Source organism: Segatella sinensis (assembly GCF_040095255.1).
Classification (GTDB): Bacteria; Bacteroidota; Bacteroidia; order Bacteroidales; family Bacteroidaceae; genus Prevotella; species Prevotella sinensis.
This window is the reverse complement of record NZ_JBBNGE010000003.1, coordinates 1-57,671: the sequence shown is the minus strand read 5'-3', so window position 1 is coordinate 57,671 and position 57,671 is coordinate 1. Positions and strand designations below refer to the sequence as shown.

At 46.7% G+C, this 57,671-nt stretch carries 46 protein-coding genes and 2 pseudogenes (1 of these 48 running past the window's edge); 29 read left to right on the top strand and 19 right to left on the bottom strand.

Going from position 1 to position 57,671, the window contains the following annotated elements; translation table 11 throughout:
• The 3 genes from AAAT87_RS01480 to AAAT87_RS01470 form a co-directional block, all read left to right on the top strand.
• On the top strand, window positions 1–2,731 hold the 3' portion of the coding sequence (locus AAAT87_RS01480; protein ID WP_349225426.1) for a site-specific DNA-methyltransferase. 131 nt of this gene lie to the left of the window's left edge; 2,731 of the gene's 2,862 nt are visible here — the last part of the coding sequence; the start codon falls outside the window, past its left edge; its stop codon occupies window positions 2,729–2,731.
• 8 nt (window positions 2,732–2,739) lie between these two features.
• The gene (locus AAAT87_RS01475; protein WP_349225425.1) at window positions 2,740–5,988 is read left to right on the top strand and encodes a DEAD/DEAH box helicase family protein; all 3,249 of its coding nucleotides are present in this window, start codon (window positions 2,740–2,742) and stop codon (window positions 5,986–5,988) included.
• A 400-nt stretch (window positions 5,989–6,388) separates the two neighbouring features.
• Complete coding sequence (locus AAAT87_RS01470; protein ID WP_349225424.1) at window positions 6,389–7,561, top strand: MFS transporter; 1,173 nt, start codon at window positions 6,389–6,391, stop codon at window positions 7,559–7,561.
• 108 nt (window positions 7,562–7,669) lie between these two features.
• On the opposite strand, the pseudogene AAAT87_RS15510 reads toward AAAT87_RS01470, so the two are convergent.
• The 6 genes and pseudogenes from AAAT87_RS15510 to AAAT87_RS01445 all read right to left on the bottom strand — a co-directional run.
• Window positions 7,670–7,756, bottom strand: a pseudogene (locus tag AAAT87_RS15510) (PD-(D/E)XK nuclease domain-containing protein); the annotation flags it as partial.
• Window positions 7,757–7,861: 105 nt separating this feature from the next.
• Window positions 7,862–8,140, bottom strand: coding sequence for a hypothetical protein (locus AAAT87_RS01465; RefSeq protein WP_349225423.1), 279 nt, complete (start codon window positions 8,138–8,140; stop codon window positions 7,862–7,864).
• Between the two features lie 9 nt (window positions 8,141–8,149).
• Window positions 8,150–10,681, bottom strand: coding sequence for a ferrous iron transport protein B (feoB, locus tag AAAT87_RS01460; RefSeq protein WP_349225422.1), 2,532 nt, complete (start codon window positions 10,679–10,681; stop codon window positions 8,150–8,152).
• Window positions 10,682–10,912: 231 nt separating this feature from the next.
• Window positions 10,913–14,254, bottom strand: a complete 3,342-nt coding sequence (secA, locus tag AAAT87_RS01455) for a preprotein translocase subunit SecA (protein ID WP_295023630.1) — start codon at window positions 14,252–14,254, stop codon at window positions 10,913–10,915.
• A gap of 236 nt (window positions 14,255–14,490) precedes the next feature.
• Window positions 14,491–14,850, bottom strand: coding sequence for a hypothetical protein (locus AAAT87_RS01450; protein WP_295023629.1), 360 nt, complete (start codon window positions 14,848–14,850; stop codon window positions 14,491–14,493).
• Window positions 14,851–14,928: 78 nt separating this feature from the next.
• Window positions 14,929–16,206 (bottom strand): Lnb N-terminal periplasmic domain-containing protein, encoded by a 1,278-nt coding sequence (locus AAAT87_RS01445; protein WP_349225421.1) that lies wholly within the window; start codon window positions 16,204–16,206, stop codon window positions 14,929–14,931.
• 166 nt (window positions 16,207–16,372) lie between these two features.
• On the opposite strand from AAAT87_RS01445, the gene bamG reads away from it, so the two are divergent.
• The 4 genes from bamG to AAAT87_RS01425 all read left to right on the top strand — a co-directional run bounded on the left by bamG (window position 16,373) and on the right by AAAT87_RS01425 (window position 22,017).
• On the top strand, window positions 16,373–17,665 hold the full coding sequence (gene bamG / locus AAAT87_RS01440; protein ID WP_298530588.1) for a BamG family beta-barrel-assembly machinery protein: 1,293 nt from the start codon (window positions 16,373–16,375) through the stop codon (window positions 17,663–17,665).
• Window positions 17,666–17,722: 57 nt separating this feature from the next.
• A complete protein-coding gene (gene lptC / locus AAAT87_RS01435) occupies window positions 17,723–18,382 on the top strand; it encodes an LPS export ABC transporter periplasmic protein LptC (RefSeq protein WP_295023626.1) in 660 nt (219 codons plus the stop codon).
• A gap of 38 nt (window positions 18,383–18,420) precedes the next feature.
• Window positions 18,421–19,692 carry a hemolysin family protein gene (locus AAAT87_RS01430; RefSeq protein WP_427866136.1) on the top strand — a complete coding sequence of 424 codons (1,272 nt, stop codon included), beginning with the start codon at window positions 18,421–18,423 and terminating at the stop codon, window positions 19,690–19,692.
• A gap of 174 nt (window positions 19,693–19,866) precedes the next feature.
• Entirely contained in the window at window positions 19,867–22,017 is a 2,151-nt protein-coding gene (locus AAAT87_RS01425) for a peptidylprolyl isomerase (protein WP_349225420.1), read from the top strand.
• 139 nt (window positions 22,018–22,156) lie between these two features.
• On the opposite strand, the gene AAAT87_RS01420 is transcribed toward AAAT87_RS01425, so the two are convergent.
• A complete protein-coding gene (locus AAAT87_RS01420; RefSeq protein ID WP_349225419.1) occupies window positions 22,157–24,628 on the bottom strand; it encodes a GumC family protein in 2,472 nt (823 codons plus the stop codon).
• A gap of 58 nt (window positions 24,629–24,686) precedes the next feature.
• Window positions 24,687–25,565 (bottom strand): glucose-1-phosphate thymidylyltransferase RfbA, encoded by an 879-nt coding sequence (rfbA, locus tag AAAT87_RS01415; protein WP_233904683.1) that lies wholly within the window; start codon window positions 25,563–25,565, stop codon window positions 24,687–24,689.
• Between the two features lie 295 nt (window positions 25,566–25,860).
• Between rfbA and AAAT87_RS01410 the strand changes: the two genes are divergently transcribed.
• The 5 genes from AAAT87_RS01410 to AAAT87_RS01390 all read left to right on the top strand — a co-directional run bounded on the left by AAAT87_RS01410 (window position 25,861) and on the right by AAAT87_RS01390 (window position 29,631).
• Window positions 25,861–26,511 carry a DUF8491 family protein gene (locus AAAT87_RS01410; RefSeq protein ID WP_296972904.1) on the top strand — a complete coding sequence of 217 codons (651 nt, stop codon included), beginning with the start codon at window positions 25,861–25,863 and terminating at the stop codon, window positions 26,509–26,511.
• 91 nt (window positions 26,512–26,602) lie between these two features.
• Window positions 26,603–26,896: a hypothetical protein gene (locus tag AAAT87_RS01405; protein WP_089544209.1), complete on the top strand. Its 294-nt coding sequence runs from the start codon at window positions 26,603–26,605 to the stop codon at window positions 26,894–26,896.
• 26 nt (window positions 26,897–26,922) lie between these two features.
• Window positions 26,923–27,213, top strand: coding sequence for a cell division protein ZapA (locus AAAT87_RS01400; protein ID WP_117662775.1), 291 nt, complete (start codon window positions 26,923–26,925; stop codon window positions 27,211–27,213).
• 25 nt (window positions 27,214–27,238) lie between these two features.
• Window positions 27,239–28,771, top strand: a complete 1,533-nt coding sequence (gene rny, locus AAAT87_RS01395) for a ribonuclease Y (protein WP_153092172.1) — start codon at window positions 27,239–27,241, stop codon at window positions 28,769–28,771.
• 164 nt (window positions 28,772–28,935) lie between these two features.
• The gene (locus tag AAAT87_RS01390; RefSeq protein WP_295023640.1) at window positions 28,936–29,631 is read left to right on the top strand and encodes a tRNA 2-thiocytidine biosynthesis TtcA family protein; all 696 of its coding nucleotides are present in this window, start codon (window positions 28,936–28,938) and stop codon (window positions 29,629–29,631) included.
• Window positions 29,632–29,772: 141 nt separating this feature from the next.
• Here the strand turns inward: AAAT87_RS01390 and AAAT87_RS01385 are convergent, their stop codons facing one another.
• The 5 genes and pseudogenes from AAAT87_RS01385 to AAAT87_RS01370 all read right to left on the bottom strand — a co-directional run bounded on the left by AAAT87_RS01385 (window position 29,773) and on the right by AAAT87_RS01370 (window position 32,139).
• Window positions 29,773–30,540 (bottom strand): transglutaminase-like domain-containing protein, encoded by a 768-nt coding sequence (locus AAAT87_RS01385; RefSeq protein ID WP_349225418.1) that lies wholly within the window; start codon window positions 30,538–30,540, stop codon window positions 29,773–29,775.
• A 150-nt stretch (window positions 30,541–30,690) separates the two neighbouring features.
• Entirely contained in the window at window positions 30,691–30,789 is a 99-nt protein-coding gene (locus AAAT87_RS15620; protein ID WP_487250784.1) for an Rpn/YhgA-type helix-turn-helix domain-containing protein, read from the bottom strand.
• A gap of 77 nt (window positions 30,790–30,866) precedes the next feature.
• Window positions 30,867–31,034 (bottom strand): annotated as a pseudogene (locus AAAT87_RS01380) (PD-(D/E)XK nuclease family transposase); the annotation flags it as partial.
• Between the two features lie 277 nt (window positions 31,035–31,311).
• Complete coding sequence (locus AAAT87_RS01375; RefSeq protein ID WP_349225417.1) at window positions 31,312–31,461, bottom strand: hypothetical protein; 150 nt, start codon at window positions 31,459–31,461, stop codon at window positions 31,312–31,314.
• A 9-nt stretch (window positions 31,462–31,470) separates the two neighbouring features.
• Window positions 31,471–32,139 carry a Crp/Fnr family transcriptional regulator gene (locus AAAT87_RS01370; protein ID WP_295023617.1) on the bottom strand — a complete coding sequence of 223 codons (669 nt, stop codon included), beginning with the start codon at window positions 32,137–32,139 and terminating at the stop codon, window positions 31,471–31,473.
• 211 nt (window positions 32,140–32,350) lie between these two features.
• Between AAAT87_RS01370 and AAAT87_RS01365 the strand changes: the two genes are divergently transcribed.
• Window positions 32,351–33,391: an Rpn family recombination-promoting nuclease/putative transposase gene (locus AAAT87_RS01365; protein ID WP_349225416.1), complete on the top strand. Its 1,041-nt coding sequence runs from the start codon at window positions 32,351–32,353 to the stop codon at window positions 33,389–33,391.
• 119 nt (window positions 33,392–33,510) lie between these two features.
• On the opposite strand, the gene hcp is transcribed toward AAAT87_RS01365, so the two are convergent.
• On the bottom strand, window positions 33,511–35,154 hold the full coding sequence (gene hcp, locus AAAT87_RS01360; RefSeq protein WP_349225415.1) for a hydroxylamine reductase: 1,644 nt from the start codon (window positions 35,152–35,154) through the stop codon (window positions 33,511–33,513).
• Window positions 35,155–35,572: 418 nt separating this feature from the next.
• On the bottom strand, window positions 35,573–37,831 hold the full coding sequence (locus AAAT87_RS01355) for a cytochrome c biogenesis protein CcsA (RefSeq protein WP_349225414.1): 2,259 nt from the start codon (window positions 37,829–37,831) through the stop codon (window positions 35,573–35,575).
• A 297-nt stretch (window positions 37,832–38,128) separates the two neighbouring features.
• Between AAAT87_RS01355 and AAAT87_RS01350 the strand changes: the two genes are divergently transcribed.
• Complete coding sequence (locus AAAT87_RS01350) at window positions 38,129–39,085, top strand: LuxR C-terminal-related transcriptional regulator (RefSeq protein ID WP_349225413.1); 957 nt, start codon at window positions 38,129–38,131, stop codon at window positions 39,083–39,085.
• A gap of 143 nt (window positions 39,086–39,228) precedes the next feature.
• Here AAAT87_RS01350 and AAAT87_RS01345 read toward each other — a convergent pair whose 3' ends face one another.
• Genes AAAT87_RS01345 through kdsA form a run of 4 tightly spaced genes read right to left on the bottom strand, consistent with a single transcriptional unit; the run spans window position 39,229 to window position 42,968 of the window.
• On the bottom strand, window positions 39,229–39,864 hold the full coding sequence (locus AAAT87_RS01345; protein ID WP_295024501.1) for a response regulator transcription factor: 636 nt from the start codon (window positions 39,862–39,864) through the stop codon (window positions 39,229–39,231).
• Between the two features lie 26 nt (window positions 39,865–39,890).
• Entirely contained in the window at window positions 39,891–41,156 is a 1,266-nt protein-coding gene (locus AAAT87_RS01340; protein WP_349225412.1) for a phospholipase D-like domain-containing protein, read from the bottom strand.
• A 50-nt stretch (window positions 41,157–41,206) separates the two neighbouring features.
• Window positions 41,207–42,166, bottom strand: coding sequence for a KpsF/GutQ family sugar-phosphate isomerase (locus AAAT87_RS01335; protein ID WP_295024505.1), 960 nt, complete (start codon window positions 42,164–42,166; stop codon window positions 41,207–41,209).
• A gap of 52 nt (window positions 42,167–42,218) precedes the next feature.
• Entirely contained in the window at window positions 42,219–42,968 is a 750-nt protein-coding gene (kdsA, locus tag AAAT87_RS01330; RefSeq protein WP_153092150.1) for a 3-deoxy-8-phosphooctulonate synthase, read from the bottom strand.
• A gap of 196 nt (window positions 42,969–43,164) precedes the next feature.
• On the opposite strand from kdsA, the gene AAAT87_RS01325 reads away from it, so the two are divergent.
• From AAAT87_RS01325 to AAAT87_RS01255, 15 genes are all read left to right on the top strand, one after another.
• Window positions 43,165–44,115 (top strand): ATPase, encoded by a 951-nt coding sequence (locus tag AAAT87_RS01325; RefSeq protein WP_349225411.1) that lies wholly within the window; start codon window positions 43,165–43,167, stop codon window positions 44,113–44,115.
• 367 nt (window positions 44,116–44,482) lie between these two features.
• Window positions 44,483–45,100 carry a deoxynucleoside kinase gene (locus tag AAAT87_RS01320; protein ID WP_089542949.1) on the top strand — a complete coding sequence of 206 codons (618 nt, stop codon included), beginning with the start codon at window positions 44,483–44,485 and terminating at the stop codon, window positions 45,098–45,100.
• A 33-nt stretch (window positions 45,101–45,133) separates the two neighbouring features.
• Window positions 45,134–45,748 carry a deoxynucleoside kinase gene (locus tag AAAT87_RS01315; RefSeq protein ID WP_089542948.1) on the top strand — a complete coding sequence of 205 codons (615 nt, stop codon included), beginning with the start codon at window positions 45,134–45,136 and terminating at the stop codon, window positions 45,746–45,748.
• 248 nt (window positions 45,749–45,996) lie between these two features.
• Window positions 45,997–46,347, top strand: coding sequence for an NADH-quinone oxidoreductase subunit A (locus tag AAAT87_RS01310; protein ID WP_006846362.1), 351 nt, complete (start codon window positions 45,997–45,999; stop codon window positions 46,345–46,347).
• Window positions 46,338–47,063: an NADH-quinone oxidoreductase subunit B gene (locus AAAT87_RS01305; protein ID WP_006846361.1), complete on the top strand. Its 726-nt coding sequence runs from the start codon at window positions 46,338–46,340 to the stop codon at window positions 47,061–47,063. The genes AAAT87_RS01310 and AAAT87_RS01305 overlap by 10 nt, the downstream gene beginning before the upstream one ends.
• A 19-nt stretch (window positions 47,064–47,082) precedes the next feature.
• Window positions 47,083–48,654: an NADH-quinone oxidoreductase subunit D-related protein gene (locus tag AAAT87_RS01300; protein WP_295024509.1), complete on the top strand. Its 1,572-nt coding sequence runs from the start codon at window positions 47,083–47,085 to the stop codon at window positions 48,652–48,654.
• 2 nt (window positions 48,655–48,656) lie between these two features.
• A complete protein-coding gene (gene nuoH / locus AAAT87_RS01295) occupies window positions 48,657–49,742 on the top strand; it encodes an NADH-quinone oxidoreductase subunit NuoH (protein WP_006846359.1) in 1,086 nt (361 codons plus the stop codon).
• 105 nt (window positions 49,743–49,847) lie between these two features.
• On the top strand, window positions 49,848–50,378 hold the full coding sequence (locus tag AAAT87_RS01290; RefSeq protein ID WP_006846358.1) for a NuoI/complex I 23 kDa subunit family protein: 531 nt from the start codon (window positions 49,848–49,850) through the stop codon (window positions 50,376–50,378).
• Window positions 50,379–50,393: 15 nt separating this feature from the next.
• Window positions 50,394–50,921, top strand: coding sequence for an NADH-quinone oxidoreductase subunit J family protein (locus AAAT87_RS01285; protein WP_295024511.1), 528 nt, complete (start codon window positions 50,394–50,396; stop codon window positions 50,919–50,921).
• Window positions 50,918–51,226: an NADH-quinone oxidoreductase subunit NuoK gene (gene nuoK / locus AAAT87_RS01280; RefSeq protein WP_006846356.1), complete on the top strand. Its 309-nt coding sequence runs from the start codon at window positions 50,918–50,920 to the stop codon at window positions 51,224–51,226. The genes AAAT87_RS01285 and nuoK overlap by 4 nt, the downstream gene beginning before the upstream one ends.
• Window positions 51,227–51,232: 6 nt before the next feature.
• The gene (nuoL, locus tag AAAT87_RS01275) at window positions 51,233–53,188 is read left to right on the top strand and encodes an NADH-quinone oxidoreductase subunit L (RefSeq protein WP_118081956.1); all 1,956 of its coding nucleotides are present in this window, start codon (window positions 51,233–51,235) and stop codon (window positions 53,186–53,188) included.
• A gap of 33 nt (window positions 53,189–53,221) precedes the next feature.
• Complete coding sequence (locus AAAT87_RS01270) at window positions 53,222–54,721, top strand: complex I subunit 4 family protein (RefSeq protein WP_295024513.1); 1,500 nt, start codon at window positions 53,222–53,224, stop codon at window positions 54,719–54,721.
• 15 nt (window positions 54,722–54,736) lie between these two features.
• Window positions 54,737–56,188: an NADH-quinone oxidoreductase subunit N gene (locus AAAT87_RS01265; RefSeq protein ID WP_295024515.1), complete on the top strand. Its 1,452-nt coding sequence runs from the start codon at window positions 54,737–54,739 to the stop codon at window positions 56,186–56,188.
• A 152-nt stretch (window positions 56,189–56,340) separates the two neighbouring features.
• Window positions 56,341–56,526 (top strand): DUF4250 domain-containing protein, encoded by a 186-nt coding sequence (locus AAAT87_RS01260; protein WP_295024517.1) that lies wholly within the window; start codon window positions 56,341–56,343, stop codon window positions 56,524–56,526.
• A gap of 39 nt (window positions 56,527–56,565) precedes the next feature.
• Window positions 56,566–57,462 carry a YitT family protein gene (locus AAAT87_RS01255; RefSeq protein WP_295024519.1) on the top strand — a complete coding sequence of 299 codons (897 nt, stop codon included), beginning with the start codon at window positions 56,566–56,568 and terminating at the stop codon, window positions 57,460–57,462.
• The last annotated feature ends 209 nt before the right edge of the window (window positions 57,463–57,671 follow it).

Below are 57,671 nucleotides of genomic sequence, written 5' to 3'. Positions count from 1 at the left end.
TCGCCTTGTTCCTGAAGTTACCAAGATTTTGAAGGCTCAAACTGCTGCAGGAACTGATATTTCTGCCATGGAGAATGAGGTGTTTTCTCATTTGGCTAAATTCTTTAGCCGTTATTATGAGGGTGGCGATTTTATCTCTAAACGTCGCTATAAGGACGATGCCTATGCCATTCCTTATAGCGGTGAGGAAGTGAAGTTGTATTGGGCTAATGCCGACCAGTATTACATCAAGACTTCTGAGTATTTCAAGAATTACTCGTTCGTGTTGCCGACCAGCCGTCGTAAGGTACACTTTGTTCTTCGTGATGCGGATACAGAGCAGAACAACAACAAGGCTGCCAACAATATGGAGCGCCGTTTCCAACTTTGTGAAGAGGACTGTATCGCAGAGGAAGATGGTGAGCTAAACATCTTCTTTACTTATGAGTTGATGCCGAAGACTACCAAGCAGGATGCACTTGTCAAGGATGCTGAGGCTAAGATTATTTCTTCGTTTGCAGAAGAAAAATATGCCGACTTTGCAGAGTTGGTTAATGAAAAGGTGCCAACAGAAAAGAATAAGGAACGCACTTTGCTGATGAAGCATCTGCAAGACTATACGGCAAAGAACAATTTTGATTATTTCATCCACAAAGACTTGGGCGGTTTCCTTCGTAGAGAACTTGATTTCTATATCAAAAACGAGGTGATGTTTTTGGATGATTTGGATGCCATTCATATCATGGAGCATTTGGCACAAGTGAAAGCCATCAAGTTGGTAGGAGAGAAGATTATCACCTTCCTTGCCCAGCTCGAAGACTTCCAAAAGAAGTTGTGGCTCAAGAAAAAGTTTGTAGTCGGTTGTGATTATTGTATCACACTCGACCGAATTCCTCGTACCCTTTACCCAGAGATTATTGCTAATGATGAGCAGCGTAAAGAATGGGTTCGCCTCTTTGCCATCGATGAAATCAAAGGGGATATGATGACCGAGGGCTATAGTGAGCCATTAACAGAAAAGTTCCTGGAAGACAATCCTTTCCTTGTACTTGACACCAAGTTCTTTAGTGCCGAGTTCAAGCATAAACTCGTGGGAAGTATGGAGAAAGTTGATGAGGAGTGTAATGGATTGTTGATTAATAGTGAGAACTTCCAGGCTCTGGAATTGTTGCAGGAGAAGTATCGTGAGACTGTGAAATGTGTATATATTGACCCGCCTTATAATACTGGTTCCGATAATAGTTTCTCTTATAAGGATAATTATCAGCATTCGTCTTGGGCTTCTATGATGAATGATAGGAGTCGCTTGATTAGGAATATGATGTCAATGTTGTCAACTTTATGGGTTAGTACAGATGATGGGGAATATGCTAATTTGAAGCAAAATCTAGACAATGTATTTGCTCCAGAGAACTTTGTCTCGGATATTATTTGGAATAGTCGTAAATCTGTGTCTAATGATGCGTTAGTGTCTGGTGCGATAAATCACACAACAGTATTTTCGAAGAATATGGATTTGCTTAAAGCTAATAAGGTAGATTTTAAGGTTGAGGCAAATGAAGAAGGTTTTATTAATCCAGATAATGACCCAAATGGTCCTTGGAAGTTAGACCCTATGGATGCACCAGGTATTCGTGTGAACCTATCTTATGGAATAACTAATCCACAAACAGGTCAAACGTTTTATCCTCCACAAGGAAGGTGTTGGCGTTTTGAAGAAAAGGATGTACTACGTCTGATGGAAGAAGGACGCATATTATTTGGACGGAAAGGTACAACGAAACCTGCTTTCAAGCGATATAAATCAGAAGCCTTGGCTAAAGGTGATACTATCACATCTTTATGGGATGATGTAAAAACTACAGCGGAAGGGACGAAGTTGTTACTGAATATATTTGGTTCTTCATTACCGAAGGAATTTATTGACGGAATAAAGCCAAAGCCTGTAGAATTTGTTAATAAAATAGTTAATGTATCAACGAAAGATGATGGCTTAGTAATGGATTGCTTCTGTGGTTCTGGAACAACAGGGCATGCTGCTATTATTCAAAATAGAAAAGGAAAAAAACATAAATACATTTTATGTGACGTCAATTATTATTTTGATATACTTCCAAAGCCTCGCATGGAAAAAGTAATCTATTCCGAGGATTGGAAGGATGGCAAGCCAATTTCCCGTAAAGGCATTTCTCAATGCTTCAAGTACATCCGTCTGGAGCAATATGAGGATACCCTAAATAACTTGCAGCCGAAGAACCAGCGACTCGACTTCGATAACGAGAATGGCAAGGGAGATTTCGAGGAAACCTATTTCCTTCGTTATATGCTCGATACAGAAACCAAGGGAGATCTCTTCAACCTGGAATGGTTTAAGAACCCGTTTGCCATGTCTATCAAGACAACCAAGGATAATGAGTTGGTAGATACCCATGTTGATATGGTGGAAACCTTCAACTACCTTATCGGTCTGAATGTAGAGACGCTCCGTTATCCTAAGGATGGCTACTGTGTGGTGGAAGGAACTACCCATATCGGCAATGAGCGAACTCTCGTGATTTGGAGAAACTGCAACAAGGTGAGCAACGAAGACTTGAATGAATTCTTCCGTAAGCAAGCCTACTGCACCACAGACTCAGAGTTCGATAAGATTTATGTAAATGGTGATAATACATTACCGAATATCAAGACGGATGAGGAGCATTGGAAAGTAGTACTCATTGAGGAAGAATTTAAGAAAAGAATGTTTGAATAGGTCTTATTATGGCTAAGAAAATACAGAAGAAAGGAAAACTGCAGCAGGCACTGGTCCTGTTTCATTATCTCTTGCAGCTGTTTGGCTGTAAGGACTTGGAGGCTTTGTCTCGTGACCTCAAGGATCCAGCATACGAAGGATTGAATGATGACCACGAGTCAAAACTCTATCATGAGCTTTGTCATAAGCTCTATGCAACAGGTCCTTTGTCCATAGAACAGTTGTACTTTTACGACCAGCATATCGTGAAGTTTACTGATGAGATTAACGAGAAGCGAAGTGAACCTATCAAGTGGAAGTACTTCCAGTATCTATCCCTCTTGTTCACGGAAATCTATCTCGACCAGTATTTCAGTAATCCGCAGGCACTTTGCGACAACCTGAATCGTTTTCTGCATGATGACTTCAATCATCGTGCAGAAACCTGGCATGAGTTGCCCGACTTTACGGTTGATGACTTGAATAAGTTGGCTTATTGGAATGCAACAGGTTCGGGCAAGACTCTGCTGATGCATGTCAACATCAAGCAATATCAGGAGTATGCCAGGATTCATCATGCCAAAAAACTCAACCGCATCATCGTATTGACTCCGAATGAAGGATTGAGCCGTCAGCATTATGAAGAGTTGAAGGCTTCTAATATGGATGTTGTTATGTTCAGCAAGCAAGGTGTTGGTGGTTTGTTTCAAGGCAAGGCTGTAGAAATCATCGACATCAATAAATTGGCAGATAAGGATGGAGATAAAACGGTAGCAGTTGAGGCTTTCGAGGGCAACAACCTGGTATTGGTAGATGAAGGTCACAAAGGTTCCAGTGGCGATGTCTGGATGGGGTATCGTCAGAAACTGACTGAGGAAGGCTTCTCTTTTGAGTATTCCGCTACCTTTGGTCAAGCCATTTCTGCAAAGAGTAATGCCAAAGACCGGAAGGCGATGTTCGACCAATATGGTAAGGCAACACTTTTTGATTATTCCTATCGTTATTTCTATGCCGATGGATATGGCAAGGATTACCGTATCATGAATATGAACGACTGGAATGATGATGATCTGCTCAATATGTATCTTACAGCATATTTGCTATGTCTTTATGAACAGACTAAAATCTATCAGAGTGATATGCGGATTCATAACAGGTTTCTGGTGGAGAAGCCATTGGGAATATTTGTGGGAAGTAGCGTGAAGGCTGTGAGTAAGGAAAATAAGAATCAGGTATCGGATGTAACTCAGATACTCTTGTTCTTGCAGGATTTTATCCGGAATCGTACAGAGTTTTCAGGTTATATCCGTCGTTTGCTCAGTTCGGAAGATGGATTGAAAACAAAGAATGGTTATTCTGTATTTGGCAACTCTTTCCTGGCGCTTAAAGGTGGTTATCTCGTAGAAGATGACAAACAGAAGTTTGCCGAGAACATCTACGATGCTATCCTGCGGGATCTTTTCCACTCCAATATCCATGGTACCCAACTTCATATCGACCTTCAAAAAGGAGGTTTTGAGGAGATTGGATTGAGAGTAGGAAGTACTAAGGATTATTTCGGAGTCATCAATGTGGGAGATGGTAAGGAATTGCTGAAACTCTTGCAGGATAAAGGATTCCTTTGCGAAACGAAAGCATTCGGAACTTCCAGCCTCTTCAACAATATCAATTCTCAAGATTCAACCGTCAACATCCTGATTGGTTCCAAGAAGTTTACTGAGGGATGGAGCAGTTGGCGAGTTTCCGTGATGGGTCTGATGAATGTGGGACGCAGCGAAGGTTCTGAGATTATTCAGCTTTTCGGTCGTGGTGTTCGTCTGAAGGGATACAAGTATTCGCTGAAGCGAAGCAAGATGCTGGATGCCTGCTATCAGGACGAGATGATTCCAAAGAATTTGTCAACCATAGAGACTCTGAATATCTTTGGCGTGCGGGCTGATTATATGGAAGCCTTCAAGGCATATTTGGAGGATGAAGGTTTGCCAACCAATGAGATAGACTATGAGAAGATTGTTATCAAAACCATTAAGTCAGTTGATTTAGACGCTCTTCATCTTTCATTGCCGAAAGTCGTGGATGGCTATAACTTCAAGAAGTCTGCCGTAGTGGAACCTGCCGATGAAAGCCTGATGAAAAAGGTGAATGTAAAACTGGACAAATATCCAAAGGTGGATTTGCTGAGAAGCAAGAATGTTCAAACTGCTAATGCTGCAAGTCGCTATATTGGTGTTTTGGACCAGGAGCATCTGAATTGGATAGACTGGACGGAAGTGTTCTTTGCCTTGCAGGGTATGAAGGCAGAGCGAGGTTGGTATAATCTGGAATTGCGATTGGAAGACTTGAAGTATCTGATGGCAAATCCTTCCTGGTACGAATTGTCAATTCCTGAAGACCGTTTGAACTTTCATGATTTTGGAAAGAATGTGGAGTTGTGGCAGGATGTTACAATCAGTCTGCTCCGTGGCTATATGGATATGGCTTACAAGAAGGCTAAGTCGAAGGAAGAGCAAAAGCATCTGAAGGAGACGCGCGTTACCTATTATAATATAGGTATGCCTGATGAATATGAAATAGAGGTTCGAAACGACCTGCTTAATGTGGTGGATTATTTGAAAATGTTGCAGGCGCAGGTGGAAGCCAATGAATTTGGTAAAGACTTAGTTCTTGATGCTCCTTATTTCAAGGCTTTGAATGTGGAGGAACATCTGTATAAGCCTTTGGTTTTCCTTGCAGAGAAAGATGTCAATGGTAATCGTCCTTATGTAGATGTTGTAACTGGTGAGCCAACGTTGAAGGTGTCTCCTGTGGCATTAAACTTAGGAGAACAGAACTTTGTTACTTCCTTCCGTGAATATTGTAAGGTTCATCAAGATGATGTGCTGGCTGGCAAGCAGGTTTATCTGCTTCGCAATGAGAGCAAGAGGGGATTGGGTTTCTTTGATGCAAACAACTTCTATCCTGATTTTATCTTATGGATATTGGATGGAGAGAAGCAATACATCACCTTCATCGACCCGAAAGGTATTCGCAATCTTAAAGGATTGGAGGATGATAAGATTCAACTATTCAAGTATTTACAGACAGATGTGGCTTCTCAATTAGGCAACGCTCACCTGATGTTGAACAGTTTCATTATCAGCAATACACCAATGGAGCAAGTGGAGTTTTGGTTGAAGAATCCATTTGATAAAGGTGAATTCCAAAAGAATCATGTGCTGTTTAAGGATGATAAAGGCTATCTGGAAACGATGGTTGATATGATTTTGCAGTATATATAGAAAAAGTTTTTTCTAATTTAATGCCATATCTACCACGCTGATGTGTAAGTGATTGATACAGATAGAATAATGGGTGGCAATAAGGTGCTTTCTTATTGCCACCTATTGCCACACAGATATGTTCTGATATATGACGCAAGTACTTACGATATTTAGAAGACGCAAGGCAATGCAGAAAGTTGCTGCATGACGAGTGCCAGGGTAATCATTGTTTGTTTCTTCATTGCTAGTTTGTTTTTAATTCTTTTTCTGAGTGCAAAGGTACGTCAAAAATCTCATGCCGAGCTATATTTTTTGTTCAAATATCACTCTTTTTCTGCTTTTTTTTGTAATTTTGCAGCCGCAAATAAAATAGGTATATATAAAAAATAGGTATATATAAATAAAGGTATTAATAGGGATGACGGTAAGTTTGAATCACTTGGGAGATTTAGCCCGCAAGCGAGTGGCTGTTGCGGCTTATTATTTTGTGCCGGGAGTGGTGTTTGCCAGTTGGGCAAGCCGTATTCCGGATGTAAAACAGATGTTGCACTTGAGCAACGGACAGCTGGGAACGGTGCTTTTCGCCATTCCCATCGGCCAGCTTCTGATGATGGCTTTTTCGGGCGTTTTGGTGAATAAGTTTGGCAGCAAGAAGATGATTCTGCTTGCTGAGGTGCTCTATGCTTTCGTGTTGTTCTGTATGGGAAGCAGCAGTACGGTGTTCCAGCTGATTCTTTCTCTGATGGCTTTCGGAATGATGGCAAATCTGATGAATATCGCTACCAATACGCAGGCTTGTCTGGTGGAGAAAATGTATGGGCGCAACATCATGTCGTCGTTTCATGGTCTGTGGAGTTTGGGCGGATTCTCGGGCGGTATCATTGGAGCCGTCTTTGCCAATACCCTGCTTCCGATAGAGGTTCACTTTGGAGCTGTCTTGGTGATGAGTCTTCTCATTATCGCCTTCGGATTCAGATATCTGGTAGATGATGCTACGGCAAAGGCTGAAGAGGAGGATGTTCCGAAGTTCTCTTTCAAGACCATTGACCCGATTCTGTTTCTCCTGGGATTGATGGGATTTGCCGGCATGTTCTGTGAAGGAACTGTTTACGATTGGAGTGGTGTATATTTCTCATCAGTAGTAAAACCTGATGAGGCTTGTATCCGTGCGGGCTATGTGGCAGGCATGGGAGCGATGACTCTGGGCAGATTCCTTGCCGATGGCTTTGTTACGAAATATGGTCCAGCCAGGGTGTTGAAGGTTTGTGGTGGTTTGATATTGGGCGGTTTGTGGCTGGCTGCCGCCTTGCCTTATCTGATTCCTGCCACCTTGGGCTTCCTGCTGGTAGGTTTCGGCATTTCTTCATCGGTGCCTATCTGTTACAGCATCGCAGGAAAACTCGGAACCATCAAGGCGAGCATTGCCATCACCATCGTTTCGAGCATCAGCTTCTTCGGTTTCCTTGTAGGACCACCGGTTATCGGATGGCTTGCTGAGGCTACCGGTCTCCGCATCGCCATCAGCATTGCCGCCTGCCTGGGTCTGATGATAGCGTTTGTTGCCGCAAAGGTTGGAAAGAGAATATCTTGAATGAGATGAATGTCTTGAAAATGAGATGAATATCAGAATAAAAAACCGTGGATGCTTCCATACATCCACGGTTTTTCTTATAAATGGTGTTTTTATAACTTATGTTTCTTACACTTCTTCGCAAACCACAATTTCTGTGCCTTTATACACCACGATAATCTTATGCAGCTGCGTGTTTTTGATAGCAGAAGTTACCACTTCGCTTTCTGCCCTTAATGGTAATTGTTTCTGCCCTTAATGATAATTGTTTCTGCCCTTAATGATAATTGTTTCTGCCCTTAATGATAATTGTTTCTTTTCTTAATGGATTTCTATGTTCAACACTGCTGAATGTAAGTTCAACACTGCTGAACATAAGTTCAACACTGCTGAACATAAGTTCAACACTGCTGAACATAAGTTCAACACTGCTGAACATAGATTTCTGTTAGGGACAGAAACATTTTTCTTATGGCTTACCAAGAATTTTCCTGCTTCTCCTGCTTTTTCCGGCAGGTAAGAACGGCCTTCATTCTTATGAGCAACAAACAAAAAGGGTGTGACTAATCGACTAGTCACACCCTTTTTGTTTGAATTCATGTTGTTATATTAGATAAACAAGCTTCCTATCTGGAAGACCAGGGCTGATACTACCCATGCCAATAGCGTGGTGTAGCCGGCGGCGAAGCCTGCCCATTTCCAACTGCCTGTCTCTCCCTTGATGGCTGCTATCGTGGCGATGCAAGGGAAGTAGAGCAATACGAAGAGGAGGAAGCAATAGGCGGTGAGCGTTGCCTTCGCTGCTGCCTCGGCATCGCTGTAACCGTAGGTCTTCTTCAAGTCAGATGTCATCTGCTTCTTCAAAACCTCGTATTTTCCGTCTTCATCGTTGTAATCCTGATCGTCAGAGAAACTGTCGTTGTTGCTGTAGAGTACGCCCATCGTTGAGGCTACAATCTCCTTGGCACCCACACCGGATACCAGACCCACATCCAGTTTCCAGTCGAATCCCTGTGGGGTAAAGATAGGCTCGATGGTCTTACCGATTCTGCCGATATAGCTCTGCTCCTGCTGTGCCTGGGTATCAAGTTCCTCATTGTGAGGGAAGTAGCCCAAAGCCCAGACGATGATACTTGCCACGAGGATGATGCCACCCATCTTCTTCAGATACTGCTTACCCTTTTCCCAGGTATGGCGGCCTATTGCCTTCCAGGTAGGGAAGCGGTAAGGAGGCAGCTCCATTACGAATGGGGTATCTTCGCCCTTCACCACGAAACTGGCAAAGATTCGGCTCAGAATCACGGCTAGGAAGATGCCGATGAGATAGAGCGATACCATGATGAGCGAACTGTATTGGATGGCAAAGAACGTTCCGATGACCATGATGTAGATTGGCAGACGAGCAGAACAGCTCATCAATGGCAATATCAGCATCGTTATCAGACGGGAACGGTGACTCTCGATGGTTCTTGTTGCCATCACGGCAGGTACGTTACATCCGAATCCCATAATTAGCGGAATGAATGATTTGCCATGCAGGCCCATCTTGTGCATCAGCTTATCCATGATGAAGGCTGCACGAGCCATATATCCCGAATCCTCCATATAAGAGATGAAGAAATACAGAATCAGAATCTGTGGCAGGAACACGATCACGGCACCTACACCACCAATCACACCATCTACCAGCATATCCTTAACAGGTCCGTCCGGCATCGTATTGCTGATGAACTCGCCCAGCCATGCCACGCCGACCTCAATCCATCCCTTAGGAATCTCGCCCAGTACGAAGGTGGCTGAGAACATGATGAACAGTAGGAGAACGAAGATAGGGAAGCCTACATATTTATTGGTCAGGATGCTGTCGATGAGGTGGGTTACCTGATAGGTATCCTTCGCCTTGCCCGGTTCATAGCCTGCTTCCTGCAATGCGCCATGGATAAAACCGTATTTGGCATCCATGATGGCGGTTTCACTATCCTCCTGGCTCTCTTCCTTCACACGTTTGGCTGCCTCATCACGGGCTGCGAAGATTTCCTTGGCCGATTTCAGATGACTAACGTATTCCTCAGCGTGCTTATCATTCTCCAACAACTTGATGGAGAGGTAACGAGTAGAGTAGCGCTGGCGGATGGAATCATCTGCCTTCAGATATTTCTGGATATGTTCGATGCCGTGCTCTATCTCATGTCCGTGGTTGATGTGGATATGGCGATAGTGAGCGCTGGAATCTTCCTTGCCTTCGTAGAGTTCGATGATGGTTTCGAAGAGCTTGTCCACGCCTCGACCATTGGTGAAGACGGTAGGAATCATCGAGATACCGAAGAGTTCGCCCAGTTTGTCGTAGTCGATGTTATCACCACGTTTTTCGGTTTCATCAAACATGTTGAGGGCACAGACCATGCGGATGTGCATGTCTATCAACTGGGTAGTGAGATAGAGGTTGCGCTCCAGGTTGCTGGTGTCGATGACGTTGATGACGATATCCGGCGTATGCTCGATGAGCTGCTTGCGCACATAGAGTTCTTCCGGAGAATAGGCAGAAAGGGAATAGGTGCCCGGCAAATCTACCAGGTTGAAGTGATAGCCGTTGTATTCGGCTTCGCCCACCTTGGCATCCACGGTTACGCCGCTGTAGTTGCCCACACGTTCGTGAGCACCCGATGCGAAGTTGAAGAGGGAAGTCTTTCCGCAGTTTGGATTTCCCACCAGTGCCACGTTGATGACGCGGTGGAGTCTTTCTGCTTTCTGTTCTGCCAAGGCTTCGTTGCTGGCAGAGTCTTTTCTTTCAGCCACGAGCATCTTGTCGCCGAGTGCCTGCTCGTCGCTATCGTTGGAATCTACTACTTTAGAGCCAATTACCTGCTGGCGGTCTTCTTCTTCCGCCTTGCAGAGCTGTGCATCATGCTTGGCTTCCTCGATGGAAACCACTTCGATATGGTCAGCTTCGCTGTGTCGGAGTGACACCTCGTAACCCATAATCTTGTATTTCACAGGGTCCTGGAGTGGGGCGTTCAGGAGCACATCTACCTTCTTGCCCTTGATGAATCCCATCTCGATGACTCTCTTTCTGAAGCCACCGTGTCCTGAAACCTTGACGATAACGGCGCTTTCACCTGTTTTAAGTTCTGATAATTTCATATATCTTTCCTTGAATTAACCTTATTTTCTCTAGAAACTGGCTTTATTGCCAGCTCTTTTTTCTTTTCGACTGCAAAAATACTAATAATTATTTGCAACTCGGTTGCAATGACGTTATTTATAACAAAAATACCTAGAAATGATGAGAGTATCATCAAATCTAGGTATTCTTATCATTATTTCTTGTGATGGCAAGATTTCGCTGTCATCACTTATCATCCTTTCTGGTGTTTAGATGTTTCTGCCGTGGCAGTTCTTGAACTTCTTGCCGCTGCCGCATGGACATGGATCGTTAGGACGAGGCATGTGCTCGGCACGGTATGGAGTGCGGTTCACCTGATCAGCTCCCTCGCGGGTATCCTGGTTGGCTGCTGCCTCCTGTGCTGCACGCTCAGCATCGATATCCACCTTGCTCTCTACGTAGTTCTGCTGGGTGTGCTGCTCTGGTGCTGCCTCCTGAACTGGCTGCTCCTGCTCCATGACAGGAATCTGACCACGCATCAGGATGCTGGCGATGCGGTCGTTCATATCATTGATCATAGCGTCCCATACCTTTGCACTCTCCAACTTGAAGATGAGCAATGGGTCCTTCTGCTCGTAGCTGGCATTCTGTACAGAGTGCTTCAACTCATCGAGCTTGCGGAGGTTCTCCTTCCAGTCATCATCGATGATGTGGAGTACTACGCTCTTCTCGAACTCCTTCACTACGTTCTTTGCCTCTGTCTCGTAAGCCTCCTTCAGGTTGCATGCGATGTTGTACATGCGCTTGCCGTCGGTGATAGGCACCATGATGCGCTCGTACATCGCACCCTGGTTTTCATATACCTGCTTGATGATAGGCATTGCTGTAGCCTGGATGCGGTCGGTCTTGCGCTTGAAGGCAGCCATAGCCTCCTGGAAGGCACGCTCAGCCATCTCGTCGCGTCTGCCGTTCTCGTATTCCTCCTCTGTGAAAGGAATCTCCATGGCGAGAACCTTCAGGAACTCTTCCTTGGCACCGGTGAAGTCGTTGTTGTTCACGATGTTCAGTACGCGGTCCCAGATTACGTTGGCGATATCCATACCGATACGCTCACCCATCAGGGCGTGGCGACGCTTCTCGTAGATAACGGTACGCTGACGGTTCATCACGTCATCATACTCCAGGAGGTGCTTACGGATACCGAAGTTGTTCTCCTCAACCTTGCGCTGTGCACGCTCGATGCTCTTGCTGATCATTGGGCTTTCGATACGTTCGCCATCCTCGAAACCGAGACGGTCCATTACCTTGGCAATGCGCTCAGAAGCGAACAGACGCATCAGCTTATCTTCCAATGATACATAGAATACAGAAGAACCTGGGTCACCCTGACGTCCGGCACGACCACGGAGCTGGCGGTCAACACGACGGCTCTCATGACGCTCTGTACCAATGATGGCGAGACCACCTGCTGCCTTCACCTCTGGGGTCAGCTTGATATCGGTACCACGACCTGCCATGTTGGTAGCGATGGTTACGGCACCCTTGCCATTTACTGAGCGACCAGCCTCGGCTACGATCTGAGCCTCCTGCTGGTGCAGCTTGGCGTTCAATACATTATGAGGAATGTTGCGCATCTTCAACATCTTGCTCAACAACTCAGAGATTTCTACAGATGTGGTACCAACCAATACTGGGCGACCAGCATTGCGTGTCTCCTCAATCTCATCGATGACGGCACGGTATTTCTCGCGGGCAGTCTTATATACACGGTCATCCAAGTCCTTACGCAGGATAGGGCGGTTGGTAGGAATCTCAACTACATCGAGCTTATAGATATCCCAGAACTCACCAGACTCGGTGCTTGCCGTACCGGTCATACCTGCGAGCTTGTGGTACATACGGAAGTAGTTCTGGAGTGTGATGGTAGCGAAGGTCTGTGTTGCAGCCTCTACCTTTACATGCTCCTTAGCCTCTACAGCCTGGTGCAAGCCATCGCTCCAGCGTCGACCCTCCATGATACGACCTGTCTGCTCATCCACGATCTTCACCTGACCGTCCATGACTACATACTCGTCGTCCTTATTAAACATGGTGTAAGCCTTCAAGAGCTGCTGCAAGGTGTGAACACGCTCGCTCTGTACGCCGTAGTGAGCCAGCAACTCGTCCTTGATGTCCAGACGCTCCTGGTCTGAGATGTCTGTGCGAGCTTCCAGGTCACTCATCTGTGTAGTGATATCAGGCAATACGAAGAGCTCTCTATCGTTCACCTGCTTAGCCAACCACTCTGTACCCTTATCGGTCAGGTCGGCAGAGTTCAGCTTCTCATCAACCACGAAGTACAAAGGCTCAACAGCCTTAGGCATCTCACGGTTGTTGTTTGCCATATAGAATTCCTCGGTCTTGAGCAATCCTGCCTTGATACCCTCTTCAGAGAGGTACTTGATCAATGGCTTGTTCTTAGGCAGCGCCTTGTAAGAACGGTAGAGTGAGAGGAAACCTTCCTCGAGCATCTGCTGGTTCTTGGTCTTGCCGCCCTCTGTAATCTTCTGCTTAGCCTCGGCGAGCAACTCGGTAGCCTGCTTGCGCTGTACCTCGTAGAGCTTCTCTACCAGTGGCTGGTACTGCTCGAACATCTGGTCGTCGCCCTTTGGAATAGGACCAGAGATGATCAATGGTGTACGGGCATCATCGATCAATACGGAGTCAACCTCATCGACGATGGCGTAGTTGTGCTGGCGCTGTACCAGGTCGCTAGGGTTGGTAGCCATGTTATCACGCAGGTAGTCGAAACCGAACTCGTTGTTGGTACCGAAGGTGATATCAGCCATATATGCCTTGCGACGAGCGTCAGAGTTAGGACGATGCTTGTCGATGCAATCTACAGAGAGACCGTGGAACATATAGAGAGGGCCCATCCACTCAGAGTCACGCTTAGCCAGGTAGTCGTTCACGGTTACTACGTGTACACCATTACCTGTCAATGCGTTGAGGAAGATAGGGGTAGTACCTACGAGGGTCTTACCCTCACCGGTAGCCATCTCTGCAATCTTACCCTGGTGGAGAACAACACCACCGAAGAGCTGTACGTCGTAATGGATCATTTCCCACTTCATATCGTTGCCGCCGGCAGTCCAGTGGTTGTGATAGATAGCCTTGTCACCGTCGATGGTCACGAAGTCGTTGGCTGGGTTTGAAGCCAGCTCGCGGTCGAAGTCTGTAGCAGTAACTACGGTCTCCTCGTTCTCAGCGAAGCGGCGTGCTGTATCCTTTACGATAGCGAAAACCTGAGGCAAAACCTCGTTGAGTGCAACCTCATACTTGTCGAGTGCTTCCTGCTCCAACTTGTCGATCTGGTTGAAGATACCTTCACGCTCGTCGATTGGAGTGTCCTCGATCTTAGCTTTGAGTTCGGCAATCTTAGCCTTCTCTTCCTTAGCGTACTCCTGTACGTACTTCTGGAGTTCCTTTGTTTTTGCACGAAGTTCGTCATTGCTCAAGGCATTCATCTTAGGGTATTCTGCCTTGACTTTCTCTACGATTGGCTGGATCAACTTCATATCGCGAGTTGACTTGTTGCCAAACAATGACTGAAGAATTTTGTTAAAGTTCATTGTATATTTATTTTTTATTATTATTCGATGTATGATATAGGAGTTAAAGAAGTTAAGAAGTTAAAGGAGTTAAGACAAATGTGGGCTGTCAGTCCTTTTTCTTCTTCTGCTTTTTCCTGTTGTTTGTTTACTAGCTTGCAAAAATACAAAAAATATCTGTAAATCTGCAATATTTTACCAATTATTGCCCTTTCTGGCTGCATTTCTTGCTAGTTTTGCTGTCAGAAAGCATATAATCAGCAGTTTGGACCTCGAATAACAATGCTTCCGAAGTGTGCTTTGTACTTATGCGCCACAACGGGATGAAAACAAATATTTAAATGTGAATCTGTCAGAATGTCAGTCTTGACAGCTGCAAGCACAGCTGCCTGATGGTAATGATGCTCTGACATATTTTCCTCTTCGGAAGCCTGCTTGATGGCTTTGATGACATAGAGGATGTCCTCCTCCAATGCCTTCGCCTCCGGTTGCTGGATGAATTCATCGTAGGATATATCCGTGAGCGCAAACTTCAGCGCCTGCTGATAAGTCTGCGCCTCCATGCCGGTTGCCGCCAGGACAACCAAAAGGGCTGTGATATATCTGTTTACCATCATTTTTATTTCCTTTATTTATGTAACTTTTAAAAGTCTTTTTGGAGCATCTTCTCTCAGTCTCGGTCTGGAGAAGTGTCACTACTTGTCTTTTCTGAGTTTATTCATTAATTGTTTCTGTATAGCCAGCTTGCTGCTGTTGAGGTCGAGCAGGGTTGACTTGATTGCATATCTCATCAGCAAAGAGAATGCCAGAGTGCTCATTCCTTCGGCATAGCTCTGCCAGATTTGCAGGAGCAATGCCACGAGCAGGCACCATCCCCATATCTCGTAATACCAGTAGAGCTTGCCTTTTCTCATCTTCGAAATGGTTTTCCAAGTGAAGATGAGGTTCACTGGGTTCAGCAGCAGAAGCTGGAAGTTGATCTGCACGGTAGGGTGCTGCGAGAAGATCATCGCAAAAAGGATGATGCCCGGCAGACCCGTCCAGATGAGCAGGAAGGCATCAAACCCCCAGAAGTTCTTCTTCTTGCGCCATTCGATGATGCTCACGCCTATGATGATGATGGCGATGAATGTTGCCACCATGATTGGAGTGATGGCTTCCGATTCTGCCACCTGTGCCTGCTTCGGTATCAGGTAGCTGGTGCTATCTACCATCGTGATATAGCCCTCCTTGCCGTTGTAGTATCGGGTGCTTGCCAGATCCTGGGGTGCATTCATATTGTCTTTTCTGCCTTCTGTGGCAAAGTCACGGCTCAGGTTGTCCGGCAGGAACTCCCATTCTCGCTTGCTGATAGGCTGGTCGGCGAGATAGCCCAGGAGCAGGTCGTTGCCGAAACGGCTCCATCGGTGGTCTCCGTTCAGCTTGTGGATTTCCTGGCGATAGGTGGATTGGGTTTCCTTATCATCAAAGTTGGTGTTGCAGTAACCGATGTTGGTGAGGATCATCTCCCTTGCACGGGTGGTGCAGTTGTCGAAGAAGAAGTTGTACCGGTAGGTACGGTTCTCCGGCTTGGCATTTTCCTCGATGGCATGCAGGATGTTGATCTTCTCGTCCCTGGAGAGATTGATGCGCTGCTGGCGTACCCATCTTCCTTCTGCTGCATATTCGGCGAGGAAGTCGGTCATTGGGTAGATGCCGATCTGGTAGTCGGTGAGTCCGAATACGAAGCGCAGGATGAAGAAGTTCTGCCTGAAACTGAACATGCCCCAGTTGACTGCCACGTCGCTTCCGTGCATCTTGTCCTGGATGCGCAGGGCAGAGTGACCGTAGTACGACCATACCTCGTTGCCTGGTCCGCAGGTGAGGAGCGAAATATCTACCGAGTCGAGCCAGGATGTAGCATCCTCATTGACACGACTGTTCTGCACAGAAATGTCAGGAGTCTGATAGCCTGAAAAATCCTGTGCTGTCACATTAGTAGTTAAATTGGTTAAAATAACCGCTAAAATGACGCCAAAAATATGCTTAAATCGTTTCACGATGCAAAAATAACTTATTATTTTGGAATATCCTTCTTTTTTCTAGATTTTTTTTAATACTTTTGCACTCTGAATATAATTTTGACTGATTTATATATAAATGAGAAAGTTTATTTTAGCAGCCCTCTTGTTGGGTTCTACTCTTATGGTTAATGCCCAAAGCGGTACTAATTCTCCATACAGCCAGTATGGTTTAGGCGTTTTGTCTGAACAGACTTCTGGCTTCAACCGTGGTATGAATGGTGTTGGACTTGGTTTTCATGAGCATAATCAGATTAACTATCTGAACCCTGCTTCCTATGCTGCCATCGACTCCATGACTTTCATCCTGGATGCCGGTATCTCGGGTCAGGTAACCAACTTCAACGAGAACGGGGTGAAGAAGAATGCCAATAACTCCAATCTCGAATATGTGGTAGCAGGCTTCCGCCTCTTCCGCCATCTGGGTATGAGTTTCGGTATTATCCCTTTCACCAACGTGGGATACAACTATTCTACCAGCGGATGGGTGAACAAGAACGACAAGGATGTTACCTACACCAACTCCTACGAGGGTGAAGGCGGTTTGCATCAGGTATATGTGGGTGCCGGCTGGTCTCCACTCAAGGGCTTGTCTGTCGGTGCCAATATTGGCTATATCTGGGGCTCCATCGACAGAACCGTGCAGAACAACTATAGCAACAGCTATTATAAGTCTCTTTACCGCACCTATGGTACTCGTGTGAACAACTACAAGATCGACCTGGGTGTGCAATATACCCAGAAGTTGTCGAAGAAGGATGAGGTAACCCTGGGTGTCACTTATTCGCCAGGTCATAATCTGCATGCCGATGCCGATATGAGCATCATTTCTTCCAATGCGCAGACCAGTACATCTGATACACTTGCCTTCAGCATCAAGAATGCCTACGAGTTGCCTACGATGTATGGTGCCGGTTTGATGTGGAATCACAACAACCAGTGGAAGATTGGTGTAGATTACAGTCTGCAGAAATGGGGCAGCCTGGGCTATCCTACCTACGAGGCTAACAGCAGCGAGCCTTGGGCATTGCGCGATGGAGTGTATAAGGATCGCAGCAAGGTGAATGTCGGATTCCAGTACTGCTATGGTGAGCGCAACCGTGCTTTCCTCAAGCGTGTGGCTTACCGTGCCGGTGTAAGCTTTGCTACACCATATTATAAGGTGAACGGCGTGGATGGCCCTAAGGAGCTTTCTGTAAGTGCCGGTTTCGGTATTCCTATCATGAATTCCTACAACAACCGTTCGCAGTTGAATATCAGCGGCCAGTGGGTGAAGAATTCGGCTACCGGACTTATCAAGGAGAATATCTTCCGCCTGAACATCGGATTCACTTTCAACGAGGATTGGTTCAAGAAGTGGAAGATGCAGTAATCTGCCCATATTGTGGTGTTTTCTTCGGGAGATGCCACATCTTCTATATATATAATAATGTATAAGATTAAATATTTCATAGTAATAGGTGTCATAGTTTCCTGGGTTTTGGCTGCCTGCCAGAATCCGGTAGAACATACTGCGCCTGCTATCCACGACAGAGACTCTGTGGCGATGATGACTTCGTATGGCGTCAATACACTCATCAGTGATTCGGGTGTCATCAAGTACCGCATCGTTACCGAGCGATGGGAGGTGAATACCAACCGTGTGCCTTCCCGCTGGATTTTTGATAAGGGAATGCTGCTCGAACAGTTTGACGAGAAGTTCCACATCAACAGTTATATCCAGTGTGATACGGCTTATTACTTTGATCAGGAGCGGGTATGGAAGCTCTATGGCCGTGTGCGCATCCTCACCAAGGATGGTCTTCGCTTTACCAGCGAGCAGCTCACCTGGGATGAGAACAAGCACGAACTCTCCAGCCATGTGTTCAGTAAGCTCGTTACTCCGGAGCGTACCCTTCAGGGTTCCTATTTCTGGAGCGATGAGCGTATGACCCGCTATTTTGTGAGCAATTCTAAGGGTAGCTTCGAGAAGGGCGACTTCGGTGGTGGAGGCAGTTCATCTCCTGCTTCATCATCCGATTCTACCAGTGCGCCTATGCGTCAGCCGGCAACACCGCAGCGAGCCACCACCATTCCTGTCATGCATTGATAGGGTAGGAGGAAATATGTTTTTTAACGATATAATGTATCATGGAAGAAGTTGATATAAGTCTGATAGTGAGTATCCTCATCACGATGGTGTTTTCTGCATTCTTTAGTGGAATGGAGATTGCCTTCGTCTCCTCCAACCGTATGTTGGCGGAAATGGACAAGGAGAAAAACGGACTTACGCAGCGACTCTTGTCGCTCTTTTATAATCATCCCAACGGATTCGTCAGCACCATGCTGGTGGGCAACAATATAGCCCTCGTAGTATATGGTATCCTGATAGCCCGTCTGTTTGATAATACCATCTTTGCTGGTCTGGATGATGGTGTCAAGGTTACCTGCGATACCATTCTCTCCACACTCATCGTGTTGTTTACGGGTGAGTTCCTGCCGAAGACGCTTTTCAAGTCGAATCCAAACCGATTGCTGTCCATCTTCAGTCCGTTTGCGTATCTGTGCTACGTCATTCTCTGGCCTATCAGCAAGTTCAGTACCTTCCTCAGCAAGGGATTGCTGCGCATGGTGGGTATGAAGATGGAGTCTGAAGAGGGGGATGAAGGCTTTTCTAAGGTAGATCTTGACTATCTGGTGCAGTCGAGCATCGACAATGCCACCAATGAAGACGAGATCAACGACGAGGTGAAGATTTTCCAAAACGCCCTGGATTTCTCAGATACCAAGGTGCGCGACTGTATGGTGCCACGTACCGAGATTCAGGCGGTAGAGATAGATACCTCTCTGGAGGAACTTCGTCAGAAGTTCATCGAAAGCGGAAACTCCAAGATTATCGTCTATGAGGATGATATCGACCATATCGTGGGCTACATCCACAGTTCCGAGCTCTTCCACAATCCGAAGAGATGGCAGGATCATATCCGCACGATGCCTTTCGTGCCGGAGACCATGCAGGCGCAGAAACTGATGCAGACTTTCCTGCAGCAGAAGAAGTCGCTGGGCGTTGTGGTAGATGAGTTTGGCGGAACCAGCGGACTGGTGAGTCTGGAGGATATCGTGGAAGAGATCTTCGGCGATATCGAGGATGAGCACGATTCAGCGAAGTATGTAGCCAAGAAGACCGATGACGGCGACTATCTGCTGTCGGCTCGACTGGAGATAGACAAGGTGAACGATCTGTTCGACCTGGATCTTCCGGAGAGTGATGAGTATATGACTCTGGGTGGACTCATTCTTCACGAATATCAGAGCTTCCCAAAGCTGAATGAAGTAATTAAATTCGACAAGTTTGAGTTTAAGATTATCAAGTCCACATCCCGTAAGATAGAACTTGTGAAACTCCACATCATCAAATAGTTGGATGAGAAGAGGGAATTTTTCGACTTTTTTGCGTTTCCAGCCAAAAAAGATACCGAAAAATTCCCTTTTCTCGTATTATTTTTGTATTTTTGCAACCAATTGGCTACTTGCTTCAAAAGCAGTACAATCCTAATAAGGAAAAAATAAAATAATAATAATAATTAAAACGTAATGGCAGCATTAGGAACAATTAGAAAAAGAGGCGTGATACTGATATGTATTATCAGTTTCGGTCTTTTCGCCTTCATTGCTGAGGAAGCTTTCCGCTCTTGCGATTCTGCAAAGAACAATGAGCGTCAGCAAATCGGTGAGGTGTATGGCGAGAAAATCAGCGTGCAGGATTTCCAGAAGCTCGTTGATGAGTACACAGAGGTTATTAAAATGCAACAAGGTCAGGAAAACCTTCCTGAGGAGCAGATGAATCAGGTGAAGGACATGGTATGGAATACATACGTGCAGAACCAGATTATTGCCAAGGAGGCTAGTAAGTTGGGTCTTACCGTAACAGACGCAGAGCTTCAGGATATCTTGAAGACAGGTACAAGCCCAATGCTTCAGCAGACTCCATTCGTAAATCAGCAGACAGGTCGTTTCGACGCATCTTCTCTCCAGAAGTTCCTGGCTGATTACAAGGCTCAGAAGGCTAACCCATCTGCTAATCCTCAGATGATGGAACAGTACACCAAGATTTTCAACTACTGGTCATTCATCGAGAAGACACTCCGTCAGCAGACTTTGGCTCAGAAGTATCAGGCACTCCTTGCACACTGCTTCCTTTCAAACCCTGTAGAGGCTAAGATGGCTTTCAAGGAGGAGAACGAGGAAAGCCAGATCCAGTTGGCAGCCTTCCCTTATTCTGATGTTCAGGACGACAAGGTGAAGGTAGAGGAGAGCGACCTGAAGGCTAAGTATGACGAGATGAAGGCTCGCTTCAAGCAGCCTGTTGAGAGTAGAGATATCAAGTTCATCGATGTTCTGGTTGAGGCTTCCAAGACCGACCGTGCAGCACTCAACAAGGAGTTTGCTGAGTATCATACACAGCTCGCTGCTGCAGCTGATCCTGCAGAGCTTGTTCGCAAGTCAGCTTCTACCGTAGCTTACCTGGGTATCCCAGTGAGCAAGGAGGCTTGGCCATCAGACATTGCTTCTGCTATCGATTCCATGGCTGTAGGTGCTACTTCTGCAGTAAAGGTTAATGCTTCTGATAACACATTGAACATCGTGAAGCTGATGAGCAAGCAGCAGTTGCCAGACTCTATCCAGTATCGTGTCATCCAGGTGGCAGCAGCTTCTCAGGCTGAGGCTAAGACCAAGGCAGACTCAATCCATAGCGCTCTTGCTGCTGGTGCAGACTTCGAGGCACTCGCTAAGAAGTATGGTCAGACTGGTGAGAAGGCTTGGATGACTACCAAGCAGTATGAGTATGCTCAGACTATGGATAAGGACAACAAGGCATTCATCAACACATTGAATACAGCTTCTGTCAATGCATACAATGAGCTTCAGCTCGGTCAGGGTTATGTCATCCTCCAGGTTTGCGACCGCAAGGCAATGGTAACCAAGTATGTGGCAGCAGTCATCAAGAAGGAGATTCAGTTCTCTAACGATACATACCGTACAGCATACAACAAGTTCTCTAGCTATGTAAGTGCTAATCCTAAGTCAGAGGATCTCTTGAAGAATGCAACCAAGAGCGGTTATCGCGTACAGAACCTGAATGATATGACAACAGCTACTCACTATGTAGCCAGCATCCATTCTACCCGTGATGCCTTGAAGTGGATCTTCGAGAGCAAGGAGGATGAGGTTTCTCCTATGTATGAGTGTGGCGACAACAACCACTTGCTCGTAGTAGTCTTGGATAAGATTCATCGCATCGGTTACCGCGACTTGAGCGATCCTCAGGTTAAGGAGATGGTAAAGGCTGAGGTCATCAAGGACAAGAAGGCTGAGCTGATTATGGCTAAGGTAGCTGGTGTGAAGAGCATCGCTGCTGCTAAGGCTAAGGGTGCAAAGATTGCTACCGTTAATCAGATTACTTTTGCAGCTCCTACCTTCATCTCTGCTACAGGTGCTAGCGAGCCTGCTGTTTCTGGTGCTGTTTCAGCTACCAAGAAGGGCGCTTTCGTAGCTAACGCGGTAAAGGGTAACGCAGGTGTTTATCTCTTCCAGGTTACTGGCAAGACCAACCGTCCTGTTAAGTTCGATGAGAAGGCTTACGAGCAGAAGTGCCGCCAGAAGGCTATGCAGTATGCCGGCAACTTCATGAACGAGCTTTATATGAAGGCTCACGTAGTGGATAACCGCTACTTGTTCTTCTAATTATAGTAATTATCATTTCTATTATTTGGGCGTGTCACGATTCTTTTGTGATGCGCCCTATTTTTTTTGATGCATAAAAAAACGTGCAGCACTTTGATTCAAGTGCTGCACGTCGTTTTTTTTTATCGTGATTCAAGATCTAGATCTTGATGCTGTCATCATTGGTGTTGTTGCTGAACAAACCGTAGAAACCGAAAGAACGGTTGCCGTTTTTGCTGTATTTGCCAAATCCGTAACTGTATGCGAACTTCTTCTTGGAGAGGTCGATATCGTTGATTACGATTGAGATATTTGGCAGTTTCTTCTGCTCATCGAGCTTGTTGATGTAAGTGAAGCTAGACTTAGTTGAGAAGTCTGCACGGCAAACGAACAGCGTTCTGTCTGCTAGCTTGCTGAGCTGCAGGGTATCTGCTACCAGTCCTACAGGCGCTGTATCGATGATCACATAGTCGTAGTGCTCTTTCAGCAGAGCGATGGTCTGCTTCAGGCTCTTTCTTACCATCAGTTCACCAGGGTTGGCTGGTGTAGGACCTGCCGTCAGCAAGTCTAAGTTGTGGTTCACGCCAGATGTTACAATCTGAGCCTTTACTTCCTCCCAGTTACATTCCTCGTTGGCAAGGATGTTGGTGATGCCGTGCTGGCGGTCTCCGATGCTGAAGAGTTCTGCCATTCTAGGCTTTCTGATATCGAGTCCTACCATAATGGTCTTCTTCTCCAGCAGAGCGAGGCTCATAGCAAGGTTTGAAGCGATGAAGGTCTTGCCTTCTCCGGTTGTGGTAGAGGTCACGATGAATACCTTTTCCTTGTCGTCACCTGCCAGTTGCAGGTTGGTACGCAATCCTCTGAAGATTTCCGACATCAGGTTACTCTTGTTTTCCTGTATCACGATGTTACCCTTGCTTCCGTTGGCGCTGGCAGTAGGGATGTCTCCGATGATAGGGAGCTGAGTCAGTTTCTCTACATCGTCGTGACCCAGAATCTTGCTGCGCAGCAGTTCGCGAAGGTAGATGATACCGGCAGGGATGGCAACACCCAGGATGAATGCGATGAGTAATGCGATGATTCCCTTAGGGCTTACCTTATCTACGAAAGCTGCAGGCTCGATGATCTTTGCCTTGTCGGCGGTTGATGCCAGCGACATGGAAGTCTCCTCACGCTTCTGCAGCAGCATCAGGTAAAGACCTGAGGTAACCGACTGCTGACGTCCGATCTGTGTCAGTGCCTTCTCCTGTTCTGGAGTCACACCGATAGTCTTCTCGTATTTGCTAGCCATGTCGGCGATGCTGTTACGCTGGATCTTCATATTGATTCTTGCCTGGAACATAGCTCGCTTGATGGCAGTCATCAGGTCTTCCAGCTGTGCCGTGATAGGGGTTACCACTGGCGAATCCTCGCTCGCACTGTGCAGCAGCTGCTTGCGGGTCAGGGCAAGGCTGTTGTATTGTCCGATCAATGCCGTAGCACTCTCATCCTCCAGACCTACATTGGTAGGGATAGGCTGATACTTGTTGGCTGGCTGATCCATATACTTACCAATCTCGTTGAGCAGTTCCACCTGCATGTTGGCCTTATTCAACTCCTGGTCAAACTGGTCGGAACTCAATACAGCCTGCTTGGCGTTCAGTCCGATATCCACCATACGGTTCTTCTGCTTGTACTTCTCCAGGTTGGTATCGTTACCGGTCAACTCTGTAGAAATCTTTGCCAGTCGGCTGTTGATGAAGTCTTCTGTGCGCTTCTGTATCTCGTTCTTGTCGATGTTTGCCTGATAGTTGTAGGCATCAATCAGACCATTGAGGAAGTCAACGCCTCTTTCTCTGCTCTCATCGTTGAAGGTCAGCTCCACGGTGTTAGCCGTCTTCTTGGTCTGGTTCATGGTCAGACGCTTGAAGTATTCCTTAGAAGCCTTGAAAGGAGAAATCATCTCCACCTTCAGCTCAGTACCTTCCTTCAGCTCATAGACAGGGTTCTGTGTCAGGGTCAGTGTACCCGCCTTGGTTCTGATCTGTGCCGGGAGTTTGGCGAGGGTTTTGTTGATTTCGTAAGGAGCCTTTTCGAAGGTTTCTGCATCGATAGGCTTGAAATACTTACCCTTTACGTGGTAGATACCTCCCTCACGGGTGATGGTCAGCTTCATCGGAGCATTCAGCTGCTTCAGGCTGGTGGTGTCCATGTCCACGTTTACTTCCTGCTTGGCATAGATCAGCGTATCTACCAGCATGCCGCCGTGCTTGTACTCTGCGTAGAGCTTCAGGTTCTTGATGGTCTGCTGTACCAGAAAGCGTGAGTTCAGAATTTCCGTCTCGTTGTCGATACCGTTGGAACTGGACATGAATCCCAGACTCAGGTTCGACATCGCCGCAGCCGCTGCACCGGCAGCACCGCCGCTCTTCTTGGATTCATCATCCTTGATCAAAATCTTCGTAGAACTCTGGAATACCTTTGGTGCCAGCTTCACGTAAGCCACTGCAAGGGCACAGCAGAGAACAATCGAGAGAAGGAACCATTTCCAGTTCAGGATCAGAGTGGAATAGATGGTCTGAAAGTCGAGCGCAGACTGTTCTTCCTGCTCCTGCAAGTCCTCAAGTTCGTAATTCTTGTTTTCTTCCATTTTACTATTAATGATATTCTTATTTTATTCTGTTGAAATCTCAGTCTTGAGTCAGAGCTTATCTGTTGTCTGTAGCTATAGCCATCAGATACTGTCCGTATCCGTTCTTGAGCATCGGTTCAGCCAGTTTCTTCAGCTGTTCCTTGCCGATCCATCCCTGGTTGTAGGCTATCTCTTCCAGGCAGGCTACCTTCAGTCCCTGGCGCTTCTCTATCACCTCTATGAAGGTGCTGGCTTCCGAAAGACTGTCGTGGGTACCGGTATCCAGCCAGGCAAAACCTCGCTGCAGGGTTCTTACCTTCAGGGTCTTCTCTGCCAGATAGTGCTGGTTCACTGTGGTAATCTCCAGCTCTCCACGCGCACTAGGCTTGATGTGCTTCGCCACTTCTACCACGCTGTTCGGATAGAAGTAGAGTCCCACTACGGCATAGTTGCTCTTAGGCTGTGCCGGCTTCTCCTCGATGCTCAGGCAGTTGCCGTCCTTGTCAAACTCCGCCACGCCGTATCTTTCCGGATCGTTCACGTAGTAGCCGAATACGCTTGCCTGTCCCTCTTCGGCTGCCTTCACGCTCTCCTTCAGCAGTCCGGTAAAGCCGGCTCCGTAGAAGATGTTGTCGCCCAGCACGAGGCAGACGTCATCCTTCCCTATGAATTTCTCTCCGATGATGAACGCCTGAGCCAGTCCGTCAGGCGAAGGCTGTTCTGCATACTCGAAGTGAACCCCCAGTTCGCTTCCGTCACCCAGCAGTCTCTTGAATCCAGGCAGGTCGAAAGGCGTAGAGATAATCAGAATCTCCTTGATGCCAGCCAGCATCAGTACCGATACGGGATAATATATCATAGGCTTGTCAAAGATAGGAATCAGCTGCTTGCTGATGCCCTTGGTGATGGGGTATAGTCTGGTGCCCGAACCACCTGCTAATACGATTCCTTTCATATCTTCTTCTTTATTTCTTTTTATGGTAAAAGTTCTTATTATACCTTTTTATTTTTATATGTTGCACATTCCACAGTCAATGCAGACTTTGTGCGGAACTGAAAAAAAGTCTTTAAAAACGTGGCAAAGTTACTAAAAAATATTGAGCGGTGAAAATAATCTGCCTAAAATCTTCATATAATATAGGAAAAACATGCTTTCGGGGAAAAAAAACATCTCTTAATTTGGGTATTTTGCGATTTTATTGTATTTTTGCAGAACATTTAAGAACATTAATGAATAAATAAGATTAAGAATGGGAATATTTTCTAAACTATTCAGTCGTAAAGACGAAGATAAGAAAGTAGGTGGAATGGAAGACTACATGACCCTGGTCCGTGTATATTTCCAGGCTGCCTTGGCTTCACAATTAGGTATCACCAATCTGGCTATGCTTCCAGACCTCCGTGTCTTCAAGACCAGCCTCCATGTTCCTACCGTCAACAACCGTCTGGGCATTGGCGAGAAGGCACAGGTCAAGAAGATGATGAAGAACATCTATGATACCGACGATAACTTTTTCAAGGAGATTGATGCCAGCATCCGCAAGAACTGCCAGAAACTCCAGGATGTCAATACCTATCTCATCCAGTTCCAGAACTTCACCCAGGATCTGATGATGCTCATGGGCAACCTGATGAAGTTCAAGCTTCGTCTGCCCAACTTTATGAAGAAGACCCTCTATAAGCTCACTGCACAGACTGTGGACGATATCTTCAACAAGAACGATTTCTCGGATGCCAGCGTGCTCAAGACCGTGGTAGGCTTGCGCCACTTCAACACCCGTCTGAAATTCAGTCAGCAATGGGTTACCGATTTCACCTTCCAGGTACTGATGTTGGCAAAGAAGGAGCCACGTCCATCCGATGAAGCGGTGGAAAAGGCAAAGCAAAAGATGGGAAAGTAGCCAATATTCTCCCAAAAAGATAAAAAAACAGGAGAATATTTGTTTTTTTCAAATTATTCTCTTAAATTTGTAGCCAAAAAAGTAAAAAGGCATGAGTGCTAGTGAGAAAACAATCAATACGTTTGCCACAAGAGTAAGGCAGATGATTCTCAAGTTTGAAGATATCAAGCATGAGAATGCAGAGCTGTATGCAATGGTGGATGAGCGCGATGCCAAGATCAAGGAATTGCAGGAGAAGTTGACTCAGGCAAAGCATGATTACGACAGTCTGAAGATGGCGAAGATGATGACAATTTCCGACTCCGACATGGAGACCACCCAGAAGCGCATCGCCAAGCTCATCAGAGATGTCAACAAGTGTATAACGCTACTGAGCGACAAGTAATAACTATTGAAGCGGAGGCAGATCAGATGGAAGATAAATTACAGATCAGATTACATGTATATGATACCGACCTCACGGTAAGAATACCGAGAGAGGATGAGGAGTATTATCGTAAGTCGGCTAAGTTGATCGATGAGATCGTCAATTCGTATGCGAAAATCTTCAAGGGGCGCAAGAGCGACAAGGAGATTTTGTATATGGCTCTCATCGACGTAGCTTTGAGATTCGAGAAGGAATCAGATAAAAATGATACCCAACCATATAATGATATTCTGGACAAGCTGACTGCGGAGATAGAAGATACCTTGGCTAAGTAAGAATATTAATAATTATAATATATATATGGTAACAATAATAGCGGCCCTGGTAGCTCTCGTGTTGGGAGGTATCGTGGGGTATGTCATTTTCCGTTATGTCATTAAGGGAAAATATAATGAAATGATAGATGCTGCCAGCAAAGAGGCAGAAGTTGTAAAGGAGAAAAAGCTTCTCGAAGTGAAGGAGAAGTTCCTCAATAAGAAAGCCGAGTTGGAGAAGGAGGTGCAGCAGCGCAACTCCCGCATCCAGCAGAGTGAAAACAAGCTCAAGCAGCGCGAAATCTCGCTCAACCAGCGCCAGGAAGACCTCGGTCGCCGCAAGCAGGAGGTAGAGCAGTATCAGCAGCGCATCGACAATGAGAAGAAACTCCTCGCCGTGAAGCAGCAGGAACTCGAGAAGATGCAGAAGCAGGAGCAGGCTAAGCTCGAAGAGCTTTCTGGACTCAGTGCCGAGGAGGCGAAGAGTCGCTTGGTAGAGAGTCTGAAGGATCAGGCTCGTCTTGATGCAGCCAGTTACATCAATGAGATCATGGATGATGCCAAGCTCAATGCCAACCAGCAGGCTAAGAAAATCGTAATCCAGACCATCCAGCGTGTGGCTACCGAGACTGCTATAGAGAACTCAGTCTCTGTATTCCACATCGATAATGATGAAGTCAAGGGACGCATCATCGGTCGTGAAGGCCGCAACATCCGTGCCCTTGAGGCAGCCACCGGTGTGGAAATCGTGGTAGATGATACTCCTGAGGCTATCGTTATATCAGCCTTCGACCCTGTGCGCCGTGAGGTTTGCCGTCTGGCTCTCCATCAGCTGGTAGCCGATGGCCGTATCCACCCAGCCCGTATCGAGGAGGTGGTAGCCAAGGTGAAGAAGCAGTTGGATAATGAGATCATCGAGACCGGTAAGCGTACAGCCATCGACCTCGGTATCCATGGTCTGCATCCAGAGCTGATCCGTATCATCGGTAAGATGAAGTACCGTTCTTCTTATGGTCAGAACCTCTTGCAGCATGCGCGCGAAACCGCCAATCTCTGTGCGGTGATGGCTTCTGAGCTGGGCTTGAACCCTAAGAAGGCAAAGCGTGCCGGTCTGTTGCACGATATCGGTAAGGTGCCAGACGAGGAGAGCGAGTTGCCACATGCACTCTATGGTGCCAAGATTGCCGAGAAGTACAAGGAGAAGGCAGATATCTGCAATGCCATCGGTGCTCACCACGACGAGATGGAGATGAATACCCTTCTGGCTCCTATCGTACAGGTATGTGATGCCATCTCAGGTGCCCGTCCAGGTGCCCGCCGTGAGATTGTAGAGGCATATATCAAGCGATTGAACGATCTTGAGGCTATCGCCATGAGCTATCCTGGCGTAACAAAGACCTATGCCATCCAGGCAGGTCGTGAGCTTCGTGTCATCGTGGGTGCCGACAAGATGAGCGATGAGCAGAGTATCAAGCTCTCTGATGAGATTGCAACCAAGATTCAGAACGAGATGACCTATCCTGGTCAGGTGAAGATCACCGTGATTCGTGAGACTCGCAGTGTAGCTTACGCTAAGTAAGAAGGAATCAAGCGATAAAACGCGTTTTCATATATTCGAAGTTTAAATTGTCGTTTCTCTCCTTCATAGGATGAGGAATGTATTTGATAAAGTCGCTGTTCTCTAGGGGACAGCGGCTTTTTTCTTTCATATCATATACGGCTACATTTATATAATATAATGTGATGAAAGCAGAACAGAAGATTTTAAAGCGATTCAATAAAGGATGCGTGGATTATCACCTTTTGGAGGATGGTGACCGGATTCTCATTGCCTTGAGCGGCGGAAAGGATTCCCTGGAACTGTTGCGCCTCTTGGCTCAGCGTGCCCGCATCTATAAGCCGCATATCGAGGTAGAGGCGGCGCATATCATTATGGATAACATCCCTTACGAGACTGACCGTTCTTATCTGCAGGCATTTTGTGCAGAGAATGGCATCAAACTTCATATTCTGCATAGTTCTTTCGATGAATCCACCGATCCCCGCAAGACCCGTTGTTTTCTCTGTGCGTGGAACCGCCGCAAGACGCTCTTCGAGTTTGCTGTAAGCCACGGGTTCAATAAGATAGCTCTGGGCCATCACATGGATGATATCCTCGTTACTTTCCTGATGAATATCACCTTCGAGGGTTCTCATTCCACTATGCAGCCCAGTCTTCCTTTAAAACATTATCCGCTTACCATCATCCGTCCCCTCTGTCTGGTGCATGAGGCGGATATCCGTCAGGTGGCAGAAGAGTTGCAATTCACGAAGCAGAAGGCGTTGTGTCCTTACGAAGAGACTACCCGCCGTTCGGATATGCAAGCCGTCTTCCGGCATTTGGAGCGGTTGAATCCTGAAGCGCGCTACAGTCTTTGGCGCTCTGTCTTTATGGAATAAAATATAGTAGAAAAAGCAATAAAAAACGAAAGTACTTTCATGAGCACATGAAAGTACTTTCGTTGGACAATGAAATAGGCTTCATTTGCCATTGAAGCCTATTTCATTTGTTCCTGGGGTAGATCTAGTAAATGGCAGTTACTAATTTTGGGGAGCTGCCCAGAAATGTGAAGTATCTGTTGTCAGTACTGAATGGTCGGGAAGTTCAAAACCTTTGAATCCAGAAGGAACAAGCACGATATGGCGATTATTGTTTCGATAAGCAGGATTATTATCTTCGCGACCATAGCCTGTTGTCTCCCACGTATCAAACCAGTATAAGTTTTTTGCCCAATATGCCCTGTAATAAACAAAATCATTATCTGAATTCAAGAGAGGACGGTAAACGATTTCTCTGCCGTCAATATATCGCTCACGCATTTCTGTAAGAGAAAGTGGAGTGCCTTTTTCATCTTCTGCCCAAGCTTTCATATCCGAGTCTAGCATAGCCCATTTCTGTAATTCTGGCAGCCACACCAGGTTAACAATATGGCAGTCGGAATCCTCGGAATCTGCAGGATGACAAGTTACAATGCGGTTTACAATACCCTCAGACAGCAATAGTTCGTGTAAGAGGATGGAGTGTAATCGACAGTAGAATGCAGGCTCTATCGATCGAGTGTATTTCCAGAGATCTATAGCATTACGTCTCTTAGGATTAATCTTTTGATTGGCATGAGGAATGTTTTCCGCTACAAAACGTGCCAGTGAAATGGCCTTGTCCCATGTTGGCATTGTGGAAGATACAACTGTATCGAGTTTGAAATATTCACGGATTTTTTGTGATTGGACAGAATCTTTCTGATATGCAAAATGATAGGACGTAGTATCTGGTACATATTTGCCAGCGTCTTTTAATTTTTCTACCATTTCATTCTTCAGCGAATTGCAAAGGTAAGCTTCCACTTGTTTATTGAAAACAAAGCGTGCCAACAGTAATGTTGCTACAGCTATGAGCAGGATTCCTAGGATGCTCCAGCCTACCAACTTGATTTTTTCTTCATTTTTTTATTCTATTAGTTATTTCATTTTTTCTATCTGTTCCTGGGTTAGTCCGGAATACTTCTTGATTAGATTGATGTCAACACCATCGGCAAGCATGTTCTTGGCAATTTCCAAGGCTTTCTCATTCTTACCTTCTTGCTTCGCCGTATCAATAGAGTTTTTTTATATCACGATATGCCATCTTACTTGCCTCCTACGTGCTCTGGATTCAGATACGACACGTCCTTCACAACCTGTCGGCCATTAAAAAAGCTGTTGAGGAAGCAAATCAGTAAATTCTTGTTCATTGCCGTTCCAAATATTCGCTTGAAACCGAAGTCGGTCAGCAAGCTGATGTATGTTTCTTCTACCTGTTTCATACGTCATTCTTTTTAAATCTTATGCAAAGATTTTGCCAGCGAGTGCAATGAAAGCTTGCTTTCAAATTGCTGAGTGCCGCAAATCTTATGAAAAGATACGCTGAATATTTGTAACCTCCAAATTTTAAGGCAGTTTTTTCTCATAATCGTCTTGTTTCACATATATATTAAGGTAATTTCGTAGCGTCGGATATGCCCTTTCCTCCGTTAGGCGTTCCGGCGGATTTACAATCCGCCGCTAATAAATGTCCTAACCTCTTTATGCTCTGGGGATATGTTATCCCCCAGCAATCAGGATGTAGTCTGCAATGTGATGGGAATGGGGGATTTCAAACCGATGCAGCGGATGTGGTGCTGAAGATGGGCTCTGGAGGCGCAGGTGGAGAACTTCGTCTTCATCGGTTCTTTCTCTCTCCTTTCCTCTCATTCCTGCTCCTTATTTCATTTCATCCGAGTTGAGTATGGTGATGGTCTTGCCCTCAATCCTGATGGCACCCTTCTCCTCGAATTCGGAGAGGCAGCGGAGGAGTGAGAACTTCTGGATACCGAAGATATCTGCCATTTCCTGTCGGCTGACATCCAGATGGATGGTTCTGCTCTGCTGTTCGGTAGCCATCTTGATGAGGTATTGCGCCACCTTCTCCTTGACGGAGAAAAGGGAGAGCATGCGCATTTTCTGCGAAAGGAAGATATCTATCCTTGACAGGTGCTGGATGAAGTTCCAGCGTATGCGCTCATCAGTATCTATCAGCAGTTTCAGTTCCGAAGGCCTCATGCGCAGGAGGGTGGTCTTCTTGCTTGTCTCCACGCTTACGGGCATCTCGTTATTATGTGCGAAGATATAGGCAGGGGCTATCAACATCGATTCGCCCAACCGCTCTATCTGAGCCTGCTTGCCCGACAATCCTGACATGCGGGCTATCATCTCCCCCTCGACAATGATGTCGGCATATCTGCAGGGCATTCCTGCCAGCACATAGGTTTCCCTGGCAGCAAGCTCCACCATCCGGTAGCTTACCATCGACAGTGCCTCTCTGATTTCCTCTGGAGTAAACCCCTCAAACACCGTGCATTTCTGCAAGGTAACGAATATTGATTCTTTCATACATTTAAGTTTTATATTCAATAACGCATTTTCCCCCGATTTATTGTTTGCTCCATTTAGAATCTTGAAGGCAAAATCTCCGCACGCCCTATAAGAGTAGAATCTTACTAGCTAAAGTTCTGGTAATAAGCAAGAAAAATACGAAAAAACTTTGGTGTCTTAAAATAAAGTCGTAACTTTGCAGCTGAAAATTAATAAATGGAGGAAGAATATGGCAAATTATATCAGATTTGACTGGGCGATGAAGCGCCTGCTTCGCAACAAGGCAAACTATGCCGTGCTGGAAGGCTTTATGTGTTCGCTGTTGAACGAGAAATTCAAGATCAACCGATTCCTGGATAGTGAGAGCAATCAGCAGACCGAGAATGATAAATTCAACAGAGTGGATATCCTGGCAGAAAATGAAAAGGGAGAATTCATCATCTTCGAGATACAGAATACCCGGGAACATACCTATTTCCACCGTATGCTCTATGGAGTTTCCAAGGTCATCACAGACAATATCAGTCTGGGCGATGATTACGACAAGGTGCGCAAGGTATATTCCATCAATATAGTGTATTTCACATTGGGACAGGCTAAGGATTATGTATATCATGGCAAGACGATGTTCCAGGGACTGCATCAGCCGGATGATATCCTGAAACTCTCCAACCGACAGAGTGAACTCTTCTTCGGTGATGAAATCCCTCAGGGGCGCAAGACTAATCGCGAAGCCGGAGACATATTCCCGGAGTATTATCTGCTCTGCGTGAATAACTTTGATAAGCTGGCGGTGAACAATCTGGATGAATGGATCGAGTTTCTCAAGACCGGCGAGATCAGCGAGGCAGCCCAGGCCCCAGGTTTGGCAGATGCCCGCAAATGCCTGGATATAGATAAGTTGACCGTAGCGGAAAAGAATGATTATGTCCGCCACATGGAGAATCTGCGCTATCAGCGCAGCGTTATCAAGACGGGTTATGATGATGGCTGGCAGAAAGGTCTTGCCGATGGTCGAGAAGAAGGACGAGCTGAAGGACGAGCTGAAGGACGAGCTGAAGGACGAGCTGAAGGACGAGCTGAAGGACGAGCTGAAGGACGAGCTGAAGGACGAGCTGAAGGACGAGCTGAAGGACGAGCTGAAGGTCGTGCCGAAGGAGCCCAAGATGAGAAGAAGGCCACAGCCCGTCGTCTTCTTGCAATGGGCTTGTCTGCCGAGCAAGTGGCAGCAGCAACCCAGTTGTCATTAGATGAAATAAAGAAATTATAGCTGCTTTTTGCAATTGATAAAGGGAGATTTCGCCAAGAAATCTCCCTTTATTGTTATATGCTCGGCATGGACGTTGTCTAACGGCTGCAAATTCTCCCTTAACTCAGTAGCTGCTGTTCTTATCCTATATATTTTTTGATGTCCTCTTCTACCGTTCCGTTTCCGGCAATGCCAAAGGTATCTACCAGAACCTTCAGTACGGCTGGTGAACAGAAGGCTGGGAGCGTAGGACCCAGATGGATGTTCTTTACGCCCAGATGCAGCAGGGCAAGAAGTACGATGACTGCCTTCTGCTCGTACCAGGCAATATTGAAGAAGATAGGAAGTTCGTTGATGTCGCTGGCTCCAAAGATCTCCTTCAGCTTCAATGCCACAACCGCCCAGGAATAGGAGTCGTTGCACTGACCGGCATCCAGCACACGGGGAATGCCGTTGATGTCGCCCAGATTGAGCTTGTTATACTTGAACTTGGCACAGCCGCTGGTGAGTATCACTACATCCTGAGGCAGCGCCTTGGCAAACTCCTCGTAGTAGTTGCGGCTCTTCATTCTGCCATCGCAGCCACTCATCACCACAAACTTGCGGATGGCTCCGCTCTTCACAGCCTCTACTATCTTGTCTGCCAGAGCAAAGACCTGGGCATGCGCAAAACCGCCGATGATCTCGCCTGTCTCTATCTCCCTAGGTGGCTGGCAGGTCTTGGCAAGCGCAATCACCTCGGAGAAGTCCTTGTGGCCGTCGGCACCCGCCTGGATATGCTTCCAGCCAGGGAAACCGGTAGAGTTGGTGGTGAAGACGCGGTTCCTGTAACCTGCCGATGGCGATGGCGGCACGATGCAGTTGGTGGTGAAGACTACAGGACCGTTGAAGCTCTCGAATTCCTCCTTCTGTTTCCACCACGCATTGCCGTAGTTGCCCACCAGATGCTTGTACTTTTTGAGCTGCGGATAGTAGTGGGCAGGAAGCATCTCGCCATGGGTATAGACGTCGATGCCCGTGCCTTCGGTCTGGATGAGGAGATCTTCGATATCCTTCAGGTCGTGACCGGAGATGAGAATGCCCGGATTGCTGCCTGTGCCGATGTTCACCCGGGTGAGTTCCGGATTACCGTATGCCTGGGTGTTGGCCTTGTCGAGGAGTGCCATCACATCCACGCCGTACTTACCTGTTTCGAGTACCACGCCCAGCAGCGTGTTCATAGCAGCATCAGGGTTGCTGATAGTGGCGAGTGCACGGCAGATGAAGCTGATAATCTCGCTGTTCTCTTCTCCCAGATGGGCTGCGTGCTCGTAGTATGCTGCCATACCCTTCAGACCGAGCATGGTGAGTTCCTTGAGCGAGCGGATATCTGGATTCTCGTGGCGGAGCACGGATTCACGGGCACCCTCAGCCTCATAGTCTGTCTTCTCGCCACCCCAGGTTACCTCCTGATAGGCAGGGAGGTGGATATTCATGCTTGCTGCCTTTTGCAGCAGCTGTTTCTTCAGTACGATGCCCTTATCTACCTTTTGCAGGATATCCTGATCGTTGAAGTTGGCGTTGGTGATGGTGGTGAAGAGTGCATCCGTGAGGAAATGGGTTACCTCTGGTGTCGGCTCTTCGCCTATGCTATGTTGTATGGTTCCTATGCCACGAACCACGCTGAGCAGCAGATCCTGCCACTTGGAAGTTGTAGCCTCCTTACCGCAAACACCCTTGATGGTACAGCCTGTACCCTTAGCTGTTTCCTGACACTGGAAACAGAACATCTTGTTTTCTGCCATATTGCTATCAATTAATGAGTTATTTTAATGTTTTCTTCCAGGCGGCAATCTGCCATTCCTGGTTTACGGCTGCAAAATTACGGCTTTAAAAATAATCCTACGGTAACAATTGTTACCGTAGGATATTAAAAAAACATAAAAAGAGTGTGGGGGAACGGATTTCGTTTTCAGCAGGGCAATTATTGCTGCTGCGAAATCTTCTGCATCAAATCATTCAGGCTCATGGCTCCGCTCTGTCGCCAGAGCATTTCTCCCTTCTTATTTCATTTTTTCTATCTGTTCCTGGGTTAGTCCGGAATACTTCTTGATTAGATTGATGTCAACACCATCATATATTTATCCTTAAGGGAAAATAAAATTATCCTTAAGGGAAAATAAATTTTGCCTTAAGACTAAATATATTCTGTCTTCTGATGGGTTATGCATACGAGTGCATGCCCGTGAGGAAATAGTTCACACCGAAGTAGGTCATGGCGATATTCAGGAAGGCTAGGGTGATGTAGATGTGATACACCAGCGGCTTGCGGAAAACAGGCAGGCTCTGCGTATGCACTACTACTGCATAAATCATAAAGGTGATGAGCGCCCACGTCTCCTTGCTATCCCAACTCCAGTAATTACCCCAGCTCACGTTAGCCCAGATGGCTCCGATGAAGATGCCGAACCCCATCGTGGTCAGGGCAGGGTAGAGGAAGAGACGGCTTAAATCCCGCAGTTCGTCGCCATGAGAGCGCATGCAGATGCCCATGATGCCGCAGATGAAAGTTAAGGATAGCAGTGCATAGCTCATCATGATGATGCTGACATGGATGCTGAGTAACGGACTGTTCAATACCGGCATCATCTGTCCGATAGCAGGATCCATCTGGTTGATATGGCTTACCAGAAGGAAGAATCCTGAAATCAGGAAGCCGAATACCATCACGATGCGGATGCGCAACTGCATCAGAATACTGATAAGCATCACGACCCAGGCAACAGTCAGCATACTTTCATATCCGTTAGACATAGGTATGTTGCCGCTTATAATCCATCTCAATGCCAATCCGAAGGTTAATGCAAGGAAGGATACGCCAAGCAGGATAGGCAAAGCGATGTTCAATACCTTGATTTCTTTCTTCTTCGTCATGCGATAGATGGTGTAGAAGAGGGCAATGAAACCCAATGTGAGGTTTGCCATGAAGAGAATGGTGGCAAAAGGAAAGGCATTATTGATGCGTTCTGCCTTATACTGGGTAGCTGTTGGCAGCGAATTACCGCTACTAACCTCCTGATATTTCTTCATCTTGACGAAGAACTCGTTTACACGGCTGATATTTCCTGCCTTTACATCGCCATTCAGCAGAGAGAATACATTCCTGATATAGAGCGCATGCTGCTGCTCTACGGCCTGTGGCAACTTATCCACCGGTGAAAACCAGGTGGTGGTACCCGCCTTGATGGAAGGATGATCCTTGGTAGCTTTCACGTTCTTGGTGAAGGTGTAAGGAAGAACTTTCAATGAGATACCTTCTCGCAACTCCATGATGATTTGTATCTTGCCATCGATATCGGCGGCTTGCTGATGGAACTTGTCCTGCTGACCATTGTAGTATTCCTGAACATACTGTCCGATGGTATAGCCACCCATCTCACGATTGAAGAAAGTATTGAGCGAAGCATAGTCAGGCAGATTCATCGCTGATTTCATTTCTCCGCTCTTGATCTTGATGAAAGGCTCGTTTGCCCAAGTATTTCCATAGAATACCCAACCAGAGAGTACCTGTTCTGCAGTCAATCCCTGATAGCTCCTGGCTCCATATATCTTCTTGCAGAAATCGAGGGCAAAGGTCTGTACCGGACAGATGCGGTCGTTGTAGAGAATATGAAGCTCGCCAAACTTCTCTGCAGTTTCCTTTGGCAATACAGCATTTTGGAGATTGCCAGTTGCAGATTCTGCATGCAGTGTCTGTATATTGCCCATGCTGAGGATGAGTGCTGTCATCAAGGCTCCCTTCTTGAGCAAAGGACTCTTCAGTAGTTTGCGATAACCGCCCTTAGGGTCGAAGAGCATCCATACGAGGGAGATGAAGAGCAGCGCATAGCCAGTATAGGTGACTGGTATGCCGTATGGATCGGCATTGATAGCGAGCACGCTTCCCTTGCCGTCTTCATCGTAAGATGACTGATAAAGACGGTAAGACCGGTGGGAATAGATGTTGTTCATCGAAACTTCGCCTTCGCTCTTATCATCTCCGTCTATTACGGTGAATTTTGAAGAATAGTCAGCCACGGCGTTGGTTCCATCGTGCATCTTCGCTTCAAACTTCTGCAGGCAGAGCGAGAAAGGGAGTTTCTCTTCCTTCATACCCTGCTCCTCGTCTTGAGCCATATAAGTATCTGTAGGCTGACCGATGCGCAGATGAATCATGCCTCTTTTAGCTGATACATGCGTGAGTAGGGCACCCAAGAGGATGATGATGAAGGAGAGATGGAGTGCCAATGTAGAAGCGCACTTCACTTTTCTTTTGATGATATAACCGAGGGCAGCAAGTACTGCCCAGATAAGAATGAACCACCATGCCCCATAGTAGTGGGCATGGGCATAATCCGTGCCCTGGCTTTTCTCCACGATAGTGGCGGCTGCCATGCATACGAGCACAAGGATGTAAAGAATGAATATAATCTTTTTAATCATACTTAGTTGGAATCTTGACACTTTAGAGACCTAGTATCTCCTTAAAGTCCTGTAGCTTGATAAGGAATTACGCACCTCTGCCGCTCGGGAGTGGCAATCATCACCGCGCTCTTTCTCGATTTCGGGTGCAAAGGTACGGAGTTAAAAAAAACTTGCAATACCTAAATTTCGGTAAACATCGGCATCCCCATTTCTAGGTATTGCGGGTTTCGAAACTTTTTTGTATATTTGCAACCGAAATAAAAACATGATGAATGTTTTTGATACAAGGATGTTTGCATTTAAGGATAGAACAAGATGAAAAATCAGAAGATGTATGAGGCTGACGACAAGATGATCAGCATCATTAGAGACAATTACAATATCTTGCAGAGCCTGGGTAGCTTCGGCATCAATCTGGGATTCGGCGACAAGACGGTAAGGGAAGTCTGCAATGAACAGAACGTGGATACCTACACCTTCCTTGCCGTGGTAAACTTTACGATAAATGGTTACAAGGAGTACGACAATGCCGACCGCTTGTCGTTGCCGACCCTGTTGCATTATCTTAAGGCATCGCATGCCTACTACATAGATTTCCAGTTACCTTTTATCCGTAAGGAGCTGGTGGAAGCCCTGGATGAAACGGATAATCTGGCGCGACGGATTCTGAAACTCTATGATGATTATGCCCACAGCATCACCAACCACATGAAGTATGAGGAGAAGATGGTTTTTCCTTATGTTCAGGCACTTATAGATGGTAATGCCAATACCAACTTTGATATCGAAACCTTCTCGAAGCATCATGTGCAGGTGGATATGAAGCTGAAGGAATTGAAGAGCATCATCATCAAGTATCTGCCTTCGGATGGACTGCACAACAACCAGCTCAGTGCCACTCTCTATGATATCTACAACAACGAGGAGTGGCTTACGCATCACTCTGAGGTGGAGGAAGAAATTTTTATTCCTGCCGTGAGAAATGCCGAGCGGAAACTGAAGCAGAATGACGTGAGTGCCAAGATTTCGAGTATGATCAATCAGACGCCGAACAACGATGAGCAGTTGAGCGACCGAGAGAAAGATGTAATCATTGCGCTGGTTCAGGGTATGTCGAACAAGGAGATAGCCGACCATCTCTTTATCTCCGTGAACACGGTGATTACCCATCGCCGAAACATCGCCCGTAAGCTCCAGATTCATTCTCCTGCGGGCCTGACGATTTATGCCATCGTAAACGATCTGGTTGATATTTCTACGGTGAAACTCTAGTTTTGCTTAGAAAAACGACCTTTGAAATGTTATTTTTTATAAAATGATAGTGCCTTCCCTGCTGCTTGCGGGGAAGGCACTATCATTATATATAGGTATGTGAGTAAGAGGCATCATCATTTTGGGGGATGCCTCTCCGGCTGCTAGATCTTGTTGATATCCACATAACCGTGCATCACGGCATAGATGGTAAGCGAAGAAACGCTCTTGATACCCAGTTTTTCCTGGATATTCTTGCGGTGGGTAATCACGGTGGTGGTACTGATGAAGAGCTTTTCGGCTATCTCCTTGTTGATTTTGCCTTGTGCCACCAGCGAGAGTACCTCGATTTCCCTGTCTGAAAGGGCTTTCTCCCTGGACTCTGAGGAATCCATCGGCGGGATATATTCGCCGTGGGGATGTCCCGAACGTTGCAGGCGGATCAACTGTCGGATGAGCTTTGATTCCGGTACGTTGACGCAGATGCAGTGGAATCCCTGCAGCTGCGAGTTGAGGTCGTTGCAGGGGGTAAGCACGATGGTATGGGGGCGATACGCCTCTTCGATGAAAAAGTTGCGGTGAGTCAGAAGAATCTGCATCGACACGAAATAGTGCATGAAGCGTTCGGGTGCATTCGACTCAAATTCACCGAATGTACCGAAGATGCTGATCTTTACCATCGGAACGACACTCTCCAGCAGTCCCTTGAGACCCAAGGCTGCCAGCGTATTGTTATCTACAATGGCGAGTTCGGGCATCGCCTTGCCTGCCATTGCTTTCTTCATTTCTTCGTTCATCATATTTCTCTGATATATCTGTTATCTGTTTACAGGAATGGGGTGAGGAACTTTGCTGCAAACCATCCCCTGAATCTTTGCCATCCGGTGCGCCACTCTCGCCAGTTCTGCTCGTTGAGCAGGAAACTGTCTTTCTTCTCCCTGTCGAAGAGACGGTCGAGCTGGTGGGTAGTGCATGAATCCACAATCACGGCATTCTCTTCGTAATCCCATCGCAGGCTTCGGGCATTGAGGTTGGCGCTGCCTACGGTGCAGAACTTGCCATCTACCATGATAATCTTGGTATGATGGAAGCCCGGCGTGTACATCCATACATGGCAGCCAGCCTTCATCAGCTTGTGGGCATTATAGAATCCGCAATCGGGGGTGAGCGGGATATCGCTCCTGGTGGAGAGCATGATCTCTACCTTGACGCCTCTTTTTACTGCCCGCTTCAATGCCTTCTTGAGCTTGGGACTCAGAGTGAAGTAGGGACTGATGAGCTTGATGCTGTCCTGGGCATCGTTGATGGCATTCACATAGAAGTAGCGGATGATATCCTTCGTGATATGCGGCTCACGATTGATGATGCCCACCGTCTTGTGATAAGCCGTGGCGGTGGTATCGGGTTTGAGATTCTCTACCAGGTAGTCTTGCTTCTCCTTGCGGTAATACTCCTCGCCGTCGATATGCTGTCCGCTTACCTTGTTCCACATTTTGAGGAAGATCTTCTGCAGGGTATTCACCTCGCTGCCGTCGATGCGGCAGTGCATATCGTGCCATTCGCCTACCACCTTCGTACCTTTTATATAATAGTCGGCAACGTTCATGCCGCCGGTATAGGCTATCTGTCCGTCGATGACTACGATTTTGCGGTGGTCGCGGTTGAAAACGGCATGTACCCATGGGAACTTCAGGGACTTGTATTCGAAGATTTCGATGCCGTTGGCACGGATTTCCTTGAGATGCCGTTTTCGCAGCGGCTTGTTGTTGGATGAGTTTCCGAAGCCATCGTAGAGGGCTCTTACCTTGACACCCTGCTTCACCTTCTCGGCAAGGAGGTCGAAGAGGAGGGAGGCAATGCTGTCGTTGCGGAAGTTGAAGTATTCCAGATGCACACTGTGCTTAGCCTGACGGATTGCCTGAAACATATCATCGAATTTCTCCTGTCCGCTCATCAGGAGCGTGACGGAGTTGTCGTGGGAAAAGCTGACCCCCTTCCCACGAAGCTGGTTGACTATCAATGAATCGCTGGTCTGTGCGCTGCACAGCGAACTAGCCAGCCATAAAGTAGCTATTAATAAATAATATCTCATCTTATCTATAACCGTGTAATCTATAAATCTGTGTAATCCGTGCCTGAATATTAAACCATGCATGCATAGTGATCTACGATGCCTTTCAAATGATTATCCTTATCTACTACGAGTACCGTATGTACCTTGTATTTGTGCATGATGCGCTGAATCTCCGAAATCTTGGTCTTCGGAGTCACCATCTTCGGAGTGGTGGTCATGATGTCGCTCACGGTCTTGTTGAAGAATTCTGCCTGCCACTTCTCCATGGCACGGCGGATATCTCCATCTGTAATCAGACCGATGACACGCTGGTTTTCATCGAGCGAGATTCCCAGTCCGAGCTTACCCTTGCTCACATGGATGATGGCCTCGCCTAGATGCATCTCCTTAGGGATGATAGGCATGTCTTCGCTGCGCATCACGTCTTCTGCTGTGGTGAGGAGACGCTTGCCCAATTCGCCGCCCGGATGGAACTGGGCAAAGTCGCGTGGCTTGAAGTGGCGCACCTGCATCAGGGCTATTGCCAGAGCATCGCCCATGGCGAGGGCAGCAGTGGTACTGCTGGTAGGAGCAAGGTTGAGCGGACAAGCCTCCTTCTTCACCTTGACGGTGATGTGATGGTTGGAGTATTTTGCCAGCAGTGAATTCGGATTGCCCGTTATGGAGATGATAGGCACGTTCATGTGGAGCACCATCGGGATGAAGCGGAGCAGCTCGTCGGTCTGACCACTGTTGCTCAGTGCCAGCACCACGTCCTTGTCGGTCATCACACCGAGGTCGCCGTGATATACATCCAGCGGGTTGATATAGAAAGCCGGTGTACCTGTAGAGGCGAGGGTTGCTGCAATCTTGGCACCCACGTGTCCGCTCTTGCCTACACCCGTAACGATGATCTTGCCCTGGCAATGATACATCATATCTACGGCTTTCTCAAAATTATCGTCCAATAAGGCGATCTGGTCGAGGATGGCCTGTGCCTCGTCTCTCAGAGCCTGTTCACCATAACTTCTTATTGTCTTATCGTCCATGATTTACTTTGAACTTTGATTTTTGAACATTGAACTTTATGATTAGATTCTCTTACAGGAGTTCCTGAATGAGAGATTCTAACTTGGCTAATTCCAGCATGTTGGCTGCATCGCTCTTGCCCTGGTCTGGGTCGGGATGCACCTCGAAGAAGTAGCCTGTTGCACCGAATGCCTTGGCAGCCTTTGCCATGGCTGGCACAAACTTGCGGTCGCCCACGGTTTTGCCATCTCCTGCGCTTGGCCGCTGTACGCTGTGGGTGCAGTCCATGATGACATTAGGTACAATCTCCTTCATATCCGGAATGTTGCGGAAATCTACCACGAGATTGTTGTAGCCGAAGCAGTTGCCACGCTCGGTGAGCCATACTTCGCTGGCTCCGCTATCCAAAGCTTTCTCAACCGGATACTTCATATCTCTTCCGCTGAGGAACTGAGCCTTCTTGATGTTGACAATCTTGCCGGTCTTGGCAGCCGATACGAGCAGGTCGGTCTGGCGGCAGAGGAAGGCTGGTATCTGGAGAATATCGCATACCTTGCCCGCAGCTTCAGCCTGATAGCTCTCGTGGATATCGGTGGTGATGCGAAGTCCGTATTTCGACTTGATGTCGCTGAGCATCTGCAGACCTTTCTCCAGACCAGGACCACGGAAAGAGTGGATGCTGGTTCGGTTGGCCTTATCGAAGGATGCCTTGAATATGATGTCGGTTCCTAAGTCCTGGTTGATACGAACGAGTTCCTGAGCTACAGTATCCAGTAGTTCCATCGACTCGATGACGCATGGTCCTGCAATGAATGTTGCCATAATTATAATATTTTATTGTTATTTCTTCCTTAATTATTTGTCTATTTGTGTGCAAAGTTATTAATAATTCACGAAAAACCCAAGAATAATGTGAGTTTTTTAAGATTATCAGCTTGATGAAGTATCTTTTTTTCCTTTTCTTTGCGATATTTCACCGAAAATCATTACATTTGCAGTGCATTTAAAAAATACGACAATGAACATACTCATAGCAGACAGTGGCAGTACCAAGACCGACTGGTCGTTGATAGACGGGCAAGGTCAAGTAGTGATGACTTGCAAGACGCAGGGCATCAATCCTATTCACATGCAGGATGCCGAAGTGCTTCAGATACTGAAGTCGGAACTCATCTTGCCGGAATCACCACAGGAAGTATATTTCTATGGCAGCGGTGTAACCGAGGCGATGAAGCCCCGGATGAACTCTCTCTTGCAGCAGGCTTTTCCTGGAGCCAAGGTAGAGGCAGAGGGGGATATGATAGGAGCGGCAAGAGCGCTTTTCGGACATCATCCGGGAATGGCATGCATTCTGGGCACTGGTGCCAACAGTTGTCTCTATGATGGCACGAAGATTGTGATGAATACGCCGCCTCTGGGGTATATTCTGGGTGACGAAGGTAGCGGTGCCGTCTTGGGCAAGCTTTTCCTGAATGGTATCTTCAAGGGTAGTCTGCCTTCGGCTATCAAAAAGAGGTTTCTGAAGTGGTCGGGACTGGATTATCCTGATATCATCAACAAGGTGTATCGTGAACCGTTGGCAAACCGTTTTCTGGCTTCTATCTGTCCTTTTATTTCTGAGCAGATAGCAGAGGGAGAAAAATATGAGAACGGCAGTGATAAACTGAATGAGGCGATGGCACTGTATCGGGTGGTATTGAGTAACTTCCATGCTTTTTACGAGAACAATCTCAGACCTTATATTCAGTATGTAAAAGCCAGTCAGGAGGATATCTCGCAGTTGGAACCTGGCGTGAAAGCCTGGGATTCTTCTTTGGGAGAGGGGATTCCGATGATAGGGTTCGTGGGAAGCATCGCTCATTATTTTGAAGCTCCCCTCAGAAATGTGATGGAGGATGAGCATCATCTTCATATTGTCAAGATTATGCGGGCTCCGATGGAAGGTCTGATAGCCTTTCATGCGAAATAAATGATGAAGTACCGAGTCTCTTAAAAAAGAGGCTCGGTACTTGTCTTATTTGTTGTTGAATTCGCGATGTCATATACTTATTGTCTTATATTAAATATTGATTTTTTTCGTTTTGCCGTGTATGAGGCAGAGATTCATGGAGCTGCAGGCGGATGGCCTCACTACTTCTATAAGGAGAACAAAACTCAGGGGGCTGCCTGGAAGGAGACTCTTCTTTCTGGAGAATAATTTGCGTAATTTGTGAAAACTGTGAGACTTTTTTTGTTTATTCCGAATAAATATTGTATATTTGCAGTCTGTAGAATCTAGACTTGCTTAAAGCCAGTCTCATTCTATATTCAAGATTCAATACTCAATATAAGAAAAAATGTACATAGCAGTAGCAGGAAATATCGGTAGTGGAAAGACCACGCTTACCAAGATGCTCTCCAAGCACTACGGCTGGAAGCAGTACTTGGAGCCAGTTGCAGAGAATCCCTACATCGATGACTATTACAAGGACATCCCCCGATGGGCTCTCAATATGGAGGTCTTCTATCTGAAGCAGCGATTCAAGAATCTGCTTGAGATTCAGCATTGTAAGGAGACTGTCATTCAGGATCGTACCATCTTTGAGGGAGTGTATGTCTTTGCAGCCAATAATAGAAAGATGGGTAATATGGACCAGCGCGACTTCGATACCTATATGGAACTCTTCGAGTCGATGATGGAAGTGGTTGAGATGCCGGAACTGATGATTTATCTCCGTTCTTCTGTACCACATCTTGTGAAGAATATTCAGAAACGAGGCCGTGATTACGAGCAGAAGATGCCTATCGATTATCTCGAGGGAATCAATCTTCTCTACGATGATTTCATCATGAACAAGTATAAGGGTAGGGTGCTGGTAGTAGAGGTGGATAACCTCGACTTCGAGCATAATCCCAAGCAGTTTGGAGATATCATCGACAAGATTGATGCCAAGCTCTTCGGCTTCTTCTCTTAAAAGTAAAAACGTAAAAAAGTAAAAAGTAATAAGATGCATATAGCAATAGCTGGAAATATAGGAAGCGGCAAGACGACCTTGACCAAGATGCTTGCCAAGAGATATGGCTGGAAGGCAAACTTCGAGCCGGTAGATAACAATCCATACCTTGCCGATTATTACAAGGATATGGAGCGATGGTCGTTCAATCTTCAGATTTACTTTCTGAACAAGCGATTCCACGATGTGGTGGAGATTTCCCGTTCGGAGCAGACCATCGTGCAGGATAGAACCATCTTCGAGGATGCGCGCATCTTTGCCCCAAATCTTCACGATATCGGCATGATGAGCGACAGGGATTTCAAGAACTATACCGATCTCTTCGATTTGATGATCAGTCTGGTGAAGCTTCCAGACCTGATGATTTACATCAAGAGCAGTATTCCGACCCTCGTGAAGCACATCGAGAAGCGAGGCAGAGATTTCGAGAAGAGCATCCGTATCGACTATCTCCAGGGCTTGAACAACCGTTACGAGGAATGGATCAAGGATTACAAGGGCCGACTCATCATCATCGATGGCGACACCCTGGAGTTTGCCGATAATCCTGAGGATTTCCGAAAGGTTACCGATCTCATCGACGCTGAACTGTTTGGCTTATTCAAATAAAAGTTTGACTTATTCAATAACAGAAATAACGTATGTTCGCCAGTGTCGGATGTCTGTCCGCCACTGGCGAATGTGTATCCATTACTGTCGGATACATGCCCGATACAACCTATTTTAGCATCTAATAACCTTTTTTTTTTGCCCGATATTTAACATTTAACATTAAAAATTATATTCTTTCAGAAATATTTGCTACCTTTGCAGGCGCTTAGAAGCATTTAAACAAAAATAACGTTATAAAAATTTTTATGAACTTTACACTATTTATCACCGTTTTGCTGACGGCTGTAACCTTGGTGGTGGCTGCTTATGTCATCGCGAAGTTGATCGGTCCTCGTTCATACAATCCGGTAAAGGGTGAACCTTTTGAGTGTGGTATTCCGACACGTGGCAGCTCTTGGTTGCCATCACACATCGGCTACTATCTCTTCGCCATCCTTTTCCTGATGTTTGATATCGAGACAGTATTGCTTTACCCATGGGCAGTTGTAGTTAAGCAGTTTGGACCAATGGCTCTCGTGAGCATCGGGTTCTTCTTGTTGGTATTGGTATTTGGCCTTGCATATGCTTGGCGGAAAGGAGCGTTGGAATGGAAGTAAACAAAAGAGCCTCTATCAAGAGTATTCCTTACGACGAGTTTAAGGACAATGACACTCTCGAAAAGATTGCGCAGGAGCTCAATGAGGGTGGTGCTAACGTGGTAGTCGGTTCGCTCGATGCTGCCATCAACTGGGGACGTAGTAACTCACTCTGGTCTTTGACCTTCGGTACTTCTTGCTGTGGTATCGAGTTCATGGCTGTAGGTTGTGCACGTTACGACTTCTCCCGTTTTGGTTTCGAGGTAACCCGTAACTCTCCACGTCAGGCTGACTTGATCATGTGTGCCGGTACTATTACCAATAAGATGGCACCAGTGTTCAAGCGTTTGTATGATGAAATGGCTGAGCCTAAGTATGTGGTAGCTGTGGGTGGATGTACCATCTCTGGCGGTCCGTTCAAGAAGAGCTACAATGTGGTTCGTGGTATCAGCGAGTTGGTTCCTGTGGATGTTTACATCCCTGGCTGTCCTCCACGCCCTGAGGCTATCCTTTACGGTATGATGCAGTTGCAGCGTAAGGTAAAGGTTGAGAAATTCTTCGGTGGTGCTAACCACAAGATGACTCAGGATGAGAAGGAACTCTCTATGAGCAAGGGTGGTCTTCGCGGCTTGAGCAACGAGAACCTCTCTGACAGCGAGAAGCTCGGACACAAGGAGCCTATCATCGTAACTGAAGTACCTGAGGATTTCGACCCTCAGAAAGGTCTAACTGATTAATATAATAAGGTATAAGAACATGAAACTGAATAATATTGAATTGAGTTTTGATAATTTCGCTTCTGAAATGGCGAAGTTGAAGAACGAGAAGCATTTCGACTACCTTGTTACCATCATCGGTGAAGACTTCGGTGAGGAAGGTCTCGGATGTATCTATATTCTTGAGAATACTCAGACCAACGAGCGCTGCTCGGTAAAGACCATCGCCAAGAAGGTGGATGGCAGTGATGTGATTCCTACAGTTATCCATCTCTGGAAGGTGGCTGACCTCCTGGAGCGTGAAGTCTTCGATTTCGTGGGCATCAAGTTCCTGGGTCACCCAGACATGCGTCGTCTCTTCCTCCGTACCGATTTCCAGGGCTATCCATTGCGTAAGGACTTCGATATGAGTCCTGAGGCAAACAAGTTCCCTTGTACTGATGAGCCAGAGGATGATTTCACTGTAGAATACAGTCTTAGTGCTGATGGTCATCTGGTAGCTACTGAAAAGCGTCGTTTCGATGATGATGAGTATGTTGTCAACATCGGTCCTAACCACCCATCTACCCATGGTGTGCTCCGTCTTCAGACCGTTATCGACGGTGAGACCGTGAAGCGCATCTATCCACACCTCGGTTATATTCACCGTGGCATCGAGAAGATGTGGGAGAACATGACCTATCCACAGACCTTGGCATTGACCGACCGTCTGAACTATCTTTCTGCGATGATGCACCGCCACGCATTGGTAGGCGTTATCGAGGAGGCGATGGGTATCGAACTCTCAGACCGTATCCGCTACATCCGTACCATCATGGATGAGTTGCAGCGTATCGACTCACACTTGTTGTACCTCGGCTGTACCGCACAGGACTTGGGTGCCTTGACCGCATTCCTTTACTGTATGCGCGACCGTGAGCACGTATTGAACGTGATGGAGGAGACAACCGGTGGCCGTCTGATTCAGAACTACTACCGTATCGGTGGTCTGCAGGCAGATATCGACCCTAACTTCGTTCAGAACGTGAAGACCCTCTGCAAGTATCTCCGTCCGATGATTCAGGAATACCTCGACGTATTCGGTGACAACGTGATTACTCACAACCGTCTCGAAGGTGTAGGTCCTATGAACTATGAGGATTGTATCAACTATGCCGTAACCGGTCCTGCTGGTCGTGCATCAGGTTGGAAGAACGATACCCGCAAGCGTCATCCATACGATATGTACGACAAGGTAGAGTGGAAGGAAATCACCCTTACCGGTTGCGATTCAATGGATCGTTACTATGTACACATCCAGGAGTTGTATCAGAGCTTGGACATCATCGAGCAGTTGATCGACAACATTCCAGAGGGTGAGTACTACATCAAGCAGAAGCCAATCATCAAGGTTCCAGAGGGACAGTGGTACTTCTCTGTAGAGGGTGCCAGCGGCGAGTTTGGTGTATATCTCGACTCAAAGGGTGACAAGAGTCCATACCGTATGAAGATGCGTCCGATGGGTCTCTCACTCACAGGAGCCTTGGATCCAATGCTCCGTGGTCAGAAGATCGCCGACCTCATCACTACAGGTGCAGCAATCGATTTCGTAATCCCTGATATTGATAGATAATTATGTTTGATTTTAGTATAGTAACAACATTCATCGACAATCTGCTTCGCCAGACCTTGGGTCTGGGCGACTTCCTGTCGATTCTGATTGAGTGCGTGCTCGTGGGTATCTGCATTTTGACAGCATACGCCCTCATCGCTATCGTACTTATCTTCATGGAGCGTAAGGTGTGTGCCTACTTCCAGTGCCGTCTTGGCCCTATGCGTGTAGGTCCTTGGGGTATCTTCCAGGTATTCGCCGACGTGCTCAAGATGTTGATCAAGGAGATCTTCGCCGTGGATAGAGCCGACAAGCTGCTCTACTACATGGCACCATTCCTCGTGATCATTGCCTCTGTAGGTACTTTCTCATTCCTTCCATGGAACAAGGGAGCACATATTCTTGACTTCAACGTAGGTGTATTCCTCATCACAGCCGTAAGTTCTATTGGCGTGCTGGGTGTGTTCCTCGCTGGTTGGGCATCTAACAACAAGTACTCTGTGGTATCTGCCATGCGTGGTGCCGTACAGATGATTTCTTACGAGATGTCTCTCGGTCTCTGTCTGATTTCTGCAGTAGTTCTTACCGGAACCATGCAGGTAAGCGGTATCGTAGAGGCACAGACTGGTGCTTGGAACTGGTTGATTATCAAGGGTCATGTGCCAGCTATCCTGGCTTTCCTCGTATTCCTCGTAGCAGGTAATGCTGAGGCTAACCGTGGTCCTTTCGACTTGGCTGAGGCTGAGAGTGAGTTGACCGCAGGTTACCACACAGAGTATTCAGGTATGGGCTTCGGTTTCTACTACCTGGCAGAGTACCTCAACCTCTTCGTAATTTCTGGTATCGCTTCTACCGTATTCCTCGGTGGTTGGGCGCCATTGAACATCGGTATCGAGGGCTTCGACAATCTGATGAACCTTATTCCAGGTTTCATCTGGTTCTTCGGTAAGACCTTCGCCGTTGTATGGCTCCTGATGTGGGTACGTTGGACATTCCCACGTCTGCGTATCGACCAGATTCTGAAGTTGGAGTGGAAGTATCTGATGCCATTGTCACTGGTCATCCTGATCTTGATGACAGTATGCGTAGCATTCGGATTCCACGGATAATATTATTAAGGAGTTAAAGGAGTTAAAGAAGTTAAGGAGTTAAGACAATAGTTCTACAACTTGAAACTTCTGTTATTTCTTAACAAATAAACAAAAAATAAAAGTATGTCTAACAATTCATATTTCGGCGGTATTGCAGCGGGTTTGAAGACCCTCGCTATCGGTATGAAGACTACCATGAAGGAGTACTTCACACCAAAGAGCACAGAGCAGTATCCTGAGAACCGCAAGACTACACTCCACGTATCTCCACGTTTCCGTGGTCGCCTGGTCTTCGTTCGTGATGAGAACGAGGCTTACAAGTGTGTGGGTTGTACATTGTGTGAGAAGTCATGCCCTAACGATACCATCAAGATCGTAACCGAGATGGTGGAGGACCCAGAGACAGGCAAGAAGAAGCGCAAGCTGGTAGATTACCAGTACGACTTGGGCGACTGCATGTTCTGTGAGCTCTGTGTGAACGCATGTAACTTCGGTGCAATCAAGTTTGTCAACGATTTCGAGAATGCAGTCTTCGACCGCAACAAGTTGGTGATGCACCTTGACAAGGAGGTTTATAAGGGCGGAAGCCTTCCTAACCTCATCGATGGTGGTGCCCCATTGGAAATCGGTAAGTTTAACACCAAGACTAAGTAAGGAGGACTTTAGACAATGATAACAGCAAATTTATTTATGTTCGTCATCTTGGCAGTAGTCATTCTTGGCTCAGCCATCATGTGCGTGTTCACCAAGCGTATCATGCGTGCGGCAACCTTCCTGTTGTTCGTACTCTTCGGTGTAGCAGGCATGTTCTTCCTGCTCGACTATACTTATCTGGGTGCAGCTCAGATTTCTGTATATGCCGGTGGTATCACCATGCTTTATGTCTTCGCTATCCAGTTGGTATCAAAGCGTACTCTCCAGGGTCTTGTGGAGCATGTCAAGGGTAGCAAGATTGTAGGTCGCGCACTCGTCTGCCTCGTTGGTTTCGTAACCTTGGCAGTCATCGTGTTGAAGAATCACTTTATTGATATGGCTGCAACCGTAGCCGACACCGAGGTGCCAATGGACCAGGTAGGTTCTGCACTGGTAGGTGCTGACAAGTATGGCTATGTATTGCCATTCGAGTTTATCTCTGTATTCCTGTTGGCATGTATCATCGGTGGTATCTTAATCGCAAGAAAGGAGGATAAGAAATGATTCCAGTACAATATTTCTTCGTGCTCTCTGCACTCTTGTTCTTCATCGGAGTCTATGGCTTCTGTACACGCCGTAACCTCGTTGCCATGCTCATCTCCATCGAGCTTGTATTGAATGCAGCCGACCTGAACTTCGCTGTGTTCAACCGCATCCTCTTCCCAGGACAGTTGGAAGGTTTCTTCTTCACATTGTTCTCTATCGGAGTAGCAGCAGCCGAGACAGCCGTAGCGCTCGCTATTATTATCAACGTTTACCGCAACTATCACAGTGACCAGGTGAACAGTATTGAAAACATGAAATTCTAAAAGACAATGGAATACAATTATGCATTTTTGATACTTCTTCTGCCATTCCTGAGCTTCCTGGTTCTGGGACTTGTGGGTATGAAGATGAAAAGACCGGTAGCAGCACTCATCGGTACCGTATTGATGGGCTGTGTATTCGCGATGTCTGTCTATACAGCATACGAGTACTTCTTTGCAGTGGGTCGTGATGCCTCAACAGGTATGTACCCAACTGTTACCGTATTTAATTTCACATGGTTGAAGTTTACTGAGTTGCTCACCTTCAACATCGGTTTCCGCCTGAGCCCAATCTCTGTATTGATGCTCATCGTGATTACGACCGTCAGCTTCATGGTTCACATCTACAGCTTCGGCTATATGGCAGAGCGCGATGAGAACTACAAGGTTGAGGAATATGAGAAGGGTATGCAGCGTTTCTACGCTTACCTGAGTCTCTTCACCATGTCAATGTTGGGCCTGGTAGTAGCTACCAACATCTTCCAGATGTATCTGTTCTGGGAGTTGGTGGGTGTCTGCTCATACCTGCTCATCGGTTTCTACTATCCAAAGCATGCTGCAGTACATGCCAGCAAGAAGGCGTTCATCGTAACCCGTTTCGCTGACCTCTTCTTCCTCATCGGTATCCTGTTCTACAGCTTCTACGTAGGAACCTTCAACTACGACTTGAATGCTCAGCCAGAGCTCAACTCTGCTTTGGCAGGTGCTGCTTGGGTAATGCCAACAGCATTGTTCCTCATGTTCATCGGTGGTGCCGGTAAGAGTGCGATGTTCCCATTGCACATCTGGTTGCCCGATGCGATGGAGGGTCCAACTCCTGTTTCTGCGTTGATCCACGCCGCTACCATGGTTGTAGCCGGTGTATATCAGGTTGCCAGCCTCTTCCCAATCTGGGTACAGTATGCTCCTGAGACTCTTCACTATGTAGCTTACATTGCAGCCTTCACCGCATTCTATGCAGCAGCCGTAGCTTGCTGCCAGCGTGATATCAAGCGTGGTCTGGCTTTCTCTACTATCTCTCAGATCGCCTACATGCTCGTAGCGCTCGGCGTTTGCTTCGCAGTAGATAACCACCATGGTGGTTTGGGTTACATGGCTGGTATCTTCCACCTGTTTACCCACGCTATGTTCAAGGCGTTGCTCTTCCTCTGCTCTGGTGCCATCATCGTCATCATCGGCAGCAACTTCAAGGATTACATGGGCGGTTTGCACAAGTATATGCCTATTACCAACATCTGCTTCCTCATCGGTTGCTTGGCGATTGCAGGTATTCCTCCATTCGCAGGTTTCTGGTCAAAGGATGAGATTATCTCAGCTTGCTTCCAGTTCTCTCCATTTATGGGCTGGTTCATGACAGTGGTAGCTGGTATGACAGCATTCTATATGTTCCGTCTCTACTATGTCATCTTCTGGGGACAGAGCTACTATGAGCTGGATCCAGAGAACCGTCGCAAGCCACAGGAGGTTCCTTTCGTGATGTGGGGTCCATTGGTATTCCTTGCCATCATCTCTTGCCTCTGCGGTCTGATTCCATTCGGTCACTTCGTATCTGCTACAGGTCAGAGCTACGATATCCATATCGACATGAGTGTGGCAACAACCTCTGTTATCGTTGCTATCATCGGTATCGGTCTGGCTACTTACATGTATGCTCCTAAGAAGACTCCATTGGCAGACGCTTTGGCTAAGAAGATGCCTAAGTTGCACAAGGCAGCCTTGAACCGTTTCTATATCGACGATGCTTGGCAGTTCTTCACCCACAAGATTGTCTTCGGTTGCTTCTCAAAGCCAATCGCATGGTTCGACCGTCGTGTTATCGATGGTACCTTCAACTTCATGGCTTGGGGTACACAGGAGGCAGGTGAAACCATCCGCCCATGGCAGAGTGGTGATGTTCGCAGCTATGCTATCTGGTTCCTCACCGGTACCGTAGCATTGACATTGTGCCTGCTCGCACTTCTTTAATGAAAGTCTCACAATTAAGTAAATAGAAAAGAAATGAATTTAAGTATATTCGTCATAGTACCACTCCTGATGTTGCTCGGCCTCTGGTTGGCACGCAACGACAAGCAGGTTCGTGGTGTGATGGTAGCAGGTGCCAGCGTATTGCTCGGTCTCTCCATCTATTTGGTGTTTGCATTTCTCGAAGCTCGTGAGACAATGCCAGCCGACCAAGCTCCGATGCTCTTCACCTACTGTGTGCCTTGGTTTGAACCATTGCACATCAACTATTCACTCGGTGTGGATGGTATCTCAGTGGTGATGATTCTCCTGACTTCTATCATCGTGTTCACCGGTACATTTGCTTCCTGGCAGATGGAACCAATGAAGAAGGAATACTTCCTCTGGTTCACACTCCTGAGCATCGGTGTATATGGCTTCTTCATCTCTATCGACATGTTCACCATGTTCATGTTCTATGAGGTTGCCCTCATCCCTATGTACCTCTTGATTGGTGTATGGGGTAGTGGTGCGAAGGAGTATTCAGCCATGAAGTTGACCTTGATGTTGATGGGTGGTTCAGCCCTTTTGGTTATCGGTATCCTGGGAATCTTCTTCTACAGTGGTGCTCAGACCTTCGAAATCCTCGATATCGCTCACCATACTAATGGTGCTCATGCGATTCCAGAGAGCGTGCAGAACGTGTTCTTCCCATTGCTCTTCATCGGTTTCGGTATCCTCGGTGCGCTGTTCCCATTCCACACATGGTCTCCTGATGGTCACGCCAGTGCGCCAACAGCCGTATCTATGTTGCACGCCGGTGTATTGATGAAGCTTGGTGGTTACGGTTGCTTCCGTATCGCCATGTTCCTCTTGCCAGCTGCTACTCACGGATTCTGGATCAAGGTGTTCCTCGTACTGACAACTATCTCTATCGTATATGGTGCTTTGTCAGCATGTGTACAGACCGACTTGAAGTACATCAACGCTTACTCATCAGTATCTCACTGTGGTATGGTGCTCTTTGCTCTCTGTATGATGACCGAGACAGCCGCTACTGGTGCAATCCTCCAGATGTTGTCTCACGGTTTGATGACCGCCCTCTTCTTCGCCGTTATCGGTATGATTTACCATCAGGCTGGTACACGTGACGTACGTTACCTGGGTGGTTTGATGAAGATTATTCCATTCCTCTCTGTAGGTTATGCAGTAGCTGGTTTGGCTAACCTCGGTTTGCCTGGTTTCTCTGGTTTCGTAGCCGAGATGACCATCTTCGTAGGTGCCTTCCAGAATGCAGATATGTTCCATCGTGTATGTACCATCATTGCATGTACCTCAATCGTAGTAACTGCGGTTTACATTCTGCGTTGTGTTGGTAAGATCCTTTATCAGAAGGTTCCTAATCCAAAGTTGGAGAAGCTTCACGATGCTACCTGGGACGAGCGTATCGCTGTAGCAGGTCTTATCGCCTGCGTTGCAGGTCTCGGTATGTTCCCACTCTGGGCAGAGGAGGTTATCATGGACGCTGTCGGTCCTATCTTTAGTGTAATCATGTAATAAATATCAGAAGAAATGAATTACAGTCAATTTTTAAATATGATTCCAGAAGCTACCCTGATGGTAGTTCTGTTGATCACTTTCATTGCTGACTTCTGCAGTTCCAAGAGCGCAGACCGTAAGTGGTTCAATCCTCTGGTATGTCTCTTGATGGTGGCTCACATCGTCATCAATATCTTCCCAACAGAAGCCACAGAGGCATTTGGCGGCATGTACACAACAGGTCCTGCTGCCGGTGTCTTGAAGACCATCCTGGCGCTGGGTACCCTCATCGTGATGGTACAGGCTAAGGAGTGGTTGAGCCGCAAGGACACAGCCTTCAAGGAAGGTGAGTTCTATATGCTGATTATCTCTACCTTGCTCGGTATGAACATGATGGTTAGTGCCAACCACTTCCTCCTGTTCTTCCTCGGTCTCGAAATGGCATCTGTGCCAATGGCTTGCTTGGTAGCATTCGATAAGTACCGTCACCATTCTGCCGAGGCAGGTGCCAAGTTCGTTTTGACCGCTACTTTCTCTAGCGGTGTAATGATCTACGGTATCTCTCTGCTCTACGCAGCTTGCGGTACTTTGTACTTCGAGGATATGGCTAACGTCATCACTGCGTCTCCATTGACCATCGCCGGTATGGTATTCTTCTTCAGTGGTCTCGGTTTCAAGATTTCCTTGGTTCCTTTCCACTTCTGGACAGCCGATTCATACCAGGGTGCACCAACTACAGTTACAGGTTATCTGTCAGTAGTATCTAAGGGTGCTGCAGCGTTTACTCTCTGCGCTATCCTCATGAAGGTGTTCCAGCCAATGGTAGAGTACTGGACCGTGTTGCTTTACATCGTGATTGTACTTTCTATCACTATCGCTAACCTGTTTGCCATCCGTCAGAGCGACCTGAAGCGTTTCATGGCATTCTCTTCTATCTCTCAGGCAGGTTACATCATGCTGGCAGTGGTAGGCAACTCAGCGATGAGCGTGAGCGCCCTGACTTACTATGTATTGATTTACGTAGTAGCCAACCTGAGCGTCTTCACCATCATCTCATCTATTGAGGAGCACAACAACGGTACAGTTCAGATGGACAGCTACAATGGTTTGTACAAGACCAATCCACGTCTGGCATTCCTGATGACCTTGGCATTGTTCTCATTGGGTGGTATTCCTCCATTCGCCGGTATGTTCTCGAAGTTCTTCGTGTTCATGGCAGCAGTTGGTACACACGACATCCACACCACATTGGGAGCCTGGGCATACGGCGTAGTATTCATCGCGTTGGTAAACACTGTTATCAGTTTGTACTACTACCTGCTCATCGTGAAGGCTATGTTCATCAAGCACAGCGATAATCCGCTTCCTACTTTCCAGAGCGCATGCTCAACCAAGTTGGCGCTTGCTATCTGCACCGTAGGTATCGTAGCATTCGGTATTTGCTCATTCGTCTTCGACTGGATTTCAGTTGCAGTGAATGCGTAAATCATCAATAATTTATAAAAATCCCAGCAATCGGTAAAAGATTGCTGGGATTTTTTTTGTTTTATCTAAAATTTGCAGTACCTTTGCACCCCGAAAGAGGTATGGTGCCTCAAGTAATCAATAATAAATATTAATTAATCAATATAAAAAGGATGGATAAGTTACCAATGAATGATGTTCCGATGCTGGTAAGTGCTATCAACTTCCTGCTTCGTGACCACGAGTTTGATACACTCGATGAGATTTGTAATCACTTTAATGTAAATCGCGCTGCCTTAGAGGCGAAAGTGGCTACTCAGGGCTTTGAGTGGTCAGAAGTGCAGCATAAATTCTGGTAAAACCAAACATTAACAATTATAAACTATTAATTAAAAACAATGAATTCACCTCGACCCTTGTGGAAATCTGTACAAGATTATGTGATGATTGCGATAGGAATGATTTCCTATTGTATCGGATGGAATGTGTTCTTATTGCCGATTAACGTAACGGCAAGTGGATTGCCTGGTGTGGCTAGTATCATCTATTGGGCTACAGGCTGTCCGGTTCAAATTCCTTATTTGATTGCCAATGGCGTCCTGCTGTTGGCGGGTTTAAAAGTCTTGGGACTTAAATTCTGTCTTAAAACCGTCTATGCTGTAGCTATTGTCACTGCATTGACCTCCCTTATCTCTTCGGGCTATATCGTAATACCGGAGTTGCTTCACGACCAGCCATTATGGTCAGCCTTTCTGGGAGCCGTATTCTGCGGCTGCGGTATTGGTTTAGGTTTCTCGGTAGGAGGCAGTACGGGTGGTACGGATATCATTGCAGCCATTGTCAACAAGTACCGTGACATATCTCTCGGTAGAGTGATTATGATCTGCGATATCGTCATCATCACTTCCAGTTATCTGGTAGTCCACGACATCGAGAAGATTTTCTATGGTTATGTGGTACTTTGCGTGCAGGGATTCTGCATCGACCAGGTGGTAAACAGTCGCCGCAGGAGTGTACAGTTCTTCATTATCTCCCAGAAGTATGAGGAGATAGGCAAGCGCATCAATGTAGATGCCGAGCGAGGAGTTACGGTGGTGAATGCCTCAGGTTTCTATTCCGGTCAGGATGTGAAGATGCTGTTCGTGCTTGCCAAGCAGCGCCAGGCACCCATCATCTTCCGCATGATATCAGAGATTGATCCACACGCCTTCGTCAGCCAGAGCGCTGTGATTGGCGTATATGGTAATGGATTTGATGAATTCAAATATAAGGCAAAGAAAGAGCACGGAGTTTAATCCGTGCTCTTTTTTGTATGAGTAACCTCTTTCCTTCTTTTTTCGCCGTATCAATGGAGTTCTTGATATCCCGGTATAACATCTTACTTACTGTTGGGGAAGCAAATGAGCAAATCCCCCATCCTGCTTTAACCCACATTGCAGCAGTCTTTGATGAAAAACTTAAAGATTCCTAACGAAATCCTAGATTTTGGCAGTTTTCAGCCAAT

Coding starts and splice junctions, on each gene's coding strand:
- AAAT87_RS01340 (WP_349225412.1), bottom strand. CDS start 41,156: ATGAGATATTATTTATTAATAGCTACTTTATGGCTGGCTAGTTCGCTG.
- AAAT87_RS01260 (WP_295024517.1), top strand. CDS start 56,341: ATGGATAAGTTACCAATGAATGATGTTCCGATGCTGGTAAGTGCTATC.
- AAAT87_RS01285 (WP_295024511.1), top strand. CDS start 50,394: ATGATAACAGCAAATTTATTTATGTTCGTCATCTTGGCAGTAGTCATT.
- nuoK (WP_006846356.1), top strand. CDS start 50,918: ATGATTCCAGTACAATATTTCTTCGTGCTCTCTGCACTCTTGTTCTTC.
- rfbA (WP_233904683.1), bottom strand. CDS start 25,565: ATGAAAGGAATCGTATTAGCAGGTGGTTCGGGCACCAGACTATACCCC.
- AAAT87_RS01370 (WP_295023617.1), bottom strand. CDS start 32,139: ATGAAAGAATCAATATTCGTTACCTTGCAGAAATGCACGGTGTTTGAG.
- feoB (WP_349225422.1), bottom strand. CDS start 10,681: ATGAAATTATCAGAACTTAAAACAGGTGAAAGCGCCGTTATCGTCAAG.
- nuoL (WP_118081956.1), top strand. CDS start 51,233: ATGGAATACAATTATGCATTTTTGATACTTCTTCTGCCATTCCTGAGC.
- AAAT87_RS01385 (WP_349225418.1), bottom strand. CDS start 30,540: ATGGTAGAAAAATTAAAAGACGCTGGCAAATATGTACCAGATACTACG.
- AAAT87_RS01420 (WP_349225419.1), bottom strand. CDS start 24,628: ATGGAAGAAAACAAGAATTACGAACTTGAGGACTTGCAGGAGCAGGAA.
- AAAT87_RS01475 (WP_349225425.1), top strand. CDS start 2,740: ATGGCTAAGAAAATACAGAAGAAAGGAAAACTGCAGCAGGCACTGGTC.
- kdsA (WP_153092150.1), bottom strand. CDS start 42,968: ATGGCAACATTCATTGCAGGACCATGCGTCATCGAGTCGATGGAACTA.
- AAAT87_RS01300 (WP_295024509.1), top strand. CDS start 47,083: ATGAAACTGAATAATATTGAATTGAGTTTTGATAATTTCGCTTCTGAA.
- AAAT87_RS01400 (WP_117662775.1), top strand. CDS start 26,923: ATGGAAGATAAATTACAGATCAGATTACATGTATATGATACCGACCTC.
- AAAT87_RS01405 (WP_089544209.1), top strand. CDS start 26,603: ATGAGTGCTAGTGAGAAAACAATCAATACGTTTGCCACAAGAGTAAGG.
- AAAT87_RS01335 (WP_295024505.1), bottom strand. CDS start 42,166: ATGGACGATAAGACAATAAGAAGTTATGGTGAACAGGCTCTGAGAGAC.
- AAAT87_RS01350 (WP_349225413.1), top strand. CDS start 38,129: ATGAAAAATCAGAAGATGTATGAGGCTGACGACAAGATGATCAGCATC.
- AAAT87_RS01315 (WP_089542948.1), top strand. CDS start 45,134: ATGCATATAGCAATAGCTGGAAATATAGGAAGCGGCAAGACGACCTTG.
- AAAT87_RS01265 (WP_295024515.1), top strand. CDS start 54,737: ATGAATTACAGTCAATTTTTAAATATGATTCCAGAAGCTACCCTGATG.
- AAAT87_RS01465 (WP_349225423.1), bottom strand. CDS start 8,140: ATGAATTCAAACAAAAAGGGTGTGACTAGTCGATTAGTCACACCCTTT.
- AAAT87_RS01270 (WP_295024513.1), top strand. CDS start 53,222: ATGAATTTAAGTATATTCGTCATAGTACCACTCCTGATGTTGCTCGGC.
- AAAT87_RS01290 (WP_006846358.1), top strand. CDS start 49,848: ATGTCTAACAATTCATATTTCGGCGGTATTGCAGCGGGTTTGAAGACC.
- lptC (WP_295023626.1), top strand. CDS start 17,723: ATGTATAAGATTAAATATTTCATAGTAATAGGTGTCATAGTTTCCTGG.
- AAAT87_RS01470 (WP_349225424.1), top strand. CDS start 6,389: ATGACGGTAAGTTTGAATCACTTGGGAGATTTAGCCCGCAAGCGAGTG.
- AAAT87_RS01345 (WP_295024501.1), bottom strand. CDS start 39,864: ATGATGAACGAAGAAATGAAGAAAGCAATGGCAGGCAAGGCGATGCCC.
- AAAT87_RS01390 (WP_295023640.1), top strand. CDS start 28,936: ATGAAAGCAGAACAGAAGATTTTAAAGCGATTCAATAAAGGATGCGTG.
- AAAT87_RS01425 (WP_349225420.1), top strand. CDS start 19,867: ATGGCAGCATTAGGAACAATTAGAAAAAGAGGCGTGATACTGATATGT.
- AAAT87_RS01410 (WP_296972904.1), top strand. CDS start 25,861: ATGGGAATATTTTCTAAACTATTCAGTCGTAAAGACGAAGATAAGAAA.
- AAAT87_RS01375 (WP_349225417.1), bottom strand. CDS start 31,461: ATGAGAGGAAAGGAGAGAGAAAGAACCGATGAAGACGAAGTTCTCCAC.
- AAAT87_RS01365 (WP_349225416.1), top strand. CDS start 32,351: ATGGCAAATTATATCAGATTTGACTGGGCGATGAAGCGCCTGCTTCGC.
- AAAT87_RS01325 (WP_349225411.1), top strand. CDS start 43,165: ATGAACATACTCATAGCAGACAGTGGCAGTACCAAGACCGACTGGTCG.
- AAAT87_RS01450 (WP_295023629.1), bottom strand. CDS start 14,850: ATGATGGTAAACAGATATATCACAGCCCTTTTGGTTGTCCTGGCGGCA.
- AAAT87_RS01355 (WP_349225414.1), bottom strand. CDS start 37,831: ATGATTAAAAAGATTATATTCATTCTTTACATCCTTGTGCTCGTATGC.
- nuoH (WP_006846359.1), top strand. CDS start 48,657: ATGTTTGATTTTAGTATAGTAACAACATTCATCGACAATCTGCTTCGC.
- AAAT87_RS01305 (WP_006846361.1), top strand. CDS start 46,338: ATGGAAGTAAACAAAAGAGCCTCTATCAAGAGTATTCCTTACGACGAG.
- AAAT87_RS01320 (WP_089542949.1), top strand. CDS start 44,483: ATGTACATAGCAGTAGCAGGAAATATCGGTAGTGGAAAGACCACGCTT.
- AAAT87_RS01255 (WP_295024519.1), top strand. CDS start 56,566: ATGAATTCACCTCGACCCTTGTGGAAATCTGTACAAGATTATGTGATG.
- secA (WP_295023630.1), bottom strand. CDS start 14,254: ATGAACTTTAACAAAATTCTTCAGTCATTGTTTGGCAACAAGTCAACT.
- bamG (WP_298530588.1), top strand. CDS start 16,373: ATGAGAAAGTTTATTTTAGCAGCCCTCTTGTTGGGTTCTACTCTTATG.
- rny (WP_153092172.1), top strand. CDS start 27,239: ATGGTAACAATAATAGCGGCCCTGGTAGCTCTCGTGTTGGGAGGTATC.
- AAAT87_RS01310 (WP_006846362.1), top strand. CDS start 45,997: ATGAACTTTACACTATTTATCACCGTTTTGCTGACGGCTGTAACCTTG.
- hcp (WP_349225415.1), bottom strand. CDS start 35,154: ATGGCAGAAAACAAGATGTTCTGTTTCCAGTGTCAGGAAACAGCTAAG.